This is a genomic window from Marinomonas posidonica, assembly GCF_043643765.1.
Taxonomy (GTDB): Bacteria; Pseudomonadota; Gammaproteobacteria; order Pseudomonadales; family Marinomonadaceae; genus Marinomonas; species Marinomonas posidonica_A.
The window spans coordinates 1-57,671 of record NZ_JBHZSP010000010.1; the positions used below are offsets into that span (position 1 = coordinate 1).

The following is a 57,671-nucleotide window of genomic DNA, read 5'->3' on the forward strand; positions in this document are numbered from 1 at the left end:
GTTTAAATTCTCTGTGATATTTGGACATAAAAAGACCCCCAGTAATTGGAATGTCCAACTATTGGGGGTCAGTTCATAATGATTACCGCCTTTTTTTGCTAAAAATCAATAAACAGAAACCACAAAATCTGAAAGGTATTCATGTAAAGCGTTTAATCGCAGACATAACGTCAATCATGGATGAATATCCATCATTAATATCTTCCCAAAATACAGACTTACAATATCCGCTGCGTACTCTTTTGATAACCTTGTCTAGATAAACGCCAAACAATACCTACTGAAAGTAATACGGCATGGAAACCTACTAACAATAAATAAGCGTCACCAAACCGTGTATCCGTAGCGACTAAACTCGAACTTAAAAAGGAAGCGTTGATAATATTAATACCGAAGGTAATTGCAGATATGGTGGGGTGGGAGCGAAACGCCATCACAGCCATTAAGCTACTTAATATCGCGATGAAAATGCCACCCATTGGTAAAAAGATGGAAAATGTTCCAGAAACCAGTGCCAAAATAGATAAAGTACTCATAGTGATCCGTCCCTATATCTTACTTCTACTGCTAATTATATTAATGTTTGTACTTAATATTCTTAATCTAGATCATTTAATTTGCCTGTAATACTTGATTATCAGACGCTTAAAAATCTCTTAATTAAAAACTGTTCAAAATTAATACAATTTATACTACTGCGATGAATTCACATTTGCAACTTTAATTCATATTTAGTTTTTTAAAGCAATATCTAGATACATTTCATTACGATATTTTTAACAACCTCTCACCTCCTCTATTCAACTCAACCGACAAAGACACTCGTTTGATTTTGTTATCGGGAAGAGACATCCATATTCTCTTCCCAACAAACTTGGATGAAATTTATAACGCGCTTAACGCTGTAACCAATGCCTGCATTTCTTCATCAGTGCCAATCGTAATGCGCAAATAATTTCCAATACGAGGCTTGTTACCAAAATAACGCACCAATATGCCTTGTTCTTTCAGTTTTAAATACACCTCTTCCGCCGACTTTTCTGGATGAGTCGCAAACACAAAGTTGGTCGCTGAAGGCAATAATTCATAACCCAACTGAGTAAGAGCTTTCACCGTGGTTTCACGAGTGGCGATGGTTTTATCACAAATATTCTTTAGATAGGTTTCATCTTCTACCGCAGCCGTCGCTCCGGCTAGCGCAATGCGATCAATTGGGTAGGAGTTAAATGAATTTTTTAAACGCTCCAAGCCTTCGATTAAATCTGGGTGACCAAAAGCGTAGCCAACTCGGATACCCGCTAAAGCACGTGACTTCGACAAAGTTTGCACAACCAATAAATTCGGGTATTGATTGACCAAGGCCACCGCACTCTGTGCACCAAAGTCCACATACGCTTCGTCCACCAGTACCACTACATCTGGGTTAGATTGCAAAATGGTTTCGATATCAGTAAGCGGTAACGCTTTTCCAGTTGGCGCATTAGGGTTGGTGACAACCACACCGGATACATCTAAATGCTGATAGTCCTCAGCAGCAATATCAAATTCACCGGTCAAAGGAATTAGTTTAGGCGTAATCCCGTAAAGACCAGCGTACACCTTATAAAAGCTGTAAGTGATGTCTGCAAAGGCCAAAGGTTTACCATTGGTAAAATAGCCCATGAAAGCCAACGCCAACACTTCATCAGAGCCATTGCCGACAAACACCTGATGAGTATTCAATTGATATTGACTGGCCAAAGCCGTTTTTAGCACCATGGCATTGGGGTCAGGGTACAAGCGCAGACTTTCCGATACCTCTGCTGCCATCGCCTGTAATGCCTTTGGAGAAGGTGAATAAGGACTCTCATTGGTATTGAGCTTAATGTATTGTTTGTCTTGAGGCTGCTCACCTGGCACATAAGGATCAAGTGATGCGATTTTATCGGTCCAAAAACGACTCATGGAATGCTCCGTGGTACTTCATTCAAAAATAGAGTGTAAAAACAAAATAAGGCCTCAATTGAGGCCTTATACACAAAATAATTTATCAGTGACTATATCCGGCCTAGGATCAGTCCTGAGGCTTCATATGAGGGAACAAAAGCACATCGCGAATCGAAGGTGCATCAGTGAACAGCATCACCAAACGGTCAATACCAATCCCCTCACCTGCGGTTGGCGGCAAGCCGTATTCCAATGCGTTAATGTAATCGGCGTCATAATGCATGGCTTCGTCATCGCCCGCATCTTTTTCCGCCACTTGACGCTTGAAACGTTCCGCTTGGTCTTCTGGATCATTTAACTCCGAGAAACCGTTTGCAATTTCACGACCACCAACAAAGAACTCAAAACGATCAGTAATAAAATCATTCTCGTCATTACGACGTGCCAAAGGTGATACTTCAGCAGGATACTCGGTGATGAAAGTCGGTTGATCTAACTTATGTTCAGCCGTTTCTTCAAAGATTTCAGTCCAAAGCTTGCCCAAGCCCCAAATTGGCTTAACATCGATTTTCAGCTTCTTCGCTACTTCGGTGGCTTTTTCTAGGGTGCTAAGGTCATCTTCCGTCAAATCTGGGTTGTAATGTAAGATGGACTCCAACATCGTCATGCGAACAAAGGGCGCACCAAAGTCATATTCAGAACCCTGGTAAGTGACCGTTGTGGTGTTCAATACCTTCTCAGCCACATCACGTAACATGGCTTCAGTTAGATCCATCAGATCTTTGTAATCTGCGTAAGCTTGGTAGAACTCGATCATAGTGAATTCTGGGTTGTGTCGAGTCGATGTCCCTTCATTACGGAAGTTACGGTTGATCTCGAAAACGCGCTCAAAACCACCAACAACCAAGCGTTTCAAGTAAAGCTCTGGTGCGATACGCAAATACATGCTCATGTCCATGGCATTGTGATGTGTCACAAAAGGACGTGCTGTAGCGCCACCTGGAATGGTCTGCAACATAGGCGTTTCAACTTCCATGAAACGACGATCTTCTAGGAAACGGCGAATAGTAGAAATGATTTTAGAACGAATCTGGAAAGTATCACGAGACTCTTCATTCACAATCAAATCCACGTAACGCTGACGGTAACGCATTTCCATGTCTGACAAACCATGGTGCTTATCAGGAAGTGGACGCAAGGATTTAGTCAATAATTGCGCTTCTTGCATATCAATGTACAAGTCACCTTTACCAGACTTATGCACTGGCCCCGTCACGCCAATGATGTCACCCAAATCCCATGTTTTTTGCTCAGCCAATAGCTCAGGACTAAGCGCCTTACGATTAATGTAAGCTTGAATCTGGCCCGACATGTCTTGTAGCAACATAAAAGCACCACGGTTACGTACGATACGTCCCGCAATACTCACTTTGTGATCTTTCTCTTCCAGTTCCGCTTTTTCTAACTCACCAAATTCGGCTTGTAAATCCGCAGCATAGGCATCACGACGGAATTGATTTGGAAAAGCATTACGCTGTTCACGAATCGCCGCTAATTTGCCACGACGCTCCGCCACAAGACGGTTATCTTCTGATTGTAAACTTGTTTCTGTGTAGTCGTTTGCCATGATATTGGTATCTACTCTTTAATCTTTTCTAAAATAAGGAATGGCGCTTTACAGGCCTTGTTTTAAACTTGCGACGATAAATTGATCTAAATTACCATCCAACACCGCTCCTGTATTGGAGCTTTCCACGCCAGTCCGCAAATCTTTGATACGAGAAGAGTCCAATACGTAAGAACGAATCTGACTCCCCCAACCAATGTCCGACTTGCTGTCTTCCACGGCTTGCGCCGCTTCTGTTCGCTTCATCATTTCCAATTCATACAACTTAGCACGCAGCTGTTTCATCGCAAAATCACGGTTAGCGTGCTGTGAACGCTGGTTTTGACATTGCACGACGATGCCACTCGGTATGTGCGTAATACGCACCGCAGAGTCTGTTGTATTAACGTGTTGTCCACCTGCTCCCGAAGAGCGATACGTATCAGTACGCAAGTCAGCAGGATTAATATCAATTTCAACATTGTCATCAATTTCAGGGGACACAAATACGGATGCAAACGAAGTATGACGACGATTACCTGAGTCAAATGGTGACTTACGCACCAGACGGTGCACACCTGTTTCGGTTCTCAACCAACCAAACGCATACTCACCTTCAAAACGAATGGTCGCCGATTTAATACCAGCCACTTCTCCAGCAGATACTTCCACCAAATCGACTTTAAAGCCCTTATCCTCACCCCAACGCAAATACATGCGCAACAGAATATTGGCCCAGTCTTGCGCCTCGGTACCTCCTGAGCCCGACTGAATGTCTAGGAAAGCACTGTTTTCGTCCATCTCTTTCGAGAACATGCGACGGAATTCCAGTTTAGCCAGCAAGGCTTCCAACTCATCAAGTTCCAGCTGAACCGCTTCGACTGAGTCTTCATCGTTTTCTTCAACGGCGATATCAAGCAACTCTTTAGCATCAGCAAGACCGTTATCCATACCATCTAAGGTATCAACAACCGCTTCGAGCGCGGAACGCTCTTTACCTAGTTTTTGAGCATAATCTGGATCGTTCCAGACATTAGAATCTTCTAATTCTCGGTTTACTTCTTCTAAACGTTCTTTCTTTGCATCGTAGTCAAAGATACCCCCGAAGGGTAAGAGCACGTTCGGATAGATCTTTTATTTGCGAAAGTATCGGGTTTATTTCCATATTGGCGTCAATTTGCTATAAACAGTGTGGATAAAATTAATTCGGAATTGTAACGAATTTACTCGCAGCATAAAATGCCATTCGCTACTCAATGATGGAAAAACTGACCATTTTTTGTGGGCCTTGCTATCAAATGGAGTCTATATGGATAAGCCAACGGTTTCAGTCGCCATACTGGGACAAACTTACAACATACATTGTCCGAAAGGGCACGAAGCGGAATTGAAAGAATCCGCGGAATATTTGGATACTCAAATGCGTGAGATCAAAGCCAGCGGAAAAATCGTCGGACTTGAAAAAATTGCTGTGCTTGCGGCATTGAATATTACTCACGATATGCTATCTGGGCGAAAATTTGCTCGCTCCAATGAGCAACAACTGCGAGAGTTGACCTCTCAGCTAGATGCGGCACTGGCACACGAAACAAAATTGGTTAACGAATAAACACAGATCTGTTCAATCCGTACACGATTCAACAAGGCGCAAGGGATAAAAACGAATTTTCTTCATACAGGGAAGGAAATGAACAAGCTTCGTCCGTGATTTTTAGCCGCAGTTACTCTATACTTCACTCGTTTCCTGGGTTGTACGTAGCGGCTTAACGCCCTTGAGCCTATGAGTAATACCCCGGAAAAGGCCTGTTGGTTTGGTGTGCATGTCCGTGCGTCGGAAAGCCTAAAGAGTCACAGCTTTTTCCACCTTGAACCACTGGGTTCAAGGCCAATAGTCGAAACGGCAACTTGGGAAACCCTTTTCATGATACAGCCTCTTCTCGATCGTCACAGTCTACGTAAAACCTTACGTCACGCCAGACGTCAACTGACAGAACACGAACAACTACAAGCCGCTAATCAACTGCTTGAGCAAGCGCTTCACTCTCGATGGTTAGATAAAGTAGAACATGTTGCTTTGTATCTAGCGAACGACGGTGAAATATCCCCACACCTCATCCGCGAATATTGCTGGCAACACAAGATCAAAACTTACTTACCGGTTGTGAAAGGCGAAATATTACGCTTTGCGCATTATGACCAAACAACACAATGGCATAACAATCGATTTGGCATTGCCGAACCTGTGACTGAGACATACCAAGCCCATGACGCTCTCGACATTGTCTTTATGCCACTGGTTGGTTTTGACCAATATGGCGGGCGATTAGGGATGGGAGGAGGCTTCTATGACAAGAGTTTTGCCAGCAAGAGCATTGAGCAAAAACCATTATTAATTGGTTTAGCCCATGATTGTCAGCAAGTTGAACGATTACCCATCGAACCTTGGGATGTTCCATTGCAAGCTATACTCAGCCCAAAGCAGTGTATCGACATCAATCTGACGACAAAAGTTAGTACATAAAGCTGTAACCGATGGAGAAATAAAAGCCACTATCGCCGTCATCGTTCTCTGGTGAATAGGCCACATCAATGTCCAATCGACGAGACAAGGTCAAGCCGGCAGTGTAGTAACTCATCTCATTACCAGACATGTTCTTGCGAACACCCGCTCTCATCCCGATGGAGAAAAAATCATCACTGTAATGAGAGATGGAAACCGCAGCCCATTGGTATTGATCGCCTAACGGATCTTTAATCGAATTGGCATCAAAAGAGCCAGCAATGGAAAAATTTTGATCTTTACTCTTCAACGCCATACTTAGATTAAGTTGGGCTTTCATCTTATATTTTTCTTTAAGAGAAATTTTACCTGAATCCGCAAAACCAATGGCCGCATTACAGGCTGATAGATCAGCACCGGACAAACCGGTACAGCGCCCAATCACCTTATAATCAAATTCGGGTTCATTCACATTGGACAAGGTGGCCCCCAACTGTAAGTAACGCGCTGCAATGATGGCCCCCAAATCAAGCGAGATCCCATCTGAGCGATCTTCTCGGCTAATAAAGAAATCCCCATAAGAGACATCAGAATCACCATCTTCATTCAACACCGTTAATTTTTGATCCATGGCCAATTTATGAAAGTTCAATCGTCCACCTAATAACAAAGCACTGCCAGTGGTACGTGAATACATTTCGCTGTAGCCAATACTGAATTTATAATTAGAGACTCTTTTCAAGTAAAGTGAGGTATCCGTTTCAAGCTCGATGGCCGCCAAATCAACATTTTGCAAATCGTTTTCATCAGAAATATTACGCAGATCATCCAAACCGTTTAGCGAAAAACTGTCCGATAATATTTGTGCCCTACCCACTAAGGAAGCACTGGCGTCGATCATAAAGACACCACGTCGACGGGTTTTGTATATGATGGGAAGAAACGGCCCTTGCACAGTCGTCGCGAACTTAAGGTAGGTTGTGTCCGCAATCGCAGCTACATCGTCGCTCACGTCTGCCAAACTGTCTTCAATGGTATCCACAGCCGCATTGATTTCTTGAACGATATACGCGTTCGCTGCCGCTTCTTTATCGGCATTACTGCCAGATGTATTGTTATAAACATTAGTCGCGCCATTCTCGATGGCTTGCAAATCCAAAGACGACAGGTAATCCGTATCGACACTGGCTTCCAGCGAATCGACCTTATCATTGATGGTCCCGACGCCGCCCCCTTCAACACCAATGCCTATTGGTCCCACAAAGCCAATACGAAAGCCTTGTAAATTCGCCATTAAATAAGACGCCGCTGGATTTCCCATGGCAGTCGACAAGGCATGACGGTTTCCGTAACTGCCCAATACGGTACTGGAACCGATTGGCTGATAGGTATACATGGCTGCCATCACCGATGAACTAACAAGGTATAAACAAGCAATGGCAAAATACTTTTTCATGACGGAGCAAAATCCCTAAACAACCCAGTAAATAACTCAGCAAACAATGACCAACAAAAAAGCCGAGGACAGTTATGTCATCGGCTTTATTTGCAAAATCTTTACTGTTTAGAAAGCGGTATCATAACCTAACGCAAAATACACACTACGTGGCATTTCGTCACCATCTTCGTCTTCCACTGTGTCTAATGCCACAGCAACGTCTAAATTTAGACGTTTTAAGATCGTCAAACCGAAACTACCATAACTTAGCTCCGTACCCGCCATATTCTGACGGTAACCCACTCGTAGACCTGGTAAGAAGTGAGAATCGCCATAGTAAGACAAAGAAGCCGCTGCCCACTGGTATTCGTCACCCACCGCATCTTCAACAGGGTTCGTGTCGTATGACATACCCAATGTAAACTGCTTACCAGCCGTTGATACAGCAAGGTCTACTGTGGTTTGCATTTCCATTACATATTTACTACCAGTGGTATCAAGCTTGCCTGCATTCTGCAAACTTTGGGCTGCATCACAACTTTCTGATCCACAAGCAGTATCAATTGCAACACCATCAAACTCTGGCTCATTGATGTTCGCAAAAGTCACACCAACTTGATAATTATTCGACACCCAAACCATGCCTAAATCAATGCCAACACCAGTAGAGTCAATGGCATCCTCATCTATTGCATCTGAAATAGCATCATCAGCATCAGTTGAGTCATCTTCCAATGAAACAAGTGCACGCCCCATAGAAATATTATGCATAGTCGCTTTCAAACCACCGACTAACATGCCGTGAGAGTTTTCCCACATAGATTGGCTATAGCCCAATCCAAGAGCAAGATCCACAGCAGTTTGAGCCTGGAATGATGCATCAGTCGTTAATTCACCAGTACCACCATCCACAGACACATTACTAGATAATACATTTGCTTTTGCAACAGTAGAGATACTAGCATCCAACATGAAGGCGCCATTGTTGTCTGTTTTATAAATAACTGGCATTAAAGGCACTTGCAAACCTACAGATGTCTTAACATAAGCAGTATCACCTACTTCATTTAAGATATTTTCAACTCTTGTTACATCTCCTGCAGCTGTCCCCGCAGTTGAATTATCAATAATATCTTCGACCTCTTCCATTCGATCACCCAGATCGCTGACGTCACCCATTTCAATGCCAACACTCAATGGGCCTAGGATACCAAAACGAAAATTGTCATCATCTTGTTCATTGACCATCAAAAATGGTGCCGCTGGGTTGCCTAGCGCAGTAGCAAGCGCTCGCTTATTCGGAGAGCTACTTAGGGTAAAACTGGAACCAATGGGTTGGTTAACTGGCATGGCTGCCATAGCGGCAGTGCTTAGTAAGCTCGTGGAAAGAACAAGAAGCTTTTTCATAATCGAATCCTTCAAAAATCAAACAAGTGATACAAACTAGATACACATTAGTAAGAAAATATTACATTTGGAGGAAATGTAAACCCATAACTTACACATTCTATACAAAAAGAGCAGATTTTGAGTAAATTCACCAAGAATTGTATATAAGTTATACGGCTTGAGACCCCTCGTTTCAAAATCGAGAGCAATCATGAAAGAAATTCGCTTTGTTCAATGAAAAGCCTCCGTCAAAAAGTCTATCGAATTGAGACGGCACAGTACTGTAAAAAATGAACAGAGAAAAACCTTAACGTCCAGCCCTTCGACCAAACGTTAAGGTTTAAAAAGGGAATTTAGAGGTGATCTAAGGTTAATTGATGACGCAATTTTTCCAAATCTTCGGGCGTATCCACACCATGAGAGGGCAAACTGTCCGCCACAGCAACTTGCACCTTGATACCCTGATGTAAGAAACGTAGCTGTTCCAATTTTTCCCAACGTTCAAGTGGTGACATGGGCAATTCAGCGTATTTATTCAATAAGCTCGCCCGATAGACGTATAAACCAATATGACGTAAAACAGGCAAATCGATAGGCAAATAGCCACTTGGCTCTTGCGCACTCGCCAAGCCATCTCGGTCCCAAGGGATCGGGGCGCGACTAAAATACAAGGCTCGCTGCCGCTCATCACACACCACTTTCACCACGTTTGGATTAAGATAATCCTGCTTATCATCAATGGCGCACGCTACGGTTGCCATTTCAGCTTCAGCGTCTTGGTACAAGGCTTTTACCGTGGCATGAATCAAAGCGACGGGGAGGAAAGGCTCATCTCCCTGTACATTGACAATGATTTCCTCACCAGACCAAGCCATTTTTTCAGCCACTTCCGCCAAGCGCTCTGTACCATTCTCATGGTCATCACGAGTCATTACGACGTTCGCCCCGAACCGCTCTGCGGCACGATAAATTTCGTTATGATCGGTTGCCACAGTCACAGACTGAGCGCCCGCTTGCCGTGACAATTCATGCACCCATTGCAATACAGGTTTGCCACCAAGATCTGCCATCAGCTTTTGCGGAAAACGCTGAGAAGCATAGCGGGCCGGAATCACAATATGAAAAGCAGGTAACTGTGTGTGTAACGTAGAATCAGACATGACGTTCAAACTCCGGTTGCTTTGCTAATTCGTAGGCTTCTTCTAGTGGCATACGGGACGCTAGAATCAAATCCGCCACCTCTCTTGCTACGCCCTGTCCAGCCGATTTGGATAATATCAACGGACAATGACGTAATAACAGAGTATGCGCATCAGCAGGACACATGGCCAAACCAACACTCGGCATCACCTGTAAATCAATCACATCGTCTCCTACATAAGCCACTTGAGATGCTGACACTTGTAACCTTGCGGTTAAATCAACAAAAGCCTCTGCCTTGTTATGACAACCTGGATAGAAATACTCAACGTTCAAGTCTGTCATGCGTTGACGCAAGGCTGGAGAGTCTTTGGCCGTGATCACCGCAACGGTCACACCCCACTTAGGCAGGAGTTTCATCGCGACGCCATCTTTGACGTTAAAACGCTTAATCGTTTCGCCTTGCTCTGTGTAAAGCAAGCCACCGTCAGTCAAGACACCATCCACGTCGAATACCACCAGCTTTAAACTCTGCAATTGCTGCAATAATTCTGGTTGTTCAGATATCACGGAATAAGAAGCAAGAAACGCAGCATCCATGGCTTAAGCTCTCGTATCCAATTCATCAAATGTTTTCACCAGCTCATCAAGCTGTTTCATCTGCTTTAAGAAAGGCGCTAATTTGCCTAGCGGTAACGCACAAGGACCATCGCATTTAGCCGAATCCGGTGTCGGGTGAGTTTCTAAGAACAAGCTCGACAAGCCAAGCGACATACCTGCTCGGGCCAATTCTGTTACCTGTGCTCGACGACCATCTGCTGAATCTTCACGACCACCAGGACGTTGTAGAGAATGAGTGACATCAAACATCACTGGGTAAGCGAATTTCTTCATTTCACCAAAACCCAACATGTCTACAACAAGGTTGTTGTAACCCATCATAGTGCCACGCTCACACAACATAAGTTGATCATTACCGGCTTCTTCACACTTTTTCAGAATGTGTTTCATTTCATGAGGTGCTAAGAACTGCGCCTTCTTAATGTTGATCACAGCCCCGGTTTGCGCCATGGCGACAACTAGATCTGTTTGACGGGAAAGAAAGGCTGGCAACTGAATCACATCCGCCACTTCGGCCACAGGCGCACACTGATACGCTTCATGTACATCGGTGATCACTGGCACATTAAAGGTCTCTTTGATTTCTTGTAAAATCTTCAGACCTTCTTCCATGCCTGGACCACGAAAAGAGTTAATAGAAGAACGGTTTGCTTTGTCAAACGACCCTTTAAACACATAAGGAATACCCAGTGCTTCTGTTACTTTGACATGTTCCTCAGCAACTTGCATCGCCAAATCACGAGATTCCAGGACATTGACACCACTGAACAGCACAAATGGTAAGTGATTCGCGACTTCAACCTGTTGACCAATTTTGATGATTTTTGATTCTTGAGACATACTAACTCCTGTTAAATTCTACTTCGTCACTCGCTATCAGCGATCGTAAATTTCTAAAATACCGGATACTTTTCGGTCATCATTCAGCACCACCAAAAGGGTGATTTTGTCTCTTAGCATTTGCTCTTCCGCTTCGACGATCATCACATTTTCATTGATGGTCTTAGGGTTTACGGTCATAAGATCGGCAATGCTTTTATTCATCATGCCGTCACTGTCTTTTAACATGGCACGGCGTAAATCACCGTCGGTAAAAATCCCCAGTAACGTATCTTTCTCTTGTACCAACACCACCCCTTTACGACCTTGGGTCATGACCGTGATGGCGTCTTTCAAATTGCTATTCGGAGAGCAAACAGGCAAGTCTTGTTTGTGCATGATGTCTTTTACTCTGGTCAGCAATTTACGACCTAGACTGCCGCCGGGATGAAAACGGGCGAAATCTTGCGGCTGAAAAGCGCGACACTCCATCAAGGCTACGGCCAAAGCATCGCCCATCGCGGTCGTCATAGTCGTAGAAGTGGTTGGCGCTAAATTATTCGGGCAGGTTTCACGGTCAACCGAAATATCTAAAACACAATCGCAATGCTTGGCCAAGGTGGAATCCATGTTGCCCACCAAAGCAATACTTGGATTACCAAAGCTCTGTAAAGAAGGAAGTAATCGCATAAGCTCTTCGGTTTCACCGGAATAACTGATCAATATCAGTGTATCTTCCGCTTGAATCATCCCTAAGTCACCATGAAAGGCTTCGCCTGGGTGCAAAAAGAAACTGGGGGTGCCTGTTGACGCTAAGGTTGCGGCAATTTTTTTACCAATCAGTCCCGATTTCCCCATACCACAGATAATGGTTCGACCTTTGCTGTCTAATATCATTCGCACGGCTTTGGCAAATTCATCCGTCACTTGACTGGCAAGATTGGCAAGGGCTTGCGCTTGCGTTGAAAGGGTTCGCTGAGCACTGGCGATCAATGCATCCGTATCCGTATTCGAAGACGTTGGGGCACTCATATTTTCTCTCTGTTTAATTAGACGGCTAAAAAAGTGGTCTCATTATACAGAGTGGGAGGAAGGTCGCATACAAAAAGAGTGCTCGACTTGAGCACTCTTTTTTCGAATCATTCTGCGAGATTAGCAGACATTCGTTTAGCCTAAGCAGCTCAGGAATTGACCGCTTAGAGAGTCTAGGAAACGGTAGTAGGCATTCGAATCCAACTTGATGTCGCCACCAAGAGGGTCTAGTGGCGCGGTATTAACACTTGATCCGTCTAGCAAAGCTTTAACGATCGCTGGGCTAAATTGAGGCTCACTGAACACACACTGGACATGATTTTCTTCAATTTCATGGCGCAGTTCGGCCACTTTTTTCGCCCCAGGCTTACGTTCAGGACTGACTGTAATTTCCCCAGCATGTTGCAAACCATAATGTCTTTCAAAGTAGCTGTAGCCATCATGAAAAACAATGTATGGAACCGTGTTAACTTTATTCAGCGCGGCACGAATTTGCGCATCTTTTGCGGTCAAGCCCTGCTCGAAATTTGCCAAATTAGTTTGATAATATGCTGCATTTTTAGCATCAATTTCAGATAAACGCTTAGTCACCGCTTGTGCCAATACTTTGGCATTCTCTGGTGACAACCAAACATGCGGATCAACACCACTGTGGTCATGCCCCTCATGTCCTTCATGATGTTCGTCATGATCATGGCCTTCGTGTTCATCATGATCGTCGTGATGCTTATCATGATCGTGGCCTTCATGATCTTCATGCTTATCATGATCGTGGCCTTCGTGTTCATCATGATCGTCGTGATGCTTGTCATGATCGTGGCCTTCATGATCTTCGTGTTCATCGTGGTCTTCATGACCCTCTGCGAAGTTATGCAGATTCATACCGTTTAACGCTAACCACTCAATAGAGGAATCTTCTTTACCCGCATTTTCTAGTGGTTTCTCTAAGAAACGTTCTAATGACTCCCCCACCCAAACAACGGTATCCGCGTTGGCAATTTTTCTTAAATCTGAAGGACGCAAAGCAAAATCATGGGGTGATGCCGAATTGGACACAATTTGTTCAATGTCGGCTCGGTCCCCAGTAATGGCTGCGACCACCATAGAGACAGGTTTTATACTGGTGACAATAACCGGTTTCGCTAACGCCAACGGCGATAGAGCCGTCACACCCAAAGTCAGTAAAAGCTTATTCATTCGTTAGACACCTCAAATAACGTTATAACGTAACAATACGATATTCGGTAACGGTATTCAAGATACATTCTCAGCTTATTGAAAATTAAACGCAGACATAGGCTTTGCACGCACCACCAAGCCAGCACGCTGACCAACAGGTAATTTGCTATTTGGAAACACAATGGCGTCCCCCGTTTGCTTAATGATGTAGCACTGCTCAATGGATTCAGCCAAACAAAAATCTTGCCTAAAAGAGGTGAAGTTTTCTAGATCGTCCGCAATATTTAACTGATAGCTTTCATGATCTTTGGTTAAACTGTCGACCACTTCGTATAAACTCAAGTCTGAAACTCGATCTTGAATCAGCTCTCCTTTAACCAACAGCTCAGTCAAAGCTCGCTTCATCTGCAAAAAGGACGACAAATCATTTTCACCGAATGCTTTCACCTTCCCCAATTCAATAGTGAAAGCCTGAGCATCATGTTGCGCAAAACTGTGGTAGGAAAAAGTACTTGTTGGCTGATGCGAAAACAATACAGCCTCAATACCGCAAGCCGCCAAAAAAGCCAACTGGCGTTGCTGATATATTGTCTTTGGTACGAAGGGATGAACGGCAAACTTTTCATGAACTGAACCACGTATGGCAGTATGTAGATCATAATGTAATTTTTGCGAATCAACCGCTTCAGGTGCATCAAAGAACGCCTTAACCGATAACTCTAACTGTTGCGCCCGTTGCGCTTCGTAACCTTGTTGTGATTGCCATGAGCCACAGAACAGACGATTTAGATTTACATCGCAGAAACGTTGAGCCTGTATGACCGCTCGAGGGTTACCAATGATGAACAACAAACGTACGCCTAACACCAAATCCCCCGCCAAAATAGATTTAATGATACCGTTCGCTAATTCAATCGGTCCCGTTTCATTGCCATGAATACCAACGGATAAGACCAAACTGACATTGCTGCGCTTTACCTCTGGTTCCAAGGATAAGATGCCCACCCCTTCAACACGAGCACGCCCAGAGGGAAAAGTAAAATCCAAAACACCATTTTGCTCAGGATACCGTAAGGTATGAGCCAGAAAATCATCGTTCACTATCATACTAGTTCCATTATATTGGTCTTCATAATCTCTCTTTTCCGGCACGGGCAACTCACTCTCCCATGCGCAATGCACATGATACGGTCAAACGCGAAAGACGCGCATAGCATGCCCGTTTTAGCCGAAAATACATAAAATTAGGTCGCTTTTATTAAACATGGCTGCCATAAAGTCCATTTCAACACCATTGAACCAAGGCTAAGGCTTTTCTTTCCAGACAAATGCCGATACCCTTTCGCTTTCTATTCGTTCCGCCAATCAATGAGTATTTTATGTCAGAGAATGACGAAGTCATTATTTTAGTCGACCAACACAATCAAATCATTGGCGACGTGCCTCGCCGACTCATGAACTTTGGCGAAGATCATCATCGAGTCACTTACATCTTAGTATTCACTGAAAGTGGTAATTTGCTGGTCCAAAAACGCACTGATGACAAAGCCTTTTGCCCCAGTTTTTATGGCGTAACCACTGGCGGTGTGGTCGCCAAAGGTGAGTCCTATATTGAATCAGCTCATCGTGAATTAGAGGAAGAGTTAGGCTTTGATGCACCATTGCAAAGCCATGGTGTTTTTTTCACTCAAGGAAAAGGCTTCAAAATCTGGGGAAAGATCTATACTTGTCACTATCAACCCGAAACACATGGCCCGTTAACATTACAACCAAAAGAAGTCGCTTCGGTTCATGAAATGAGCATTCAGACCATATTAGATAACCCTAATCATTTGGATTTTACACCGGATTCTTTCGATGCATTACGACATTACGCCAACAAACTTACCAGCGCCCAACCGGATGACCCAATTTAACCTTAACCTCATTCGCTTCTTGGTCATTCTTCTTGCCATGTTCTGCAGTACCCTCAGTTTTACCAAGGAGCGCTGGCAAGACGATTATTACATTGAAGAAAGCTTCATTAAAATTGCCCTACAAAGAGAATACAAAGAAACCAACTACCCTAAGATTATTCGTTGGAAAAAACCAATCCGCCTGTATTTTGAAAGTGATGCGGGGGACGCTCATTTACAAAAAGAATTGTTAAGCGTACACGCTCAACATCTAGCTCGTATTACTGGCCTATCCATCGATTTCACCCAACAAGCATCAGACGCTAATATTTTTGTTATTTTTACCAACTATGCCCAACTTGAAAATAAAGTAAGACAATACATTGGTGACCCAGAGAATATTCGTGCGGCACTGGATGAAGCCATCTGTCTTGGCAATTTTCGCCGTAATGGTCGTTATGAAATAACCCGTGGCGCGATTATAATTCCGGTTGATTATGCTCGTCGTAAAGCGCGCTTTTTAGATTGTATTGTCGAAGAAATCACTCAGTTACTAGGTTTGCCTAACGATTCGAATGATGTCTTCCCTTCCGTTTTTAACGATGTCAGCGTGGACACCTATTTAAGCCCTCTCGATTATATTTTATTAAAAGCCTTGTACTCTCAACACATTAAACCTGGTATGAACGTCACGCAAACTCGGGCATTTTTCCCAGATGTGCTGAGAGAGTTACATGCAAATGGCGACATAGCCAATGCAGCCGAGCGTGTTCAGCAATACAGCTTAAAACGCTACCTTGGGGATTAAGTCATTTAGCAGACCATAGCCATTATCAAACCCTGCTATAAATCAATATTATTGGTCTTTTTCTCAAAAGCCTTTATAAATTCTACTTATTCACTCTGCATTCCTGATCAATTTAGGTAAAATGCCCCCATTCAAATTTCACACTGGAGAGCTTAATGTTTCCTGAACTCAAAAATGACCGCTTCCTGCGCGCCCTACTCAAACAGCCAGTGGACACCACGCCGGTTTGGATGATGAGACAAGCCGGACGCTACTTGCCAGAATACCGAGCAAGCCGAGCCACCGCAGGAGACTTTTTGAGTCTATGTAAGAATGACGCCTTCGCTTGTGAAGTCACTTTACAACCGCTAAAGCGTTATGACTTAGATGCCGCCATTCTGTTTTCAGACATATTAACCATTCCCGACGCTATGGGGCTGGGCCTTTACTTTGAGACCGGCGAAGGACCAAAATTCCAGCATGTTATGCGTACTCAAGCCGACATTGATGCCTTGCCAGTGACAACGGAAGGGGATTTGGATTATGTCATGAAAGCCGTGACCACCATTCGCCACGCACTAAACGGACAAGTCCCTCTGATCGGCTTTTCAGGTAGCCCTTGGACTTTAGCGACTTACATGGTGGAAGGCGGTTCTAGTAAAGACTTCCGTCACATTAAAGCGATGATGTATCAATCGCCAAAGACACTGCACACCTTATTGGATAAGTTGGCCCAATCCGTTACTCACTATCTAAATGGCCAGATCAAAGCAGGCGCGCAAGCAGTACAAATCTTTGACACTTGGGGCGGTGTTCTCAGCGGCCCTATGTATCAGCAGTTCTCTTTGTTGTACATGAAGCAAATCATGGATGGACTCATTCGTGAACATGAAGGTCAGAAAATCCCCGTCATTTTATTTACTAAAAATGGCGGGCAGTGGCTGGAAAATATCGCCGCCACAGGTCCTGATGCCCTAGGGCTAGATTGGACAACAGACATTGGCGAAGCCAGAGCTCGTGTCGGGAATCAAGTCGCTCTTCAAGGTAATATTGACCCATGTGTACTGTATGCAGGTCAAGATGTGATTGAGCGTGAGGTAGAAGCAGTACTGTCCAGCTTTGGACATGGTAGTGGCCATGTATTTAATCTAGGTCACGGTATTCATCAATTTGTGAACCCAGATCACCCTAAATATCTGATCGATGCGGTTCATAATCTTGGTCGCCAGTACCATGAGACCAAATACGATGATCTGGATGCGATGAACGGACTGTAATCTGCTGAAAATATAGGCTATATCCACTGAGATTGTGGCGACTTTGGCAAGAGAGTGTTATTTTTATGCTAATGAACGCTTTATCAGAATGGAGAGAAAATAATGAAATTAATCACAGCCATTGTTAAGCCCTTTAAACTAGACGAAGTTCGCGAGGCGCTTTCTGAAATTGGCATTAACGGCATCACAGTGACCGAAGTAAAAGGATTTGGTCGCCAACGTGGTCATACTGAACTGTACCGCGGAGCCGAATATGTGGTGGACTTTCTACCTAAAGTAAAATTAGAACTGGCAGTAGAAACCGATCAAGTTGAGCGTGCAATCGAAGCCATCCAGAGCAGCGCTAACACAGGTAAAATTGGCGACGGTAAAATCTTCGTCACAGCGTTAGAACAAATCATCCGTATCCGTACTGGTGAGACTGGCGCAGAAGCCATCTAAGGCAAATGCGCATCCGTCTAGTAAATCGCCCGTTTTAGCATTAAAACGGGCTTTTTTTGATCGTCACTTTTTTCAGCGCTTCCAAAGCTGTCGCTTCTTCCTATTATTCGGCGTCACTTCCGTTACCACATTTCCTTGTTTATTACGTTCATCTCTTGGGGTCATGCCAAAAAAGCTCTTGTAGGTAGTACTAAAATGCGGCGCTGAACCAAAGCCGCAATCTTGCCCTATTTCGGTGATCGATTTATCGGTGTTAAGCAGACGTTGTTTTGCTTGCTGAAGCCTTAATTCCAAATAATAGCGCGATGGCACCACTTCTAGATGAGTTTTGAAAAGTCGCTCTAAGTGACGACGCGAAATACCTAAATGATAAGCAATGTCTTCAGAGGACAAAGGCTCCTCAATATTGGCCTCCATTAACTGCACCGCTTCCACTAACTTCGGTTGACCACTACCAATACGTGCCTGCAATGGAATACGTTGTGGATCGTCATGTGCACGAATACGCTCACAGACAAATTGCTCAGAAATATTGCTCGCTAACAACATACCGTGTTGCTTACCAATCAAAAACAACATCATATCCATGGCCGCCGTACCACCACTACACGTATATCGATCTTGATCCACTTCAAACAAGTGATCTGACACTATGGTTTGAGGAAATTCATCTCGCAAATTGGCAATACTCCACCAATGAATGGTTGCTCGGTAGCCATCCAGCAAACCGGTTTTGGCCAAAAGATAGCTTCCTGTGCAGATCCCCCCTAAAGAAATCCCTTTATTGGCTTGCTGCTTAATCCAATTTTCTAAAGTTTTATTTTCGTTTTTTGTCACTGGTGATGCACCACAAACAAAAATCGCGTCCAAACCACTCGGAGCCTCACTTGTTATGTAGTCCGCCAAGCTTATAACCCCTGTATTAGAAGAGACTTCGCGACTTTCATGACTAATTGTACAGAAAGAATATAACTCTTTTCCGGTCACCCAGTTTGCCATATGCAAAGTTTCAATGGCGGACGAAAAACCTAACATAGAATAGTTAGGCAAAAGTAAAAAACCGTATTTTTGTGGCTTTTTACTCGCTTGCATGATTTCTCTTGATGCGAATTCACTCTTGTACAAAATATTATCCTGCGAACTAGGGACTAAAAAGGGGTTTATTTCGTTTAAAATGGATATTAAAGGCTTTTTTCATATTATGACGGAGTTTTACGGACGAGAAAACCGATTATGAAAAAAGAGTGTCGCAATTAGAAAACTAGATAGCTATTAAAGAGGTAAAATTTTCACAATAATCTTTAACAGAGTCCAAAATCAAAACTTTCAATAAGTCACATTTACAACTAGTTTTAAAAAGACCCAACACTCATGAGGGATTGAGTTCACATGACTGACCATAAAAAAAACGAATTGATAGAACGCGTTGAGTTAGAAATTAACGACCATTTTAGTCGTGCCGATGCGAATGATTTAATTCAACTAGCCCACCTATACTTCCAAGATTCTCTAACGGAGGATTTGGCAAACGAAAGCATTGAAAACCTGTACGGCACCATTGTGTGTTTGTGGGACTTCTTAAAACAAAAAACACTACAAAAGCCAAAAGTTCGTGTTTACAATCCAAACTACGAAGAACACAGCTGGCAGTCCACACATACTGTGATCGAAGTATTAACGGAAGACATGCCTTTCCTTGTCTCCTCTTTCAACATGGCGCTGGTTCGTCTTGGCCACACTATTCACCTTACCGCTCATCCTGCCGTACCGGTGGAACGCAATAAAAAAGGTGAATTACAAAGCATAAAACCTGAATCGAAAAACGTTGAAGCTTTAATTCGTTTTGAAATCGACCGTCTGTCCAACACCAATTTATTAGACCAAATTAAAGATGAAATTCTTAAGAGTCTAGCTGACGTTAGTAAAACCGTGGCAGATTGGCCTCAAATGAAAACAAACATGAGCGAAGTCATCCGTGAATCGGAACAACTTTCTCACTTAGAAGGCAATGAAGAACATCAGGAAATCCTCGACTTCCTGCGTTGGGTAGAAAACGATCACTTCACCTTTATCGGCTTCCGTGCCTATGACCTGACTCAAGAAGGCAATGAAACTCACCTGAAACTTGTAGAAGGTTCAGGATTAGGAACCTTCCGTGACATCAATGACAAAAAAGTAAAACGTGACATTGTCTTGCAAGACAATCTAGCCAGCCTAGCCGTCGACAGCAGCAATATTTTAATCTTGACGAAATCGACCGCCATTTCAACGGTACATCGCCCTGTTCACTTAGACTACCTTGGCATTAAGCGTTTTGATAAAAATGGTAAAGTCATTGGCGAATGGCGCTTCTTTGGTTTGTATTCGTCTGCCGCTTACATTGCACGCCTTCAAGACATTCCGCTATTGCGCAAAAAGCTAGATGTGATTGTTGAGAAAGCCAATGTGGATCCGAACAGTCACAAGGGCAAAAACCTAAAACACATTCTAAACAGCTACCCTCGTGATGAAATGCTGCAGGCACCAGTAGAAGAACTGTTCGGTACCATTGAAAGCATTCTTGCTATTCAAGAGCGCCGTCAATTACGTGTTTTCCTACGCAAAGACATTTATGGCCGCTTCCTCAACGCGCTTGTTTATGTACCGAGAGATCGCTACAACACAGAACTGCGCATTAAGATGCAAGACATTTTAATGTCGGCTTGTAATGGCACCAGTTCCGAATTCAATGTGCAGTTCTCTCAGCTCGTATTAGCTCGAGTAAACTTCACTATCCAGATAGCAGATCCGAAACAAAGCCCAACCATAGATGCTGAAGACATCCAACGTAAAATGCAGGATGCCATGAGCTCATGGGAAGACAAGCTCTTATCCGCGCTGCACAAAAGTAACGGTGAAGAAAGCGGCAATCAGCTTTTCAATGAATACGTGCCGTATTTACCCGCCGCTTACCGTGAGGATTTCTCACCAAATGCGGCCGTGCTAGACATTGAACGTCTATCACAATTAGCAGACGAAGGGGATATCTCCACTCACATTTATCGTCAAGTTGGCCAAGCGAAAAACAATTACTTTTTCAAAGTTTATGGTACTGGCACCACCCTTATTCTCTCGGATGTATTGCCTATCCTAGAATGCATGGGCTTACGCGTTCTAGAAGCACGTCCATACGAGCTGGATCAGAACGGTGACGGCACCGCCAATACTTGGGTGGTCGAATTTGCGATTAGCGTTGACGCTGACGTTAACCTAGAGAAAAACACTCAACGCGAAGCATTCCAAGATGCGTTCAACCAGATATTTGTTCGTCGAGTCGAGAATGATCGTTTCAATGCCCTAGTGTTGAATGCGTCTCTTACTTGGCGTCAGGTCACCATGTTGCGTGCCCTTACCAAGTACTTAATGCAATTACAATTGCCTTTCTCAGTGCAATACATGCAACAAACCTTAGAGAAAAACGCTGGCATTGCTCGCCTGTTGGTACAATTGTTCGAACAACGCTTTGACCCTGCACAAACAGCGAAACGTGATGATAAGGTACAAAAACTCTTAGAAAAAATCGATCTAGAGTTGGATCAAGTGGCCAATCTAGATGAAGACCGCATCTTGAAACACTACTTGTCGGTCATTCAAGCCATGCTCAGAACCAACTTCTACCAGCATGATGAACAAGGCCAGATCAAAGATTATGTGTCGTTCAAATTAGACCCATCAAAAATTCCTGCGGTACCACTACCACGTCCAAAGTTCGAGATCTTTGTCTACGCACCTTGGGTGGAAGGGGTTCACATGCGTGGCGGTAAAGTCGCTCGTGGTGGTTTACGTTGGTCTGATCGCATGGAAGATTTCCGTACCGAAGTCTTAGGCTTGGTAAAAGCACAAATGGTGAAAAACGCCGTCATCGTTCCTGCGGGTGCGAAAGGTGGCTTTGTCGCTAAGCAACTAAAGAAAAACGCGTCACGAGAAGACGTTCAAGCCGAAGTCATTCATTGCTACACAACCTTCATCAGTGGTTTGCTCGACATCACGGATAACTTGGTACAGAACCAAGTCGTTCCGCCAACGTCGGTACAACGTTACGACGAGGACGACCCTTACCTAGTGGTGGCGGCTGACAAAGGCACGGCGACTTTCTCCGACCTAGCCAACAGCATCTCAGAGAAATACGGATTCTGGTTAGGCGATGCCTTTGCATCCGGCGGATCAAACGGTTATGACCATAAAAAAATGGGCATCACGGCTCGTGGCGCTTGGGAATCGGTTAAACGTCAATTCAAAGAAATCGGTATCGATTGTCAGACGACAAACTTCACCGCTGTCGGCGTTGGCGACATGGCCGGTGACGTGTTTGGTAATGGTATGCTCTTATCTAAGCACACTTGCTTAGTCGCGGCATTTAACCATCTGCACATCTTTATTGACCCAACGCCCGATGCGGCTAGCTCGTTTGCTGAACGAGATCGCTTGTTCAAGCTACCACGCTCCTCATGGGAAGATTACAATAAAGAACTCATCTCTAAAGGCGGCGGTATCTTTAGTCGAACCGCTAAATCGGTGCCAATCAACGCTGATATTCGTAAAGCCCTTGGCATTGAAGGCAACATCAAGTCCATGGCACCGACGGATCTGATTAATGCCATCTTGAAAGCCCCAGTCGATTTGTTGTGGAACGGCGGAATCGGCACCTATGTCAAAGCCGAATCTGAGTCTCATGCGGATGCGGGTGACAGCGCCAACAATGGCTTACGTGTTAATGGTAAAGAGTTGCGCTGCAAGATTGTTGGTGAAGGCGGTAACTTAGGTTTGACTCAATTGGGTCGTATCGAATTCGCCCAAAATGGCGGTTTAATCAGTACTGATGCCATCGACAACTCAGCAGGTGTTGACAGCTCTGACCATGAAGTTAACATCAAGATTCTACTCAACCGAGTGGTTGAAAATGGCGACATGACAGAGAAGCAGCGAAATACCCTGCTGGCTAAAATGACCGATGAAGTGGGTGATCTAGTATTACGCCACAACCGTGGCCAAAGCCATGTATTGTCTTTGATTAACTCACGTGCACCGGAAAAATTAGCAGATCATTGGCGTTTGATTCAATCCTTGGTACGCGAAGGACGCTTAAACCGTGAAATTGAGTTCCTACCCACCGATGGGCAAATTCGTAAACGCCTTAACAAAGGCCAAGGCTTAACACGCCCAGAAATTTCTGTGTTGTTGGCTTACTCTAAGATCAAACTCTCTGAACAGTTGGTGGAAGACGGTATTGGTGAAGACCCTGATTTGATTACGCAAATTAATCAATACTTCCCACGCGAGCTGACTAAGCGTTTCGGTGATCAAATGGCATCACACCCATTGGCACAAGAAATCATCGCTGGCCACGTGACCAACAATCTAGGCAATCGTATGGGGGCTACTTTCTCCACCTATATGCAGGAAGAAACCAGTGCCTCCGCCTTGAATGTGGTACGTGCTTACATGGCTGCGGAAACCATCTTTGATATTCCGTCTCTGTGGGATGCAATTAATCGCTTAGACTTTGAAGTACCAAACTCCGTATTAAACGGTTTGTTGATCCGTATCCAAGGTCTGCTAGAACGAGCCACTTTGTGGCTATTGCGCAACACTCGCGAAAGTTTGTCGATTCAACGCTTGATCGAAACTTACCAACCGGGCGTTAATGTCATTGCAGCAAACATCCAGGCTATCTTAACGGAATCCAGCCAAGAGCATTTGGCACAAACGAATGAGGCGCTGGTTGCACAAGGTATTCCGCAAGACTTAGCGGACAACTTGTCAGCCCTGCAATACCTCTTCTACGGTTTGGATATTATCCGTGTGGCCAGCAACACTGACAGCGAAGTGTTGGACGTTGCACAAACCTACTTCGCGTTGGAAATGGAGCTAGAACTGCATTGGCTACGTCAGCGCGCAGCACAATTACCAGCCGAAGACATGTGGCAGCGCCGTGCTAAAGCCGGCCTTGGTGATGAAGTCGACAACAGTTTGCGCACCTTAACGCAGGAGGTGATCCAATCGAATGCCGACATCAAAGCACTGGACCAAAGACTGGCCAGCTGGCAAGAAACGAACTTAGACAGTGTCCACCATTATCGAGCCACTTTCAGCGAAATTAAGCTGGAAAGTGAATTATCCTTGGCAATGGTGACTGTTGCTATTCGTGAGTTAAGAAATCTGATATAAACCAATGGGTGGTCGTCAATGCGGCCACCTATTTTTTCATGAGGATATAAACGTGACACAAGAAATAACGAGAGCAACCTTTGATGAAGTCATGGTTCCTAATTACGCACCTTCGGCAATCATTCCAGTGCGTGGTGAAGGCTCTCGCGTATGGGACACAGAAGACAAAGAATACATTGATTTTGCTGGCGGCATTGCCGTCACGGCATTGGGTCATTCCAATCCAACTCTAGTCGACGTCATGCGTGAGCAAGCAGGAAAAATCTGGCACCTTTCCAATGTGATGACAAACGAGCCAGCGTTGCGACTAGCTAAAAAATTGACCGAAAAAACCTTTGCCGATCGCGCTTTCTTCGCTAACAGCGGCGCAGAAGCCAACGAAGCCGCATTTAAACTCGCTCGTCGTTACGCATACGATCATTTCGGTCCTGAAAAGCACGAAATCATTGCGTTTTATAAATCCTTCCATGGCCGTACTTTGTTTACCGTTTCAGTGGGTGGACAAGCGAAATACAAAGAAGGGTTTGAGCCAACACCTGCTGGCATCAAACATTGTGATTACAATAACATTGAACAACTTAAAGCCATCATCAGTGACAAAACCTGTGCAGTTGTTATGGAACCCATTCAAGGCGAAGGCGGTATCATTCCTGCCGATCTTGAATTTGCCAAGCAAGTGCGTGAACTTTGTGATCAGCACAACGCCTTATTAGTTTTTGACGAAGTGCAATCCGGTGTTGGCCGAACAGGTACTCTGTTTGCCTACGAGCAAACAGGTGTCACCCCAGACATCATGACATCCGCAAAGTCTTTAGGTAACGGCTTTCCTGTTGGCGCCATGTTAGCGACCGAGAGCGTTGCAAAAAGCTTTGCATTTGGTACTCACGGCAGCACATATGGCGGTAACCCTATGGCCTGCGCCATTGCAGAAGCGGTTGTCGACATCATCGACACCCCTGAAGTACTTGAAGGTGTGAAAAAACGCCATGAGTTATTTGTGACAGGCTTGAACGCCATTAATCAGAAATACCATATCTTTAAAGAAATACGTGGTATGGGCCTATTAATCGGTGCTGAAGTGGTGGATGAGTACGCAGGTCAAGCAGGCAAATTTGTGACTGCCGCTGCAGAAGAAGGTTTGTTCATGTTAGTTGCGGGTCCTGACGTATTACGATTTGCCCCTTCTCTGATCATTCCAGAGCAAGACATTGCGGAAGGTTTAGCACGTCTAGAGAAAGCCATCGCAACGGTGATTGCACAAACTCAAGCCGCTTAATCAGATAACACACATTAGAGACAACTTAAAATCGGGCCTTGCGCCCGATTTTTTTATGTTAACCCTCTCTGAATGAAACTTTTTAATCGCTAATCAGTCATAATACTAATTAAATCAATGAGTATGATTATCGTCTTTTTTGCAGATTCCTTAGTTCACGATGAATTGTGCTTCTCAACGGACTAGTTTAAGCTCATTTTCGTACATTAGGACTAATTGGGCTAGGATGGCTTCAATACTCACCACAAACATAGAGAAACTAATACGTGTTCCATTCTTTTTTCCCTAACCCTAAGCTGTTCTTTTTAAGTTTTCTTGTTTGGGCGCTTGTCGGTGTCCTTGGCTGGTATTTAGTCATGCAGGACTTAGGAAGCTATTTAAGCTTAGGTAATTTCATCGGCCTAACCTTCCCAGAAACCCTAGCAGCAGGCGCTGATCCGGCGGCTCAAGCTGCTTTCCAAGACGCCTCCCAAAGTGCCGCAACCTTCTGGCTCTACCAATACATGCTCATTTGTTATGGTATTTTTATCGCCGCTTGGATGATATTTGGCGGTAATAAATGGGCAAAATGGTCTGTTCTTGGCTCAGGTGTCATCATTTTTGTGACATGGTTCAGCGTTCAGCTCAATGTCATGTTTAACGAATGGTATGGCAGTTTTTACGACCTTATTCAGAAAGCCCTATCTGCCCCAAACTCCATCACATTAAATGACTATTACTCCCAACTCAGCACCTTTCTAGGATTGGCAGCCGTCTACATCACCATTGTGGTTTTAAAGCATTTTTTCGTTAGCCATTATGTTTTCCGCTGGCGCACTTCAATGACCGAATACTATTCATCAAAATGGCAACAAGTTCGTCATATTGAAGGGGCATCACAACGTATCCAAGAAGACACCATGCGCTTTGCAAGTATTATGGAAGGGCTGGGCGTCAGACTGATTGGTTCGGTGATGACACTGTTGGCTTTCCTGCCCGTTTTATGGGCCTTGTCTGGTCATGTAAAGGAGCTACCGATTCTTGGTGAGGTTTCTCAATCCCTTGTCTTCATCGCCCTCTTTTGGTCTATTATCGGTACCGTTTTACTCGCTCTCGCGGGGATCAAATTGCCTGGACTAGAGTTCAACAACCAAAAAGTGGAAGCCGCATATCGAAAGGAATTAGTTTATGGGGAGGACAATGAAAACAGAGCCGAACCCATTACACTGACCGAACTGTTCAGCAATGTGCGCAAAAACTATTTCACCCTATATTTTCATTATTTGTATTTTAATATTGTTCGCTATGGCTATTTACAAGCTGGTGTATTGGTGCCACTTATTGCCTTGGGCCCATCTATTGTGGCCGGCGTCATCACCTTTGGTATTTTCCAACAAATTAACAATGCCTTTAATCAGGTGGAAAATTCCTTCCAGTTTTTAGTTAATTCATGGACAACCATTGTGGAATTGCTATCCATCTACAAGCGTCTAAAGTCTTTTGAAGCCATGATAGATAATAAACCACTGCCGAGTGAAGATGACCACATTTCGGGCGACTCAACACTCATGTAGGACAACTCATTAGCAACAAAAAAGCCCCAGCAAGTCAAACTGCTGGGGCTTTTTAAAGGATTGTCTCAAAACTGAGACATTCACCATCACACATTTATGTTGATGTTCTGCCCTAGATTATCCGTTGTCGTATGCGAACCACTGCTTGCCGCAGGGGTTGTTGGCTCTGTGGCACGCTCTAGCAATCGTAGATTTTGCTGAGCTTCTTGCTGCTGCGCGGCTTTTGCCAAATTGGCTTGATACACTTCACTCGCAAAGTCCATCGCCGGCCCACCACTAACACCATTCACTTCTGCCATATTCCCTCCTCTCTCGCTCATCGCGTTGGAGATCGATGTATGAAACATCGTCAATTACATTCTGTTCAAAAAACAGTCAATAGCAAAAGTATAGTGGATTCACAATGAATTTACGAATCGTTTTTCCTTTACCGCTTTAGCAACACTACTAAAGCAGCTCGTTACGCACAAAGCTTTCCCATAGTTCATTGATTAAGCTTTGGTTTTTCTGCAAATCTTCCGCCTGCACAACACGACCTTGCTTCTGTAATGCTTGGCGATGGGTACGAGCTCGAAACAAAGTGTAGGTCTCAATCATGCCCGCCACTTTCTCCGCAGGCAGCAAGCCAAGCTCTGACAATGCCTCTAACTGCCGAACATTATCTGAATACGTCATCAGTTCGGGATGTTGGCAAGACCAAGCCAAGACAAAGTATTGCACCATAAACTCAATGTCTATGATGCCACCAGCGCCCTGCTTTAAATCAAAGCCTTTCTCTTTACTGCCAGTGTCTAAGTGTGAACGCATTTTCTCACGCATTTTGATGACTTCTGCTCGCAATACAGAGCGATCGCGAACCGTCGCAATGATGCCTTTACGACACTCTTCAAACCGGTTCAATAACACGGGATCACCGGCTAAGCCACGTGCACGAGTTAATGCTTGATGTTCCCACACCCAAGCTTCTTTTTGTTGGTAATCCTTGAAGGCTTCCAAGCTCGAAACCAATAACCCTGAATTACCAGACGGACGTAATCTCATGTCCACTTCATACAAACGGCCAGCGGCGGTAAAGCTAGTGATCATGTGGATCAGTCTTTGACCTAGGCGCGTATAAAAGGTCAGGTTATCGATACTTCGTGTTCCGTCAGTGCTGCCATTTCCCTGCGCGTCGTGTATAAAGACTAAGTCCAAATCCGAATCGTAACCTAACTCCCAACCACCGGATTTACCGTAACCTATGATAGCCAATTGAGGTTCATGGAATGCCTCACCATAGCTCACCGGATAGCCGTGTTTTTTGGTTAAATAAAACCAAGACTGTTTTAACACTTGCTCTAACAACACCTCCGCCAGCCAAGTTAAGTGATCACTCACTTTCATGACAGGCAAAATACCTGTGATATCACAAGCGGCTATGCGCAAAATAATAGAACGTCTGAATCGACGCATGGCATCCATCTGAGCTTCTTCATCGTCTTCTGGCAAGCGCAATAAGATTTGCTTTAACTCATCTTCCAACATGGCCTTATCAGGCGGTGAAAATAACGTATTGGCATCCAGCAATTCATCTAATAACGCTGGTGTTGTGGAAATAGCCTCCGTAAACCAAGCACTTTCCCGACATAAACGAATCAAATGCGTTAATGCTGTTTGATTCTCACACAATAATACCAAGTACGCCGTTCTACGAAGCACGGCTTCGAGGATAGGAAATACCCTTTCTAGCACCAAGTCTGGGTTAGCTTCCTCTTCAAGCCGACTCATAAATGCCGCTAAAAAGAGCGCCAAACGTTCTTGTCCTATCGGTTGCATAAACACCAAAGTACGTGAACTCAACAGCTGAGAAATGCGTTGTACCACAAGCTCCTCTTGTTGCCATGAAATATCAGCAATGGCATCTCGAATCGCATCCTCATCTCCCGGTACTTTTAATAAAATTCGCCACGTTTCTTGCTGCTCTTTGCCCTGATCCGTTTCTTCGTCATCCTCGATCAAATCAACAAAATAGTCGTGAACTTGGTGTCGAGCAGACCATAAAGCGTCATTTAGTGCCTGCCAACTCTGAAAACCGACCATAATGGCCAACCGCAAACGCGCTAAATCATCCTCGGGCAAAAGTTGCGTTTGCTCGTCTTTGATCGCCTGTAATGCATGCTCTGTTCGCCTTAGTAGCAAATATGCTTGCTGTAACTGTGTTGTTTCTTGCTGACTTAGATATTCCTGTTGCGCCAAATAAGGCAAAACCTCTAATAAGGCTGGTATTTGCAGTCCTTGATCGCGTCCACCGTGAAGAATCTGTAACGCTTGCGCGATAAATTCGACCTCTCTGATGCCGCCCTGACCCAGTTTAATGTTGTGTTCAATACCCTTGCGGCGAACTTCTTTCGCAATCATGCGTTTTAGGTCACGCAATGCACCAATGGCCCCAAAATCTAAATACTTACGATAGACAAACGGCTTTCTTAGGGCTTCAAACGCCATCACATCCTGCTCACTGCCCGCCATAACACGGGCTTTGATCATGGCATACCGCTCCCAATCACGACCTTGGTCTTGGTAATAGTTCTCCAGTGAGTCCAAGTTCAACACTAAGGCGCCAGACTGACCAAATGGTCGCAACCGCATGTCGACACGAAACACAAAACCATCGGCTGTCACTTGATCAAGATGTTGAATGAGTTTTTGACCCAATTTAGTGAAATATTCTTGATGAGAAAGGCTTTTTTTGCCACCTTGAGTGTCGCCATGTTCACGGAAGGCGAAAATTAGATCAATATCAGATGAGAGATTAAGCTCATTACCACCAAGCTTACCCATGCCAATCACAATCATAGATTGAACATCACCAGCACTATCTAATGCCTGACCATACAAGGAAGCATATTTCTGCTGACTCCAAAGTAAGCTGGCATTCACACACACATCCGCTAGTTTGCTTAAATGGGCAGTCAGAACCGATAAATCGATTTTTTGCTGTAAATCCAGCGCAATCAGACGCACCATCCACCATTGACGATAAAGACGCAGACGTTGCAAAAATTGGGGCTCATCTAAATCGAATAACTGACCAGTCTCTTCGATTGGACTCTCTTGTAGAAAAAAATCTTCTCCTGCCATCAGGGCGTCAATGGTCGGGGGGAGAGAAAGGCTTGATAGGGACAACACGTCATCCAACCAGGCTGGATGACGCATAAACATAGTGTGTAAATAATCACTCAATAACCAAAGTGGCTCAAGCCTAGCGATCTGCACCTGATCTAAAGCATCTAATCGACATCTTGTCCGCGCTTCTTGCAGTTGTTCCAGCAGCAAAGCTCGGTTTTCTATTGACTCACAATAAACGTCATAACTGGGGTTGTCAGAAGGTATAAACAAGACACTGTCCTTACTGTTGCCATCACTTAAATCATCTATATTAGTGGCTTTGTTGATTAAGCCACTGACCAATTTTGAGCATTAAAGAGCCAACGGATTTCAGCCCACCCAATAACTCAAGCACCTTGTCTTCATCCGCTTTATACAATTCCTCTAACGCATTGTCCAAATCCACTAAAGCATGGTCTAAATGCGCGGGTAAACAAGGCCGTAATTGATGTATTGTGTGCCTGAAAGGTTGCAGCAACACCTCGTCCTGCATAAAAAACATGGCTTCCCAATAGATCAGCCACACTTCATACCAATAAGCCGCTAATGCCAAACGACTAACCGAGCCAATCGGTTTCTGAGGAAATTCAATCTGTCCCTGTTTCAGTCGAACGCCTTTCTGGGCTTTGGACACCACACTAACTTGAACTGGAACCTGCTCGGCAATGCGTAAAGCAAATTCGTACAGCGCTGATTCAGGGCCACTTTTTAGTTCCAATTCCAGTTCACAAATGCTGTCTTCACCATAAGGTGACGTGACTTTTCCTTCATCGCAGACCACTTCCATCTTGGTAGTGCATTGCTGAATGTTCCACACTTGACGTTGAAAATCAGTACGATAGGCTTGTTGTAAATGACGGCTCCACGACATATTCACTAGAGTATCAGGCAGAGGCACGTCTTTTAACAAAGACAAATTTAAGCAGTCGCTTTCCAGTTGCCACTCCCATTCGCCTCTGGCATGCATGCCAACTCGACTGGTACCTCGCGTTTTTACCGTTTGGATAAATTGATCGTTAACGGCACGAATGCGCAATGCCATGCCCCCCGACATCAATTGACCATCTTCGGTATCATAGTAGGCATTCATTAAGTTAAGAGTGGGCTGGCGGGATACAGTATCATCGTCAGACTGAGCACATATTTCATCAAGAAAATCGCTCGCAGACTTGAGATACTCAGACTGAAGCATTAACTTAAGTTCTAGCTCGGTAGCCATAATTTACAAACCTCTAGTGCCTTTGCCAGACAGCAGCAAAGAAAAACATAACCAAGCAAGTGTAACAGAAGCCCCAGCGTAGTAATATTGGCTAATTATTCGGATTTAAAGGAAGGTCTATGCCCGCTCTACCGTCACTGATTGATATGATGACTCAACTGATCGCGTCTCCTTCCATCAGTTGCAGTCAAGCTCATTGGGATCAATCCAATAAAGGCGTTATTGAACTACTGGAATCTTGGCTTAGCTCACAAGGTTTCCAGTGTGAAGTCATGCCCTTGCCCAGACAACCGAACAAATTCAACCTGATTGCGACGAAAGGGCAAGGCCGCGGTGGTTTAGTTCTCTCAGGACACACTGACACAGTACCCTATGATGAAGGTCGCTGGCAGTCCGACCCCTTTACATTACAGGAGCGTGATCAAAAGCTTTATGGCCTAGGCTCCTGCGACATGAAAGGTTTCTTTGCCATTGTATTAGACACTATTCGTCACATGACACTGCATGATCTTAAAGAGCCGCTTATCATTCTTGCCACGGCTGATGAGGAAAGTTCCATGTCTGGCGCGCGTGCCCTAGTGCAGCAAAATAAACTGAACGCACGCTATGCCTTAATTGGTGAACCCACCTCATTAACGCCGATTTATGCCCATAAAGGCATTATGATGGAACGCATTCAAGTCACCGGGCAAGCAGGACACTCTTCCAATCCAGCCCTTGGCAACAATGCGCTCGATGCCATGCATGATGTCATGTCTGAACTTATGACTTTTCGCCAAGAATTAAAACGTGATTACCAAGATGCGAACTTCATCATCGATTACCCAACTATGAATTTTGGCTGTATTCATGGAGGAGACAATCCAAACCGTATTTGTGGACGGTGTGAATTGGAATTCGACCTTAGAGCATTACCAGGTATGAGCAACCAGTCCTTAATGGCAGAAATTGCTCAACGCCTACCTCGCATAGAAGAAAAAACAGGCACTCAAATTCAACTAAACAGTTTGTTTCCAGACGTACCCTCTTTTTATACCCCTGTTGAATCCGCTATCATTAAGGCCTGTGAATCACTCACTGAGCGACCAGCCGAAACAGTCGCCTTTGCCACCGAAGGTCCCTTCCTAAATAAGATGGGCATGGAAACTCTCGTGCTTGGCCCAGGTTCCATCGATCAAGCACACCAGCCCAATGAATTTATGGCACTGGATCAAATACAACCAATGCAAAAGGTTATACGTGGTTTAATAGAACGTTTTTGCCTTCAATCCAATGAGTCGAATTAAATGAGAAGCAGCGCGCCTGAAGAACTCAATTACGTGGACTGGTTTCGCCACTCCTCTCCTTATATTAATGCCCATCGGGGCAAAACCTTTGTCATTCTTATTCCAGGTGAAGCAGTAGAATGTACACATTTTTCAAGCATTATCCATGACTTAGCATTACTTGATTCTCTGGGTATTCGCTTGGTGCTCGTACAAGGCGCACGACCACAAATCAACCGAGTGCTGTCCAATCACCATACTTCAACCCCTTTGGACAGCGATTATCGGGTGACACCTCAAAGCCAACTACTGGACGTCATCCAAGCGTCCTCTGCGGTTCGAGTGCAATTAGAGGCACAATTGTCCATGGGATTATCGAATACCCCTATGGATGGCGCTCGTCTTAAAGTGTGTAGCGGCAACTATGTCATCGGACGCCCACTCGGCGTAGTGGATGGCGTGGATTATGGGCACACAGGAGAAGTGCGCCGAATCGATACAGAAGCGATTTTCCGTTTATTAGAAGATGACAACATGGTGCTCTTGCCTCATTTAGGCTTTTCACCCACTGGCGAAGTCTTTAACCTCAAAAGCGAAGATGTGGCGACACAAGCCGCGATCCAACTAAAAGCCGATAAATTGATCATTTATACGGACGAAGAAGGCGTCTTCAATCAAGCGGGAGAACTTTATTCAGAACTGTTGGCGAAAGACGCCGAAGCCATCTTAAAAGATGACTCATTACAACCGCTGACACAAAACGCGCTAGAAGCTTGTGTACAATCCGTTCGTCATGGCGTACCTCGCGCCCATCTCATCTCCTATCATGAAAACGGCGGTCTACTCAGAGAGCTCTTCACCCGTGAAGGCTCTGGCACCATGATAGACGAAGACAGTTACGAGCAATTACGCCCCGCTCACATTGATGACGTTGGCGGTATGATGGCTCTATTGGCTCCGCTAGAAGAGAAAGGCGCTTTAGTGAGACGCTCTCGAGAACTGCTGGAAAACGAAATCGATCGCTTTATTGTCATTGAACGAGATGGTGCCATTGTCGCCTGCGCTGCTTTATATCCCTTCGAGCAGGAGCAAGCCGGAGAACTGGCTTGTTTGGCAGTGTCCCCAAATTACCGAGGCTCCAACCGAGGTGAACGCTTACTAAAAGGCATTGAACAAGCCGCCAGACAACAACGTTTAAGCACATTATTCTTGCTCACCACACGTACCGCTCACTGGTTTATTGAGCGCGGTTTTAGCGAAACCACATTGGCAAGCTTGCCCATGCAAAAACAAGCACTTTATAACTATCAGAGAAACTCAAAAATATTCTCAAAACAGTTATAAAGCTCGACGCTGGAAACGCACGCGAAACACTGTTCAAATAAAAAGGCGACCATGTGGTCGCCTTTTTCGTGTCTTAGCATTATGTGTTATTCAACGATTTTGAACGGAATAAACATGGGATAGCCCTGACGAATGACCCGCATAGGAACAGAACGTCCCGTCGGTATATCTTTGGCGATTTTAATAAAATCTGTCACGCTCTCAATACGTTGGCCATTTAACATGGTGATCACATCTCCTTGCTGCAGACCATTTCGAGCCGCTGTGCCACCCAGTACTTGCTCGATCACCACACCATGATCAATGCTGTAGTTTTTCGCCATTTCAGCAGGCACTTCACCCACGATCATACCTAAACGGTTCTGATCTTGTTGGGACTGAGCTATAACTTTTGGATCCGCTGGTCGACCTTCTAATGTAATCTCGATGGTTTGCTCTTTACCATCTCGATACACTTTCGCCGTCACTTCTTCACCCGCTTTCATGCGACCAACAACATAAGGTAACTCACCAGAATGTTCGATCTCTTCACCATTAAAACGCATGATGATGTCACCGGATTGTAAGCCTGCTTTTTCAGCAGGTGAATCCGGTAACACACGACTAATTAAGGCACCATTTGGACGATCAAGACCAAAAGATTCCGCCAAATCATTGCTCACATCTTGAATCAACACACCTAACCAAGCACGAGATACTTTGCCGTCTGTTTTCAGTTGATCAACAACAGACATCGCGACGTTTGATGGGATAGCAAAAGATACGCCCATAAAACCACCTGAACGCGTGTATATTTGTGAGTTAATACCCACTACCTCACCATCTAGATTAAACAAAGGACCACCAGAGTTTCCTGGGTTAATCGCAACATCCGTTTGAATGAAAGGAACGTAACTATCAGACGGTAAATTACGTCCTGTAGCACTGACAATTCCTGCGGTTACCGTGTAATCAAAGCCAAATGGTGAACCGATTGCTAACACCCATTGACCCGGCTTTAGCTTATCTGAGTCGGCCATTTTCACGATCGGTAAATCATCTGCTTCAATTTTTAGCAAGGCCAAATCCGTTCTTGGATCCGTCCCCACTAAGGTCGCTTGGTATTCGCGACGATCACTTAGTCGAACATGAATCACATCGGCGCCATCAATCACATGATTATTGGTTAATACATAACCGTCATGAGAAATAATGAAACCCGAACCGAGTGAGCTACGCTGCCCTTGCTTTGGCGGAGTTTGCTGACCAAATGGTTGCTGCCCAAAGAAGTGCTTGAAGAATTCATTTAACTCTTCATTGTTTGGACTGTATTGACGGCCACCTTCGTTGGCCGTTTTCGTGGTCACCGTTTGTTCCGTACTGATGTTCACGACTGCGGGGGAAGCATCATCCACTAACTCGGTAAAGTCAGGCAATGACGCCGCGTGAGTTAACATGGAAGTCATCATAACCGTGCTAACAACTAACACACTAACGTGTTTAAGCAATCTGTTCATTAATTGGTCTCCTTAAAACGTACCAAATTCATTACAGTGCCAGGTGAAGAAGGACATCAGTTAAGGCGAAAACAGCAATGGGCTGACTTCATCCTGAACCGCTTCAATTCTTAAAACTTTTGGGTAAAAATCTTCATTATGAGCAGAGCGATTCGCTTTGTGCCGAGCAAACCACAATCCACCAACAAAACCGAATAAACTGAGTAACACTGACAGCTCGTTTGAGTCCGCCCAAAAAGAAGGCAATATGGCACCAAACACCATACCAAGCAACGGAATCAAATACATCCATACGGAGGCTTGCAATAGAGTGTCTTCAGGAATCCCAATGACCACACGCTGACCGACCGCTACTGATAATGGATCAACCGCTTTCATGCGCATGCGATTGGCTGGGGAAACCTGTGCAATCGCATGATGGCCACACCCATGACGAGCACGACAGCTAGTACAACTACTGGTACGAATGGTTTCTACTTCCGCAAAGCCAGTTTCAACTGACATCACGGTTCCTGTCTCTTCAATCATTTTCTAGCCTTGGCATAAATACCGTCATCAGTTTTTCGATCGTTGCACCTGGGACTTCTCCCACCATGGTCAATAAATACAACTGATCCTTCACTTTAAAACTGCTTACACCGGCCATGGTTGCTCCCATACCAGCAATGGAAAGGGGCTTCGCAGACATACTGGGCTCAACAAATACTGATATTGTTGCTATACCATCCGATAGCAACAACATGCTGGTGCCGTGATTCAGGGCTCTTGCTTCAGGCCAAACCAAGCGAAACCCTTCAGGCAACCACTCAAACCGCCACAAATTCTTAACCCGCAGTGGTAATACTTGCGTTTGTTTTTTGGTATGTTTCCCCTTGTTGGGGATAAAGTCGTCCTGTTTCAAGTCTGGTTTGAAGTTAACAGAGGTAAACTGAACACGCTCTAACAACTCACCATTTGCTTTAAACACATCATGCTTCAACAAAAAATAATTTTCTTTGTCCAACCAAAACTCATGACCGTAACGGTATTCATCTTTTGGCAATAAGCTAACAATAATGGCTTGTCGGCCAGCAATGCGATGTGACTCTTGATCAACCGTTAATTGATAACCTTTTAATAATCGCTCTTCAGCGACTTTTTTCAAGCCTTTAAAGGGCGCTTTAAAAGGCGAATGCCGATTGATCACTAAGTCATCAGGGTAGACACAAGTGATTTTGTCATCAATTCGAACGACTTCAACCTTATCGCCATCTAAATCCACCAAACTTTCATATTCCATACCTTCCGTGACAATATGACGAATGCGCATACCATTCATATTGGATGCCTCGGAATGCACAAATACGCCATCATAATTGAGTTGATGGAAAGCCTGGGTCATTTGGCGTAACAACTCAACCGCATTAGGTGTTGCTACGGCAGCAAAACTCCACTGAGCAAAACAAAGTAAGCACACACCTAAGCATCTGACCACAACCGAAAAGCGTTTCATAAGTTACTCTTGTACTGGATAATTAACCACACGCGCCATCGGGATCATACCCTGCCCTACAGTCATGGTCGCTTGCTCCGCATGCTGACGAAGGTATTGTTGCAACTTCACGTTATCTAACGGTAACACCTGCTGATTTAATTCCGCTAAGGGTGTCGCAACAGGTTGAGTGGCTTTAGCAGGGAACACGTCAGCAGTTAATGATGGTTGCGGGACGCCAGAATTAAGCAGCAGGTTACCGCCAAAGACCACCATAAAGGCAACACTCGCCGCCATCGCAACCCCAGAAAACATCATTTTCCAATTGATGTTAGATTGTGGCAAAGACACAACTTGAGCGGCTAACTCTGGTGATTCTTGCGTTTCACCTTCAGCTTCTAGAATGTCATGTATGCGCGTCAATAAATTATCTTGCAAGCCAACAGCAAGCTGTTCATCTTTATGAAGGCATTGTTGAATCGCATGAAATCCTTCCAATTGTCGAGCCAACACACCCGAATTTTGAGCCAACAAGGCGGCAATGTCTTGCTCGGTGGCCTCCCCATCAAACATGGCAGACAAACTGGCCATTGCTTCCGGTGTATGTGTGTTTTTTGATGTCATGACGACTCTCCTGCGTCCAACAAAGGACGTATGTGTTTTTCAACGGCTTCTCGTGCTCGAAAGATACGAGACCGCACCGTTCCAACAGGGCACTCCATGATCAATGAAATGTCTTCGTAACTCAGACCATCAAACTCCCTTAGGGTTAATGCGCTGCGCAACTCTTCAGGCAGCATTTCAATAGCATGATATATGGCTTTCTCTAGTCGATTGCTGTTCAACTTGGCTTCTGGCGAGGCAATGTCTGACAAAGACTCATAGGCACTAAATACCTCTTCATTATCTAACTCAACATCCGACTCGGGCGGTCGACGCGAACGACTTACCAAATGATTCTTCGCCGTGTTCACGGCAATTCGGTATAACCAAGTATAAAATGCACTTTCACCACGAAAACTGTTGATTGACCGATAAGCTTTGATAAAGCTTTCCTGCGCCACATCTAAAACTTCACTCTTATCTTGGATATAGCGCCCAATCAACCCCATTACCTTGTATTGGTACTTCATCACCAATAAGTCAAATGCCCGCTTGTCACCCTGTTGTACTTTTTCAACTAACGTCTGATCAGAAGACGTTTCGTGCTGCATAGACACCTCATGTTTCAACATCATTACCTTGTGCCTTTGCTCGGTATAGATTAGAGACAGCAAACAGCATCGCAAGTTCCCATAAAAACAACAAAGAATCATCAATTTGCATGACTCGGAAGTATTCATTTAATAGCAAGAATAGTAACATTAATTTTTTCGTCAATAATCAGAATTACATTATGAGTCGACAATACCAACATGACATCGTCATCATTGGCGCCGGTGCCGCCGGTTTAACTTTGGCACTCGAGCTGGCAGATCAATATCGCGTGGCCATTTTAACCAAAGCCGACATACGTGAAGGCTCTACGCTTTATGCTCAAGGCGGCGTGGCGGCAGTATTGTCAGAAAAAGACACCATTGATTCTCATATAAATGACACCATTGATGCAGGCGTAGAACTGGGTGATCCTGCAGCCATTCGTTTTACCGTTGAACACTCGAAAGCCAGCATTGACTGGCTCATAGACCAAGGTGTGCCCTTTACCCGCTATGGAGAAAGTGACGAATATCATCTCACTAAAGAAGGTGGACACAGTCACAGGCGCATCATTCACAGCGCCGATGCAACCGGTCTAGCGATTTCCAAAACTTTGATCAAAAATGCCAGCAACCACCCAAACATTGATTTTTTCCCAGATCGAGTGGCGGTCGACATTATCACGACGCAAAAGCTTGGATTGTCTGGTCAAAACCGAGCGGTTGGTGTGTATGCCTTAAACCAAGATAACGACACCATTGAGGTCTTCCAAGGGCAATTTATTTCCTTAGCCTGTGGCGGTAGCAGTAAAGTGTATTTGTATACCAGCAACCCAGATACGGCTTCCGGTGATGGCATCGCGATGGCATGGCGGGCTGGTTGTCGAGTGGCGAATATGGAATTCAACCAATTTCATCCCACTTGCCTGTACGATGCAAAGGCCAAAACCTTTTTAATTTCGGAAGCGGTGCGCGGTGAAGGAGGCAAACTGTTACTGCCGGATGGCACCCCTTTCATGTCTAAGTTTGACCCAAGAGCAGAGCTGGCTCCCCGAGACATTGTGGCTCGCGCCATTGACCATGAAATGAAGCGCCTTGGTATTCCCCATGTGCTGCTGGACATTTCTCATAAAGACCAAGACTTTATCAAGGAACATTTTCCGACTATTTATAAACGCTGCTTAGAATACGGTCACGATATGACCGAAGGCCCCATTCCTGTGGTACCCGCTGCGCATTATACCTGTGGCGGCGTCCTAGTGGATCGTAACAGCGCAACCGATATAGACAATCTATACGCTATTGGCGAAACCGCCTATACTGGTTTGCATGGCGCCAATCGTCTGGCCAGTAATTCATTACTGGAGTGCATTGTTTTTGCTCGTTCAGCCGCCAGTCACATCGCAGCCCACACCGCGCCTTTGCCTGTCGTTGAGATTCCAGATTGGGATGAAAGCCAGGTGACCAATTCAGATGAAGATGTGGTCATTACCCACAATTGGCAGGAACTGCGACGCTTTATGTGGGATTACGTCGGCATTGTTCGCACCAATAAGCGGTTACTTAGAGCCAAGCACAGAGTAGATTTATTAAGGTCGGAAATCCAAGAATTCTATGCCAACTACAAGGTCTCGAATGATCTGCTGGAATTGCGTAATCTTGCGGTTGTCGCCGACCTTATCATCCAATCGGCCATGTCTCGAAAAGAAAGCCGCGGCCTGCACTTTACGTTAGATTACCCTGACAAAATGTCACAGAGTGAACCCACTATTTTAACCCCAAAACAGCCCTACTAATTTAAGATTTTTTGCCGTGTAGAAGCTTATCTTGTGCGGCAAAAGACCTTAATAAAGCATAATCTTCACGCTGAAGTTGGTCACGATAGATTAAGTAAAATTGTGGCCATATTCGATGCCAAACAGTCTCGTCAGACACTCTTTTCGCAATTAACTGAACAGCATTAGCCCGAACAAAATGAAGTCGTATTAGACCATCATGTCGACATAAATACGCCCCATCCACATCAATGCCGATTTGGCTTCTCGGTTGACACCAAGCCACCCCAAGCAAGGCGACAACAGCCAAACTGTATAAGATAAAAAAAGTGACTTGCCAGACGTCTGGCCACCAATAGAAAGGTAGTAGTATAAAACAGGATGCGCTAGCGCTAGTCCACAAACTAACGCTAAGCCAAGAGAAATTTAACTTAGTGGCGGTCAGGCTGAACACGAGTAACAATGATGTCTACAATACGAGCCAAATCAGGATCTTCTGGCACTTCTTTTTGCATAAACCAAGGGAAAATTTCTTGGTCTTCACACTCAATTAACTTTTGAAATCGCTGTTTATCTTGCTCATCCAGCGTCAAATAAATTTCATCTAAAAATGGCTCCAATAAAACATCCAATTCCAACATGCCACGACGACAGTGCCATTTTAGCTTTTTAAAACTTAACGAATCTGCGGTTTCAGTCATCAAACAACCCCTCATTAACAATGTCGTCATTATAGCCATTGCCCCCGTAGAATTACCATTACTGTACATAAAAAAGAAAGTCGACCTGCCCCCTTCCTGACTTCAGTCAGGGAAATATTTCCGCGAAAAAATTTACCTAGATAAACGCATGAATTACACGAGTTAACAAACAGTATTAAATTGACTAAATTTCAGCTTAAATCACTTTAACTAAACAAAATAGTACAATAATTGAGTTTTTATGTATTAACAGGTCAATTATAAATTGAACTATATTTTATTTACTTGCTGATCAGTCATTGATCAATACACAAGTAACTAGGTAAGAATATAAAAACAAAAGTCACTCCAACGGGAGAAACCTATATGCAACGCCTTACGAAAACGCCCCTTTCTTGTGCGGTATCTGTCGCGGCCTGCCTAACGGCTGCAAGCGCTTTCGCAGAAACCCAAATCACGGTGGCCACCGTAAACAATGGCCACATGATTGAAATGCAAAAATTGACCCCTGAATTCGAAAAAGCCAACCCTGGAATCAAAGTCAAATGGGTTACTTTGGAAGAGGGTGTCCTCCGCCAAAACGTCACTCAAGATATTGCCAATAAAAGTGGTTTATACGATGTCATGACCATCGGTATGTATGAAGCACCAATCTGGGGTGAGCGTGGTTGGTTAAGAGAAATCGATACCAGTGGCGATTATGATGTAAATGATATTCTGCCTTCTATTCGCGGTGGTTTATCCTACGATAACACTATGTACGCTGCGCCTTTTTATGGTGAAAGCTCCATGGTGATGTACCGTAAAGACCTAGTGAAAGCCGCTGGCATGGAAATCAATGACCGAGACAGCTGGACACACATTCGTGATGTTGCCGCAGCGGTTCATGATCCAGACAATGGCGTTTACGGCATCTGTTTACGTGGTAAGGCAGGTTGGGGTGACAACATGGCCCTCATGACCACCATTGCCAACTCTTTTGGCGCTCGCTGGTTTGATGAGAACTGGAAGCCTCAACTTGAAAGCGCGGAATGGAAAAATGCTGTCAGCTTCTATGTCGATACATTGAGCAAATATGGCCCTCCAGGTTCCAGCAGCAACAGCTTTAACGAAAACCTAGCCTTATTTAACGAAGGCAAATGCGGCATGTGGATTGACGCCACGATTGCGGCGTCTTTCGTCACGGATCCAAAACAAAGTAAAGTGCATGACAAAGTCGGCTTCGCACAATCCCCTTACGCGGTAACTGAAAAAGGGGCGAACTGGCTATGGGCATGGGCACTTGGTATTCCTGCTGCCACTAAGAATGCCGAAGCTGCACAAACGTTTGTACGCTGGGCAACCTCTAAACAGTACATTGATCTAGTGGGTCAAACCAACGGCTGGGCAGCGGTACCAACAGGGACTCGTACCAGTACCTATGAAAATGAGAAATTTCAGCAAGCCGCCGTTTTTGCAGAAGCTGAGTTAAAAGCCATTAACTCTGCCAATCCAAACGACAGTACGATGAAACCATCTCCTTATGTGGGTGTACAGTTCGCTGCCATTCCTGAGTTCCAAGCCATTGGAACAACAGCAGGACAAATGGTTTCAGGTGCCCTGTCTGGCACTATGTCCGTTGAGCAAGCCTTGAAATCGGCTAACCGCTCAGCAGACCGCCAAATGCGTCAAGCTGGTTACTACTAGCCCTCTAAGGCAAAAAGATAGGGCATAACGTCCTATCTTTTCTTTTCGTTTTGCCCATTAAAGGCATTATTTAACGCTTATAATAAGAGATCATACTATGAAGCGCTCAATCACTCGCTTATTAATGGCGCCTTCTGTCATCCTGCTATTGATCTGGATGATCGTTCCTTTGTCTATGACGATTTATTTCTCAACCATTCGATACAACTTGTTGTATCCAGGTCAGAATAATTTTGTCGGCTGGATGAACTTTGAATTTTTCTTAACCGATCCTGGCTTTTTTCCAGCGGTCGCCAATACCCTGATTCTACTGGCTTCGGTATTAATCATTACCGTGGTGCTAGGCGTGTTATTGTCCGCCCTGATTGATCGCCCATTTTGGGGACAAGGTATTGTCCGCGTGTTGCTTATTTCCCCTTTCTTCATCATGCCGACCGTCAATGCCTTGATCTGGAAAAACATGATGATGAACCCTGTCTACGGCATTTTTGCTTGGATATCAGAAACACTGGGATTTGAGCCAATAGACTGGTTGTCATCTTTCCCGCTCGCCTCCATTATCATCATGGTCAGTTGGCAGTGGCTCCCCTTCGCCATTTTGGTATTTGTCACAGCATTGCAATCTCAAGACACAGAACAAAAAGAAGCCGCTCAGATGGACAGCGCAACGGGATGGCATATTTTCCGTTACTTAACTTTGCCTCACTTGGCGCGACCTATCACGGTTGTGGTGATGATCGAAACGATTTTCTTGTTGGCCATTTTTGCTGAAATCTTCGTCTCAACTGGCGGTGGTCCAGGTTACGACAGTACCAACTTGGCTTACCTCATTTACAACCAAGCTCTACTTCAATATGACGTAGGCGTTGCCTCTGCCGGTGGTTTATTTGCGGTGTTACTAGCAAACATTGTTGCCTTCTTCTTAATTCGTGCCGTTGGCAAAAACTTAACGGTGTGAGGGAATAATCATGAAACTGACTCAACAACGTAAATTACGTACCGTCCTAACAGGCCTGTTCGCTTGGACGATCGCTTTGGCTTTGTTCTTTCCTATTTTTTGGATGTTTATCACGTCCTTCAAAACAGAACTACAAGCCATTTCAGTACCGCCGTCTTTGTTCTTTGAGCCAACACTCGAGAACTTTGAGATTGTTCAGGAAAGAAGTAACTATTTGCATCATGCAATGAACTCGGTTATCACATCTTTCGGTTCGACTCTAATCGCCCTTGCTATCGCCATTCCAGCGGCGTATTCCATGGCTTTTTTCCCAACCAAAAAGACCAAAGACATCTTGTTGTGGATGCTCTCCACTAAAATGCTTCCTGCGGTGGGTGTGCTCGTCCCTATTTACATTTTAAGCCGTGATTATGGATTACTCGATTCACGTACGGGTTTGATCATCATCTTTACCTTGATGAATTTGCCTATCGTTGTCTGGATGCTGTTCTCTTACTTTAAAGATTTACCAAAAGAAATCCTTGAAGCGGCTCGTATGGACGGTGCAACACCATGGGATGAGATGGTCAAAGTGGTCATGCCTTTGTCTATCGGTGCTATTTCATCGACGGGTTTGCTCTCCATCGTTCTGTGTTGGAACGAAGCCTTTTGGTCTTTAAACCTAACGGCTTCAGAAGCCGCGCCACTGACTGCCATGATTGCCTCTTACTCCAGCCCTGAAGGTCTTTTCTGGGCGAAATTGTCCGCGGCATCGACATTAGCTTGCGCTCCGATCGTTATCTTCGGTTGGTTCTGTCAAAAACAACTGGTTCAAGGCCTTACATTCGGCGCCGTAAAATAATAATTAGGAAGATTTCTTATGAGTTACTTAGCGATTACAGATCTACAAAAACATTACGACGATTATCACGCTCTTCGCGGTATTAACCTGACAATTGAAGAAGGTGAATTCATTGTCTTCGTTGGACCATCAGGCTGTGGTAAATCCACTCTTTTAAGAACCATTGCCGGACTAGAAACCAGCTCAAGCGGTGCGATTGAACTGGATGGAAAAGACATTACAGAGCTGGCGTCATCAAAACGTGACCTAGCGATGGTATTTCAGTCTTACGCGCTTTATCCACATATGACGGTTGCAGATAACTTATCCTTTGCCCTGCGTCTTGCAAAAGCCCCAGATGCTGAAATTAAAGAAAAAGTGCAATCCGTGTCTAAATCCCTTCAGTTAGACGCCTTACTAGAACGTAAACCAAAAGAGTTATCTGGTGGTCAACGTCAACGAGTCGCGATTGGTCGTGCGATTGTTCGCCAACCCAAGGTCTTCTTGTTTGATGAGCCACTGTCTAACTTAGACGCGGCTTTGCGAGTACAGATGCGCCTTGAACTAGCGCGCCTTCACAAGAAACTGGGCACCACCATGATTTACGTTACCCACGACCAAGTCGAAGCCATGACATTGGCGGACCGTGTGGTGATCTTAAATGCAGGTCAAATTGAACAGGTTGGTACCCCTCTTGAGTTATATCGCCAACCAAATAGTCGCTTTGTGGCAGAGTTCATCGGTACTCCTAAGATGAACCTCATTCCTCTTGATCAAGCGGTTAAACAGGATTCTGCCGTCGAATTAACCTTACTAGGCAAGTCGATTGCGTTTCCTACTAGTCGTTTAACAGGAGACTTGTCTAATCAAACCATTATGGGCATTCGCCCAGAACACATGCATTTGGTCGACCAAGAGGCGGATCTAACAGGGAAAGTCGAATTAGTCGAGCACCTTGGTTCTGAGGCTTATGCTCATATTCTGCTGTCTTCTGGTCAAACTATCATAGTGAAAGCTTCTGCTCGCATCGATTTAGCCGATGGACAGCAAGTTCATATCCAGCTCGAAGTCGATGAAATGATTCTGTTGAACGATCAGGACCGAGTGATTTCTGCCAGTACTGAAGGTGAATGATATGACGAATTTTCTTCAAGCCAGCCAAAATCAAGCCCAGCTAAACTGTCAGACCTACCAAAAAACTGACGTCAAAGCTGGCGTCATTCATCTTGGCGTTGGGGCCTTTCACAGAGCACATCAAGCGGTCTTTTTTGATCGAATACTGGGGCACGCTTCTCAGGCTCACTGGGGTATCATTGGGGTCAATATTCGGCCACAAGACAGTCATTATTTTGAACAATTGATGGCGCAAGACGGTGAGTACATTCTGAAAACGGTCAGCGCTGCTGGTGCCACTGAATATGACCACATTCGCTCACTGGTACGTCAAATTGACGGCTCAAAAACACCAGATCAGGTCGATGACGCGATGATGGATCCTAGCATCCAGTTGGTGACAAGTACGGTAACTGAAGGAGGTTACTACTTGGATGAAAATCATCAATTGATGCTAGATCATCCAGCCATAAAAGCCGATCTATCGGGTGAAAGACACACATTGTACGCCTTTTTATATTCGGGATTAAAACGCCGCAGTCAAACGTCTGCAGGGAAAATCACCTTATTATGCTGTGATAACTTACGACATAATGGTCTGTTGCTTAAAACAGGTCTTATGCAGTTTGTCCAAGCCATGCAGGATACTCAACTGGCAGCTTGGCTGGAACAGAATGTCTCTTTCCCCTGCTCAATGGTTGATCGCATTACTCCGAAACCCAGCTCGCTCCACATGAACGATGTTAATACACGCTTTGGCTTAAACGACACCATGACGGTCATGGGAGAAGACTTCATTCAATGGGTTGTGGAGGACAATTTTGCGGGGGAAAAACCACCACTGGAAATAGTTGGTGTACAAGTGGTAAAAGACGTTGAACCCTTTGAAGAGGCAAAAATTAGAATCCTCAATGCAGGTCATACTTGCATCACTTATCAAGCGGCCCTAAAAGGCCTCACATACTTTGATCAAGCGATGAAAGATGCCCAACTCAGTCAATATTTTAATGACTTTATTGAACAGGATGTCATCCCTGCCATTGGTGAGTCTGTGGTGGATTTACCCTCTTATGCGAAAACCATTGGCGAACGATTTAGCAACGAAAACATTGGCGATACCATCGAAAGGATTTGCAGTGACGGTTATGCCAAATTTCCTGTATTCGTATTTCCAACCTTGTTAGCAAGCTATCAAAATGGCCATACGCCAAATCAGACCTTGAAAGGCATCGCCAGCTGGTATTGCTTCTTACAGGCCATAAAAAAAGAGCAAATTGCCTTCTCCTATCACGAACCAAGCATTGCTGAATTAAGCCGCTTCAGTGATGATGATCAAGGTATAGAAGCCTTTGTTAACCACCCATTTTTATGGGGAGAAATCATTGAGAAACACCCACAGTTTAAAGAGGATTTAACCAAAGCCATTATGGACTTTAACCAATCACTCGCCTGACAAATGGCCACCGTCTGGTCTCCTTATTTGTATGTAAGATCAGACGGTCGCTATAATAATATATGGCGAGAATACATACTGCAGGACAATAATATGCCAAATACGGCCAAGCGTCTTACTCCAGAATATGAAATTGTCGAAGATCACGGCACCATTCGTTATCAAGAGCACGGTTATCCAAGTGACTTAATTCGTTGGCATGCCCATGATGATTATGAATTGCATTATATTGTGGCGACATCGGGTAAGGTATTTATTGGCGATTACATTGGCAATTATTCGGCCGGCCAGTTAATCTTAACCGGACCAAGATTACCGCATAATTGGATCTGCCAAAATGATCAGAGCGCCGTAGAATTACGTGACATGATCATACGCTTTGACCATGAATCTTTTTCCCTTGGCTTGGAAACCATTCCGGAATTAGCCGAAATATTGCCTTTACTCTCCAAAGCTAAATCCGGCATAGAATTTTTAAACATTGATCATCAGTACATTCGCAAGACTTTTGAAGCTGTCCGTGAGTCAAGTGGATTAACTCGTCTCATGCTTGCATTACCATTGCTTCAACACCTTACTCAAAGTGCAGATTATCGTCTGCTATCTACGGTTCAAATTGATTTAAAATCCAATGAAACCCTACAACGAAAAATCAACACTGTGGTCGATTATGTTACCCAAAACTACGATCAAGACATTTCCTTAGCAGACGTTTCAAGCCTAATCGGCATGTCAGACAGCCACTTTTCGCGTTTCTTCAAAAAGGCCACCGGAAACCGATTTATTGAATTCGTTAACCGTGTTCGTATTAGCCGAGCCTGCAATTTACTGACCGAAACCGATGAGCAAATCGCTAATATTTGCTTTCAGGTAGGTTTTAATAATGTGGCTAATTTCAACCGACGTTTTCACGAATTAAAAGGCGTTACCCCAAGAGACTTCCGTAGCCAGAGCAGCTTGAACACTAAAACCAATATACTGCCGATCGTTACAGAACAATCAAACACTTAACGTTAAACTTACGATTAAACAACACGACCTTAGAAACTCGTTACTGTACTGATCACTAAATTTGTTTATATTGGGTAAAAGTAAGCGTAAATACATTTATTTGCGCATTTTTCGTCAATTTACCATTGGCTTTAACACTGTTTATGGCATCCTATATAAATTAAATTTATATCCTATGGTTGCGGTGGGTTTTACTTTGTCTGAGTGGTTAAATCATTTTTTCATTTTGCAGCAAGAGACAGGTTCTTTTGCTATTGGTCAATATAACTACTTACTCGTGTTGCTTTCATTAGCCCTTGCCAGTATGGCCTCTTTCTTTGCGCTACACTTTGCTTCCATTGCCAAATACATTGTTGTTGAAAAGTATCGAAAAATTGCCCTAATTTCTGGCGCCTTTATTATGGCTGGTGGCATCTGGAGTATGCACTTTGTCGGCATGCTGGCCTTCGATATGGGTCATTCCGTTAGTTATGATCCTGTACTGACCTTAATTTCTGTTATCCCCTGTATCTTCGCTGCTTACGTCACACTGAATAAACTCATCGAACCAGATTTAACCCTTTGGCAATTACTACAAAGTGGTGTAATTGTCGGTGGTGGCATTGGTACTATGCATTACATTGGAATGGAAGCCATGGAAATGCACGTCGACCTGAAATACGACCCTTGGCTATTTACTACCTCCATTGCGGTTGCGGTTGTATTGGCTTTTATTGCCCTTTCAACCCACTACAAAATAGGCAAGCTCTTCCCTACGCTGTCAGAAAAACAAGTCAGTGCCGTTAGCGCTTTTATTATGGGATTGGCCATTTCTGGGATGCATTATACAGGAATGGCAGGCGCCAAATTTATTCCTCATGGCGACATGGACATGTCAGCTATGTCTGATAATGCCAACAGTTATCTGTCGTTAGTCGTCGCCATCATTACCTTATTATTATCCATTCTAGCCGCTAACATTGCCTCCCAATTACGTTACCGCCAGCTATTAATGGAAAAAACGGCCAGTGAAGTAAGACTAAAAACCACTCTAGATACCGCTGTTGATGGCATTATTACGATAGATAGCCAAGGCATTATTCGCGAGTTTAATAGAGCTGCTGAAAAGATCTTTGGTTGGGATGAAGCGGATATTTTAGCTCACTCCATTAAACAACTATTTCCTAAAAAGTACGCAAATGAGTTTGAGCAAGCATTGAATAGCTTTCGTTTGCATGGCACCACCGTACTAACAGGGTCTGATAGAGAAATTGAAGCCACTCATAAAAATGGCACCATTTTCCCTGTTCGATTAGGCATTGGTCGAGTGGAAATTCCCGGACAGGAAACGTTATTTGTTGGCTTTATCAGTGATATCTCAGCACGCAAACAGATGGAAGAAGCCGTTAAAAAGAGCGAAAAACAATACAGCTCTTTAATCAAAAACATTCCAGGTGCGACCTTCCGTTGCTTATTTGATGATGACTGGAGTGTCATTTTTGTCAGTGAGGCCATTGTCGAATTAACAGGCTGGAACGCTCAGGACTTTTACGATAAAAAAGTAACCCTTGCAGCACTTTTGCATCCTGAAGACACTAACATGATTGATCAAAACCTTCAGATCGCCATTCAGCAACACAGAAGTTACAACATCGAATATCGATTACGTCATAAAAAAGGGCATTACATTTGGGTCATGGAAAATGGCACCATCATCTTTAACGATGACGATAAACCTGAATGGATTGACGGTGTATTATTGGATATTTCGGATCGCGTACATATGGAAGACGATTTGCGTCTTGCTAAAGAAAAAGCCGAAGCATCTGCCGAGACTAAAGCTCTCTTTCTTGCCAATATGAGTCACGAAATTCGTACGCCAATGAACGCCATCATTGGCTTCTCAGACATACTTTTAGAGTCTGATGTCACACCTGATAATAAAAAGCACCTTGCCACTATTAGCAAATCCGCTCGCTCTTTACTGCACCTACTTAATGACATTCTAGACAGCGCGAAGCTCGAAAAAAACAAGCTGGATCTCGACATTCAAGTGTTTGAGTTATCCGCTATGGTTGACACCGTAATTTCTACCCTTTGGCTACAAGCTAAAAGCAAAGGACTGGACCTCAATTTCCAAATTGCCCCTGATCTTGCTAAAGCTTATCGCGGAGCAGAAGATAGAATTCGTCAAGTTTTGATGAACATCCTCGGCAATGCCATTAAGTTCACTGAACAAGGCTCTGTTACTTTAACGGTTACTAAACAGAAAGATAACCAAATTCGTTTCCAAATTGAAGATACAGGAATTGGTATTGAAACGTCTCGTTTAGAACACATTTTTGACCCCTTCACCCAAGCCGACGCTTCAATGAGCCGACGCTTTGGTGGTACAGGACTAGGAACGAGCATATCCAAACAATTGGTTCAGCTGATGGGCGGAGACATTCATGTCACTAGTGAAATCGGAATTGGCAGTTGTTTCTACTTTGATCTTCCGCTCGAAGCTTCAACAGCACTGCCTGAGTCCAAAGCCTCTCATTTGCCTCATATCACGCCAAAAACCATTCTGTTAGCCGATGACATAGAGCAAAACTTAACCTTGCTAACTTTAATCTTGAAGCGTCAGGGTCATGTCATAGAAGTCGCACAAGATGGACACCAAGCTTTTACTAAATATCAAAGTGTTGCGCCAGATTTAGTATTAATGGACATTCAAATGCCAAACATGGACGGCCTATCAGCCACACAAGCCATCCGTCAGTTTGAACAACAAAACCAACGTCCAAGAACGCCAATCATTGCCCTAACCGCAAACGTGCTTATGGAAGATAAAGTGGAAGCTCAACAGGCAGGTATGGATGGTTTTGCCAACAAACCAATTGACGTACATGCTTTAACCATGGAAATGGCCAGAGTGTTAAGTCTAGACACTTCTGAACTAGAGGCAGCAAATGCGGTTGTTGACGAACAGAAAACAAAACAGATTAACATCAACAAAGGCTTATCCCTTTGGATGGAGCTGCCTTTGTATTTATCCGAACTTAATAAGTTCTCTGAACAACACAAACAGTTAATTGAGCAACTCAACGCACTGCTGGAACAAAAGCAATATCAAACCATAATGGCCTTAGCTCACAGCATAAAAGGTACGTCTGGCAATTTAGCCTTACTTTGTCTTTCCAATAATATGGCAGCGCTCGAAAAGGAAGCCAAACAACAGAACGCCCCAGCCATTCAACAACTAATTGATGAGTTGATTAATCATTTTTTTGACTTTAACCAGGAATTACAGAGTTTACAGAATGAGCATCAAGACGAATTAGAAGAACATACAGATCAGCAAGATAAGAACGCTTCTGATGAGCCGTTACTGCCTTTGATTGAAGATCTGATTGAAGGTGTTAACCTTGGTGAAATTGATGACGACGGCTTAGAAAAGCTACTTAATCAAGTGCCAAAATCCATGAAAACCCATGCTTTAGAAGCGAATAAAGCAGTGGCAAACTTTGACTTTCATTCTGCGATGGAAAGTTTAACTGCGATTAAAGAAATGATGAGTGAGTTGGAGATTTAATGCCAAATCAGAAACATAGACAACCCAGAATTCTACTGGTTGATGATGAGCCAACAAACTTACGTGTGTTGAAACAAGTACTACAAGACCACTATCGCTTATCTTTTGCCACCTCAGGAACCGACGCTCTAAAGCTGGTTGACAAAGAAAATATCGACCTTATCTTACTCGATATCATGATGCCCGATATGACAGGGCTGGAAGTGTGTGTCAAACTAAAAAGCAATACTGACACTCAAAATATTCCTGTCATCTTTGTCACTGCATTAAAAGACAGCATAGATGAAACAAAAGGCTTCGAGGTCGGCGCAGTGGATTACATCACTAAACCAATTATTCCTGCGGTTGTCCTTGCACGAGTCAAAACGCATTTATCGCTCATCAAGGCGGATGAATTGCTGGCGACTCACATTGACCTGATCCAACGTCTTGGTCGCGCCGCGGAATACAAAGACAATGAAACAGGCATGCATGTACAGCGTATGAGTCATTATGCCAAAATCATTGCCTTGGCTTATGGCTTTTGTGAAGAAGCCGCAGAAGACTTGAAACGCGCGGCACCGATGCACGACATAGGTAAAATAGGCATCGCCGACAGCATTCTTCTTAAGCCTGGAAAATTAACAGAAGAAGAATATGAGATCATGAAAACTCACGCGCTGATTGGTGGGGAAATTCTCTCTAACCCTAACTCTTACCTCATCGAATTAGCGCAAAAAGTTGCCATGACGCACCATGAAAAATGGGACGGGTCCGGTTACCCAAACCAACTTAAAGGTGATGATATTCCAATTGAAGGCCGCATTGTGGCTATTGCGGATGTTTTCGATGCACTAACCAGTGAAAGGCCATACAAAAAAGCCTGGTCCGTAAAAGAGGCAATTGACTTCATCCACCAACAAAGCGGCCAACATTTTGATCCAGCATTACCGCCTTTGTTAGAGCAGGAATTACCTAAAATTCTCGCGATTAAAGATAAATATATGGAAAGTGATACCTAATTCAGGCCATTGAAAAAGCACCTTCTCGACACCATGAATAGGACTTTAGACACGACTGAGCTCAACCGCCAATGGAATCCATTATGTTAGCGTTATCCGATTTTGTCAGTAAACATCTATCTGCTACAGCGACCTACCCTAAACATGACATTGGTGTAATCTCCATCACCGGAACCGATGCAAAAAAGTTCCTGCAAGGGCAAACCACTTGCGATATAAACAAGCTTTCTGCAGAAGTCGGTTTATACGGGGCAATTTGCAGTAACAAAGGTCGCATCATCTGCAACTTTTTCATGCTGCAAAAAGACAACTCAATACTGATGCTAATGAGTCAGGATTTAATTGCCAGTAGTTTGGCACATCTAAAAAAATACGCGGTTTTCTTCAAAACAGACTTAACGGACGCGACCAATGCGTTTCAAATAACGGAAACCTTATCCGTTAGCCATGAATCAACCAAAACAGACCAATTTGCCGAACAGCTCCCCATAGCAATCGACATGGACAGCATACAGTTGCAGTTGTTGAGTTACCCTTTCAACATTTATTGGCATGTTACTCAAGCAAACCAAACTGAACACCAGGAAAGTAATCCCACACTTTCTGGGTTATCTTTATTAGCGGCTCGACCATTGATCCAACTTGAACAAAGTGAAAACCTATTACCCCAATGGATAAACATGCAAACAACCGGCGGTATCAGTTTCACGAAAGGGTGTTATACAGGACAAGAAATCGTGGCTCGTATGCAGTATCGCGGCAAGTCCAAAAAACAATTGGCACTGGCCACCTGGCAAGGTGACCTAGATACTCAGCAAACCTTGCTTGATAGCGAAGGCAAAAACCTTGGACAAGTCTTATCAGTAGAGCAGATAGGCGAGGATCATATTGCGCAAATCATCCTCAACCAAGATATCACAGATTTTTCAGCGCTGTTTCTTGACGGGACAGAGATTCATTTAATTGAACTGCCTTATCAACAGCCCTTCGCAGACTGAGTTTTACCGTTACTTAGGCACCGCCAAACACATCAGAAGGGCAAATGAATTTGCCCTTCTTCTTCATCATCTTGCTTAATCTCTTCTAAGGCCCATTCAATAGGCTTTTTCCCTTGCTGACGTAAATACTCATTAGCCTTAGAAAAGTGCCCACAACCGAAGAAACCACGATAGGCCGATAAAGGAGAAGGATGCACCGCCTCCAATACACAATGTTTCTGACGATCAATGAAACGTCCTTTTTGCTGGGCATAACTTCCCCACAGTAAAAACACAACCCCCTGCTTTTGCTGGTTAAGTAAGGCTATGATTTTGTCCGTAAAGGTTTCCCAGCCTTTATTCTGATGGGAACCCGCTTTCCCAGCCTCGACGGTCAGCACGCTGTTTAATAACAACACACCTTGTTCAGCCCAAGCTTTTAAATAGCCATGATTAGCAGGTTTGATGCCCAAATCTTGCTGCAGTTCTTTATACATATTCACCAAAGAAGGCGGGACTTTCGTGCCCGGTTTCACGGAAAATGATAAACCGTGCGCCTGCCCTTCACCGTGATAAGGGTCTTGCCCTAATATCACCACTTTCACTTGCTCAAAGCTTGTCTGATTTAACGCCGCTAAATAAAGAGACTCTTCCGGGAATACAGAAACATCAGACTGAGAAGCTAAAAACGCCTGTAGTGACAGCATATAATCTTGATTGAACTCATCTGCTAACTGGGCCTGCCAATCATTCTCTAACGTCATCCATGTCGTCATTTTTGTGCACCACTCGGTTGAGTCATAAAAGGGTTCAAACTGGGTGTTCCTTTAAATTCAAAATAATAGTCTAACGATAACGTATCGGTTGGATTCAGTAAGTATTTTAACAGAAGCCAAGCCATTTCCCTTAAGGCATAAGCGCGACAATATCTCTCTATAGAATTCAATGCTTGCTGTCTCGGTAAGGCTAGTTGATAGGCCTCCAATAAAACTAACGTTTGTTGACGCGTTAAGTTGTGGGATTTCACCACCACAGCTAGGTCAAATAGAGGGTCACCAACGCCAGTGTATTCCCAATCGATGAGCCAAATTCGTTGTTCATCCATCAAGACATTCTTAGGATTAAGATCATTATGACAAAGTACCGCAGGCAGACCACTGGGTTGAATGTCTAATTGATTCAACAACACATGCAGATACACAGATTCCGCTTGTAACACCGGATCTTGTGTCAGAGCTTTGATTCTCGTGACATACAACGCAATCACTTGCTCGACGTGATATTCGTGCTGAATCAAAGAGAGCTGATGTGCCTGTTTTAATTGTTTCGCAATGCGTTCAATGTCTTGGTCGACATGATTGACTTGCCAATCCAAAGACGCCTGAGGAACAAAGCGGGTCACAACCACTGGGCCACTTTGCCAAATCAGCTCAGGAGACAAACCAAATGACGCCGCTTCGCTCATCACCTTTAACTCAGCCTGACGATTGATATAAAACGCCTCTTCATCAATGTCAGCTAGACGAAGAATCAATGTCGGTAAACCATTTTGAGACAGCAAAAAAACTTGGTTGGTAAAGCCTTCCTCTAATGCGCTTGCCTGATAAGCATCGATTTCAGGAAAATGGACTGAAATTTCCACTAGAGAATCAGATAGTTTGCTCATTTTTCATCATTTTATTGCCAGAATTGTAAGTGGCTGTCAGAATGACTAACTGAATCATCCGAGTCAATAGACAACCTGAAGCAGATCAATGAATAAACACGAAGACATTATTCGTAAAATACAAGAACGCCTAAGCACACTAAGCAAATCTGAGCGAAAGGTGGCGGAAGCCATTTTGGCGGATCCAAAAACCACCATTCACTCTAGCATTGCCAAACTTGCTGCCAGAGCGGAAGTGAGTGAACCTACTGTTAACCGTTTTTGCCGTAGCTTAATTGGCAGTGGCTTCCCTGACTTTAAAGTCTCGCTAGCGCAAAGCCTAGCGACGGGAACGCCTTATGTTAATTTAAACGTTGAACCTGACGATGCCCCAGGCGCCGTCACAGCGAAAATTTTTGAAGCGGCTAAAAGCAACCTAACCCGTGCACAGGAACTCCTCCCTGAATCCTTAATTAGCCGAGCTGTCGACGTGTTGGCACAAGCTCGCCGAATTGAATTTTACGGATTGGGGGCTTCTGGTCCTGTCGCCAAAGACGCTCACCATAAATTCTTTCGTTTAAACATGCCGGTTGTTGCGTATACCGATATATTGGTACAGCGTATGGCGGCGGCAGGTACCCATCCTGGTGATGCGGTGGTATTAATCTCATATACTGGCCGAACCCTACCTCTTATAGAAACGGCTCGCGTGGCGCGAGAAGCTGGTGCATCGGTTATCGGGATCACCAATCCAGGCTCTCCTATCACCGAACATTGTTCGATTGTACTGCCGATTGAAGAGACGGAAGACACCGATATTTACACACCAATGAGCTCACGTATTGTCTATTTAACACTAATCGATGCGCTAGCAACTGGTGTATTGCTGAAACGTGGTCCAGAGTTCAATGCGCACCTCAAAAAGCTTAAGCAAAGCGTACAAGATACTCGCTTACCTAAAATTGAAAAATAACCTTTCACAACCCAAAAAGAATGGAGGCAAATTGCCTTCATTCTTTTTTGATCAAAATCCAAACAAGACAATCACAACAAAACACCTGTTTCAGAGTTTTTTGTAAATTTGTCAGAGAATTCTGAAAGATAATCCCGCCTGAGCCCCATAAAATCGCAATATGTCTTGAATGTGTTAAAATGAAATTCATTATCTTTACGCAAATGATGATCTTTTTTACAACTATGCTCAAAGGCTATCACAATAAAAATCGCAACTTAACGCTTCGGATGAGGTCTAGAAATTCGTTTTTATACCCCAGCTTTTCAGTTTGTTTGTTTAATCTAAATTCATTCTGAGACTTGAAAATAATGTCGCATCAAGGCGCATTATTCCATCCGCAGCATCTCAACGAGGGGACAATAATGATAGAAAACAATATTGCTATCAGTTTTACCTTTCTAGCCTACCTTGTGGTAATGCTAGGAATCGGTTTATACGCATACAAACGTACATCCAGCTCAGAAGACTACTTCTTGGGTGGACGCTCATTAGGCCCTTGGCCAACAGCCTTGTCTGCTGGCGCATCTGACATGAGTGGCTGGTTGCTACTAGGGCTTCCTGGTTATGCTTACGCTGCTGGTATGGAATCCATTTGGATTGCTGGCGGACTGTTAGTGGGTACTTGGTTAAACTGGCTAATTTGCGCAAAACGTTTGCGTACTTACAGCATCCAAGCCGATAACTCGCTAACCTTACCTGATTTCCTATCGAAGCGTTTCAATGATAAGTCAAAACTTATCCAAACGATTTCAGCCCTATTCATCCTGCTGTTTTTCCTTTTCTACACAAGCTCTGGCCTAGTGGCTGGTGGTAAGCTATTCGAAACCGTATTTGGTCTTGATTACACTTACGCGGTGATCATTGGTACCGTTTGTGTTGTGTCATACACGCTATTCGGTGGTTTCTTAGCTGTAGCCTGGACTGACTTGGTTCAAGGTCTAATGATGAGTGCAGCGTTGGTTATCGTTCCTGTCATTGCGCTTGATGGTGGTTTCTCACAATTAAGCAGCACTTTGATGGAAAAAAATCCTGAGTTGCTAGACATTTGGACTAACAGCAAAGGCGAAGCATTAAGTGCTATTGGTATTATTTCATTGGTAGCATGGGGATTAGGTTACTTCGGTCAACCTCACATTTTAGCGCGCTTCAAAGCGTCTCGCTCTAATAAAGACATCAAGGTTGCTCGCCGTATTGCGGTCATTTGGACCTTCATATCTATGGCAGGCGCATTGTTGATTGGTCTAGTCGGCTTGACTTACGTCGATGCTAACCTAGCAGGCCAGTTAGACGATCCTGAAAAAATCTTCATGGTATTGGTTAATGCAATCTTCCACCCTGTTGTGGCCGGCATTTTGTTAGCGGCAATTCTTGCTGCGATCATGAGTACAGCTGACTCACAATTGCTTGTCTCTTCTTCTGCTCTGGCTGAAGATTTCTACAAGCAATTATTCAACAAAGAAGCTACTCAACAACAAATCGTTATGGTTGGTCGTTTTGCGGTTATCGCTATCTCAATCGTTGCGTTGATCTTAGCATTAAACCCTGAAAGCTCCGTACTAGGTCTAGTATCCTACGCATGGGCTGGTTTTGGTGCTGCATTTGGTCCTGCCATCATCCTAAGCTTGTTCTGGCGTAAGATGAACCGTAACGGCGCACTTGCTGGTATCGTAATCGGTGGTGTCACTGTCGTGGTTTGGAAACAACTTTCAGGCGGCATCTTTGATGTTTATGAAATT

Annotated in this window: 49 protein-coding genes and 1 other RNA gene (1 of these 50 running past the window's edge); 24 read left to right on the top strand and 26 right to left on the bottom strand. The window is 44.2% G+C overall.

Features of this window, described 5'->3' with window-relative positions; all coding sequences use genetic code 11:
- Nucleotides 1-218: 218 nt before the first annotated feature.
- The 4 genes from ACHUFM_RS12120 to prfB all read right to left on the bottom strand — a co-directional run bounded on the left by ACHUFM_RS12120 (nt 219) and on the right by prfB (nt 4,697).
- Entirely contained in the window at nt 219-536 is a 318-nt protein-coding gene (locus tag ACHUFM_RS12120; RefSeq protein ID WP_394182497.1) for a hypothetical protein, read from the bottom strand.
- Between the two features lie 349 nt (nt 537-885).
- Nucleotides 886-1,944: a histidinol-phosphate transaminase gene (hisC, locus tag ACHUFM_RS12125; RefSeq protein ID WP_394182498.1), complete on the bottom strand. Its 1,059-nt coding sequence runs from the start codon at nt 1,942-1,944 to the stop codon at nt 886-888.
- Nucleotides 1,945-2,053: 109 nt separating this feature from the next.
- Nucleotides 2,054-3,553, bottom strand: a complete 1,500-nt coding sequence (gene lysS, locus ACHUFM_RS12130; RefSeq protein ID WP_394182499.1) for a lysine--tRNA ligase — start codon at nt 3,551-3,553, stop codon at nt 2,054-2,056.
- Between the two features lie 48 nt (nt 3,554-3,601).
- Nucleotides 3,602-4,697, bottom strand: a protein-coding gene (gene prfB / locus ACHUFM_RS12135) for a peptide chain release factor 2 (RefSeq protein ID WP_156486252.1) whose coding sequence is annotated in 2 segments (ribosomal slippage) — nt 3,602-4,624 and nt 4,626-4,697 — 1,095 coding nt in all. Because the reading frame shifts where the segments join, the coding sequence is not laid out codon by codon here.
- A gap of 144 nt (nt 4,698-4,841) precedes the next feature.
- Here prfB and ACHUFM_RS12140 point away from each other — a divergent pair.
- From ACHUFM_RS12140 to ACHUFM_RS12150, 3 genes are all read left to right on the top strand, one after another.
- Nucleotides 4,842-5,141 carry a cell division protein ZapA gene (locus ACHUFM_RS12140; RefSeq protein WP_394182500.1) on the top strand — a complete coding sequence of 100 codons (300 nt, stop codon included), beginning with the start codon at nt 4,842-4,844 and terminating at the stop codon, nt 5,139-5,141.
- Nucleotides 5,142-5,270: 129 nt separating this feature from the next.
- A non-coding RNA gene (gene ssrS / locus ACHUFM_RS12145) (6S RNA) lies at nt 5,271-5,448 on the top strand.
- Nucleotides 5,449-5,453: 5 nt separating this feature from the next.
- Nucleotides 5,454-6,053 carry a 5-formyltetrahydrofolate cyclo-ligase gene (locus ACHUFM_RS12150; protein ID WP_394182501.1) on the top strand — a complete coding sequence of 200 codons (600 nt, stop codon included), beginning with the start codon at nt 5,454-5,456 and terminating at the stop codon, nt 6,051-6,053.
- Here the strand turns inward: ACHUFM_RS12150 and traF (ACHUFM_RS12155) are convergent.
- From traF (ACHUFM_RS12155) to astE, 8 genes are all read right to left on the bottom strand, one after another.
- Nucleotides 6,043-7,488: a conjugal transfer protein TraF gene (gene traF, locus ACHUFM_RS12155; RefSeq protein ID WP_394182502.1), complete on the bottom strand. Its 1,446-nt coding sequence runs from the start codon at nt 7,486-7,488 to the stop codon at nt 6,043-6,045. The genes ACHUFM_RS12150 and traF (ACHUFM_RS12155) overlap by 11 nt on opposite strands.
- Nucleotides 7,489-7,596: 108 nt before the next feature.
- A complete protein-coding gene (gene traF / locus ACHUFM_RS12160) occupies nt 7,597-8,877 on the bottom strand; it encodes a conjugal transfer protein TraF (protein WP_394182503.1) in 1,281 nt (426 codons plus the stop codon).
- Nucleotides 8,878-9,212: 335 nt separating this feature from the next.
- Entirely contained in the window at nt 9,213-10,019 is an 807-nt protein-coding gene (gene kdsB, locus ACHUFM_RS12165) for a 3-deoxy-manno-octulosonate cytidylyltransferase (RefSeq protein WP_394182504.1), read from the bottom strand.
- Nucleotides 10,012-10,599 carry a KdsC family phosphatase gene (locus tag ACHUFM_RS12170; RefSeq protein WP_394182505.1) on the bottom strand — a complete coding sequence of 196 codons (588 nt, stop codon included), beginning with the start codon at nt 10,597-10,599 and terminating at the stop codon, nt 10,012-10,014. Before ACHUFM_RS12170 ends, kdsB begins: the two co-directional genes overlap by 8 nt.
- Before the next feature lie 3 nt (nt 10,600-10,602).
- The gene (gene kdsA, locus ACHUFM_RS12175; RefSeq protein WP_394182506.1) at nt 10,603-11,460 is read right to left on the bottom strand and encodes a 3-deoxy-8-phosphooctulonate synthase; all 858 of its coding nucleotides are present in this window, start codon (nt 11,458-11,460) and stop codon (nt 10,603-10,605) included.
- 36 nt (nt 11,461-11,496) lie between these two features.
- A complete protein-coding gene (locus tag ACHUFM_RS12180) occupies nt 11,497-12,471 on the bottom strand; it encodes a KpsF/GutQ family sugar-phosphate isomerase (protein WP_394182507.1) in 975 nt (324 codons plus the stop codon).
- Nucleotides 12,472-12,606: 135 nt separating this feature from the next.
- Entirely contained in the window at nt 12,607-13,668 is a 1,062-nt protein-coding gene (locus ACHUFM_RS12185; RefSeq protein WP_394182508.1) for a zinc ABC transporter substrate-binding protein, read from the bottom strand.
- A gap of 75 nt (nt 13,669-13,743) precedes the next feature.
- A complete protein-coding gene (astE, locus tag ACHUFM_RS12190) occupies nt 13,744-14,757 on the bottom strand; it encodes a succinylglutamate desuccinylase (protein ID WP_394182509.1) in 1,014 nt (337 codons plus the stop codon).
- A gap of 272 nt (nt 14,758-15,029) precedes the next feature.
- Between astE and ACHUFM_RS12195 the strand changes: the two genes are divergently transcribed.
- The 4 genes from ACHUFM_RS12195 (at nt 15,030) to ACHUFM_RS12210 (ending at nt 18,050) form a co-directional block, all read left to right on the top strand.
- Complete coding sequence (locus ACHUFM_RS12195; RefSeq protein ID WP_063333172.1) at nt 15,030-15,566, top strand: NUDIX hydrolase; 537 nt, start codon at nt 15,030-15,032, stop codon at nt 15,564-15,566.
- Complete coding sequence (locus ACHUFM_RS12200; protein ID WP_394182510.1) at nt 15,508-16,353, top strand: DUF2927 domain-containing protein; 846 nt, start codon at nt 15,508-15,510, stop codon at nt 16,351-16,353. Before ACHUFM_RS12195 ends, ACHUFM_RS12200 begins: the two co-directional genes overlap by 59 nt.
- A gap of 155 nt (nt 16,354-16,508) precedes the next feature.
- Nucleotides 16,509-17,609, top strand: a complete 1,101-nt coding sequence (gene hemE, locus ACHUFM_RS12205) for a uroporphyrinogen decarboxylase (protein ID WP_394182511.1) — start codon at nt 16,509-16,511, stop codon at nt 17,607-17,609.
- A gap of 102 nt (nt 17,610-17,711) precedes the next feature.
- The gene (locus ACHUFM_RS12210) at nt 17,712-18,050 is read left to right on the top strand and encodes a P-II family nitrogen regulator (RefSeq protein WP_063333175.1); all 339 of its coding nucleotides are present in this window, start codon (nt 17,712-17,714) and stop codon (nt 18,048-18,050) included.
- A 72-nt stretch (nt 18,051-18,122) separates the two neighbouring features.
- Here the strand turns inward: ACHUFM_RS12210 and ACHUFM_RS12215 are convergent, their stop codons facing one another.
- Entirely contained in the window at nt 18,123-19,142 is a 1,020-nt protein-coding gene (locus tag ACHUFM_RS12215; protein WP_394182512.1) for a GlxA family transcriptional regulator, read from the bottom strand.
- A 297-nt stretch (nt 19,143-19,439) separates the two neighbouring features.
- On the opposite strand from ACHUFM_RS12215, the gene ACHUFM_RS12220 reads away from it, so the two are divergent.
- The 3 genes from ACHUFM_RS12220 to sbmA all read left to right on the top strand — a co-directional run bounded on the left by ACHUFM_RS12220 (nt 19,440) and on the right by sbmA (nt 27,086).
- The gene (locus tag ACHUFM_RS12220; RefSeq protein ID WP_394182513.1) at nt 19,440-24,257 is read left to right on the top strand and encodes an NAD-glutamate dehydrogenase; all 4,818 of its coding nucleotides are present in this window, start codon (nt 19,440-19,442) and stop codon (nt 24,255-24,257) included.
- A gap of 52 nt (nt 24,258-24,309) precedes the next feature.
- The gene (locus ACHUFM_RS12225; protein ID WP_394182514.1) at nt 24,310-25,533 is read left to right on the top strand and encodes an aspartate aminotransferase family protein; all 1,224 of its coding nucleotides are present in this window, start codon (nt 24,310-24,312) and stop codon (nt 25,531-25,533) included.
- 266 nt (nt 25,534-25,799) lie between these two features.
- On the top strand, nt 25,800-27,086 hold the full coding sequence (sbmA, locus tag ACHUFM_RS12230) for a peptide antibiotic transporter SbmA (RefSeq protein ID WP_394182515.1): 1,287 nt from the start codon (nt 25,800-25,802) through the stop codon (nt 27,084-27,086).
- Between the two features lie 86 nt (nt 27,087-27,172).
- Here the strand turns inward: sbmA and ACHUFM_RS12235 are convergent, their stop codons facing one another.
- From ACHUFM_RS12235 to ACHUFM_RS12245, 3 genes are all read right to left on the bottom strand, one after another.
- Entirely contained in the window at nt 27,173-27,385 is a 213-nt protein-coding gene (locus ACHUFM_RS12235) for a hypothetical protein (protein ID WP_063333179.1), read from the bottom strand.
- A gap of 148 nt (nt 27,386-27,533) precedes the next feature.
- Entirely contained in the window at nt 27,534-30,464 is a 2,931-nt protein-coding gene (gene glnE / locus ACHUFM_RS12240) for a bifunctional [glutamate--ammonia ligase]-adenylyl-L-tyrosine phosphorylase/[glutamate--ammonia-ligase] adenylyltransferase (RefSeq protein ID WP_394182516.1), read from the bottom strand.
- Nucleotides 30,465-30,504: 40 nt separating this feature from the next.
- Nucleotides 30,505-31,452: a CYTH domain-containing protein gene (locus ACHUFM_RS12245; RefSeq protein ID WP_394182517.1), complete on the bottom strand. Its 948-nt coding sequence runs from the start codon at nt 31,450-31,452 to the stop codon at nt 30,505-30,507.
- A 119-nt stretch (nt 31,453-31,571) separates the two neighbouring features.
- On the opposite strand from ACHUFM_RS12245, the gene argE reads away from it, so the two are divergent.
- Nucleotides 31,572-32,738: an acetylornithine deacetylase gene (gene argE / locus ACHUFM_RS12250; RefSeq protein WP_394182518.1), complete on the top strand. Its 1,167-nt coding sequence runs from the start codon at nt 31,572-31,574 to the stop codon at nt 32,736-32,738.
- The gene (gene argA, locus ACHUFM_RS12255; RefSeq protein WP_394182519.1) at nt 32,739-34,061 is read left to right on the top strand and encodes an amino-acid N-acetyltransferase; all 1,323 of its coding nucleotides are present in this window, start codon (nt 32,739-32,741) and stop codon (nt 34,059-34,061) included.
- An 86-nt stretch (nt 34,062-34,147) separates the two neighbouring features.
- Here argA and ACHUFM_RS12260 read toward each other — a convergent pair whose 3' ends face one another.
- The 6 genes from ACHUFM_RS12260 to ACHUFM_RS12285 are packed head-to-tail and all read right to left on the bottom strand — an operon-like array spanning nt 34,148 to nt 38,393.
- Nucleotides 34,148-35,557 (bottom strand): DegQ family serine endoprotease, encoded by a 1,410-nt coding sequence (locus ACHUFM_RS12260; RefSeq protein ID WP_394182520.1) that lies wholly within the window; start codon nt 35,555-35,557, stop codon nt 34,148-34,150.
- A 60-nt stretch (nt 35,558-35,617) separates the two neighbouring features.
- Entirely contained in the window at nt 35,618-36,085 is a 468-nt protein-coding gene (locus ACHUFM_RS12265) for a SoxR reducing system RseC family protein (RefSeq protein ID WP_394182521.1), read from the bottom strand.
- On the bottom strand, nt 36,078-37,049 hold the full coding sequence (locus tag ACHUFM_RS12270) for a MucB/RseB C-terminal domain-containing protein (protein WP_394182522.1): 972 nt from the start codon (nt 37,047-37,049) through the stop codon (nt 36,078-36,080). Before ACHUFM_RS12270 ends, ACHUFM_RS12265 begins: the two co-directional genes overlap by 8 nt.
- 3 nt (nt 37,050-37,052) lie before the next feature.
- A complete protein-coding gene (locus tag ACHUFM_RS12275; RefSeq protein ID WP_394182523.1) occupies nt 37,053-37,652 on the bottom strand; it encodes a sigma-E factor negative regulatory protein in 600 nt (199 codons plus the stop codon).
- Entirely contained in the window at nt 37,649-38,266 is a 618-nt protein-coding gene (gene rpoE / locus ACHUFM_RS12280; protein ID WP_394182524.1) for an RNA polymerase sigma factor RpoE, read from the bottom strand. Before rpoE ends, ACHUFM_RS12275 begins: the two co-directional genes overlap by 4 nt.
- Nucleotides 38,250-38,393 carry a hypothetical protein gene (locus tag ACHUFM_RS12285; protein WP_394182525.1) on the bottom strand — a complete coding sequence of 48 codons (144 nt, stop codon included), beginning with the start codon at nt 38,391-38,393 and terminating at the stop codon, nt 38,250-38,252. The genes rpoE and ACHUFM_RS12285 overlap by 17 nt, the downstream gene beginning before the upstream one ends.
- A 31-nt stretch (nt 38,394-38,424) precedes the next feature.
- Between ACHUFM_RS12285 and nadB the strand changes: the two genes are divergently transcribed.
- Entirely contained in the window at nt 38,425-40,020 is a 1,596-nt protein-coding gene (gene nadB / locus ACHUFM_RS12290; protein WP_394182526.1) for an L-aspartate oxidase, read from the top strand.
- Between the two features lies 1 nt (nt 40,021).
- Here the strand turns inward: nadB and ACHUFM_RS12295 are convergent, their stop codons facing one another.
- Both ACHUFM_RS12295 and ACHUFM_RS12300 read right to left on the bottom strand, forming a co-directional pair.
- Entirely contained in the window at nt 40,022-40,402 is a 381-nt protein-coding gene (locus ACHUFM_RS12295) for a hypothetical protein (protein WP_394182527.1), read from the bottom strand.
- A 28-nt stretch (nt 40,403-40,430) separates the two neighbouring features.
- Nucleotides 40,431-40,700 carry an FAD assembly factor SdhE gene (locus ACHUFM_RS12300; RefSeq protein ID WP_394182528.1) on the bottom strand — a complete coding sequence of 90 codons (270 nt, stop codon included), beginning with the start codon at nt 40,698-40,700 and terminating at the stop codon, nt 40,431-40,433.
- A gap of 366 nt (nt 40,701-41,066) precedes the next feature.
- Here ACHUFM_RS12300 and ACHUFM_RS12305 point away from each other — a divergent pair, with 366 nt between their 5' ends.
- From ACHUFM_RS12305 to ygfZ, 9 genes are all read left to right on the top strand, one after another.
- A complete protein-coding gene (locus ACHUFM_RS12305; protein WP_394182529.1) occupies nt 41,067-42,386 on the top strand; it encodes an ABC transporter substrate-binding protein in 1,320 nt (439 codons plus the stop codon).
- Nucleotides 42,387-42,483: 97 nt separating this feature from the next.
- Complete coding sequence (locus ACHUFM_RS12310) at nt 42,484-43,344, top strand: carbohydrate ABC transporter permease (RefSeq protein ID WP_394182530.1); 861 nt, start codon at nt 42,484-42,486, stop codon at nt 43,342-43,344.
- 10 nt (nt 43,345-43,354) lie between these two features.
- Nucleotides 43,355-44,185 carry a carbohydrate ABC transporter permease gene (locus ACHUFM_RS12315; protein WP_063333193.1) on the top strand — a complete coding sequence of 277 codons (831 nt, stop codon included), beginning with the start codon at nt 43,355-43,357 and terminating at the stop codon, nt 44,183-44,185.
- Between the two features lie 18 nt (nt 44,186-44,203).
- Entirely contained in the window at nt 44,204-45,298 is a 1,095-nt protein-coding gene (locus ACHUFM_RS12320) for an ABC transporter ATP-binding protein (protein ID WP_394182531.1), read from the top strand.
- Nucleotide 45,299: 1 nt separating this feature from the next.
- Complete coding sequence (locus tag ACHUFM_RS12325) at nt 45,300-46,730, top strand: mannitol dehydrogenase family protein (protein WP_394182532.1); 1,431 nt, start codon at nt 45,300-45,302, stop codon at nt 46,728-46,730.
- A gap of 93 nt (nt 46,731-46,823) precedes the next feature.
- A complete protein-coding gene (locus ACHUFM_RS12330; protein WP_394182533.1) occupies nt 46,824-47,741 on the top strand; it encodes a helix-turn-helix domain-containing protein in 918 nt (305 codons plus the stop codon).
- A gap of 196 nt (nt 47,742-47,937) precedes the next feature.
- Nucleotides 47,938-51,297 (top strand): PAS domain S-box protein, encoded by a 3,360-nt coding sequence (locus ACHUFM_RS12335; protein ID WP_394182534.1) that lies wholly within the window; start codon nt 47,938-47,940, stop codon nt 51,295-51,297.
- On the top strand, nt 51,297-52,298 hold the full coding sequence (locus ACHUFM_RS12340; protein WP_394182535.1) for an HD domain-containing phosphohydrolase: 1,002 nt from the start codon (nt 51,297-51,299) through the stop codon (nt 52,296-52,298). Before ACHUFM_RS12335 ends, ACHUFM_RS12340 begins: the two co-directional genes overlap by 1 nt.
- Before the next feature lie 83 nt (nt 52,299-52,381).
- Nucleotides 52,382-53,296 carry a CAF17-like 4Fe-4S cluster assembly/insertion protein YgfZ gene (ygfZ, locus tag ACHUFM_RS12345; protein ID WP_394182536.1) on the top strand — a complete coding sequence of 305 codons (915 nt, stop codon included), beginning with the start codon at nt 52,382-52,384 and terminating at the stop codon, nt 53,294-53,296.
- A gap of 32 nt (nt 53,297-53,328) precedes the next feature.
- Here the strand turns inward: ygfZ and ung are convergent, their stop codons facing one another.
- Together ung and ACHUFM_RS12355 are read right to left on the bottom strand one after the other, a co-directional pair.
- The gene (ung, locus tag ACHUFM_RS12350; RefSeq protein ID WP_394182537.1) at nt 53,329-54,051 is read right to left on the bottom strand and encodes a uracil-DNA glycosylase; all 723 of its coding nucleotides are present in this window, start codon (nt 54,049-54,051) and stop codon (nt 53,329-53,331) included.
- Nucleotides 54,048-54,941 carry a phosphotransferase gene (locus ACHUFM_RS12355; protein ID WP_394182538.1) on the bottom strand — a complete coding sequence of 298 codons (894 nt, stop codon included), beginning with the start codon at nt 54,939-54,941 and terminating at the stop codon, nt 54,048-54,050. Before ACHUFM_RS12355 ends, ung begins: the two co-directional genes overlap by 4 nt.
- Nucleotides 54,942-55,029: 88 nt before the next feature.
- Between ACHUFM_RS12355 and hexR the strand changes: the two genes are divergently transcribed.
- Together hexR and putP are read left to right on the top strand one after the other, a co-directional pair.
- Nucleotides 55,030-55,893, top strand: coding sequence for a transcriptional regulator HexR (gene hexR, locus ACHUFM_RS12360; protein WP_394182539.1), 864 nt, complete (start codon nt 55,030-55,032; stop codon nt 55,891-55,893).
- Nucleotides 55,894-56,297: 404 nt separating this feature from the next.
- Nucleotides 56,298-57,671, top strand: the 5' portion of a protein-coding gene (putP, locus tag ACHUFM_RS12365) for a sodium/proline symporter PutP (RefSeq protein WP_394182540.1). 123 nt of this gene lie beyond the right edge of the window; only the first 1,374 of its 1,497 coding nucleotides appear in the window; its start codon is at nt 56,298-56,300; its stop codon lies off the right edge, out of view.

Excerpts from the sequence above, each read along its gene's own strand:
- ACHUFM_RS12120 (WP_394182497.1), bottom strand. The coding sequence starts at position 536 with ATGAGTACTTTATCTATTTTGGCACTGGTTTCTGGAACATTTTCCATC.
- hisC (WP_394182498.1), bottom strand. The coding sequence starts at position 1,944 with ATGAGTCGTTTTTGGACCGATAAAATCGCATCACTTGATCCTTATGTG.
- lysS (WP_394182499.1), bottom strand. The coding sequence starts at position 3,553 with ATGGCAAACGACTACACAGAAACAAGTTTACAATCAGAAGATAACCGT.
- ACHUFM_RS12140 (WP_394182500.1), top strand. The coding sequence starts at position 4,842 with ATGGATAAGCCAACGGTTTCAGTCGCCATACTGGGACAAACTTACAAC.
- ACHUFM_RS12150 (WP_394182501.1), top strand. The coding sequence starts at position 5,454 with ATGATACAGCCTCTTCTCGATCGTCACAGTCTACGTAAAACCTTACGT.
- traF (WP_394182502.1), bottom strand. The coding sequence starts at position 7,488 with ATGAAAAAGTATTTTGCCATTGCTTGTTTATACCTTGTTAGTTCATCG.
- traF (WP_394182503.1), bottom strand. The coding sequence starts at position 8,877 with ATGAAAAAGCTTCTTGTTCTTTCCACGAGCTTACTAAGCACTGCCGCT.
- kdsB (WP_394182504.1), bottom strand. The coding sequence starts at position 10,019 with ATGTCTGATTCTACGTTACACACACAGTTACCTGCTTTTCATATTGTG.
- ACHUFM_RS12170 (WP_394182505.1), bottom strand. The coding sequence starts at position 10,599 with ATGGATGCTGCGTTTCTTGCTTCTTATTCCGTGATATCTGAACAACCA.
- kdsA (WP_394182506.1), bottom strand. The coding sequence starts at position 11,460 with ATGTCTCAAGAATCAAAAATCATCAAAATTGGTCAACAGGTTGAAGTC.
- ACHUFM_RS12180 (WP_394182507.1), bottom strand. The coding sequence starts at position 12,471 with ATGAGTGCCCCAACGTCTTCGAATACGGATACGGATGCATTGATCGCC.
- ACHUFM_RS12185 (WP_394182508.1), bottom strand. The coding sequence starts at position 13,668 with ATGAATAAGCTTTTACTGACTTTGGGTGTGACGGCTCTATCGCCGTTG.
- astE (WP_394182509.1), bottom strand. The coding sequence starts at position 14,757 with ATGATAGTGAACGATGATTTTCTGGCTCATACCTTACGGTATCCTGAG.
- ACHUFM_RS12195 (WP_063333172.1), top strand. The coding sequence starts at position 15,030 with ATGTCAGAGAATGACGAAGTCATTATTTTAGTCGACCAACACAATCAA.
- ACHUFM_RS12200 (WP_394182510.1), top strand. The coding sequence starts at position 15,508 with ATGCATTACGACATTACGCCAACAAACTTACCAGCGCCCAACCGGATG.
- hemE (WP_394182511.1), top strand. The coding sequence starts at position 16,509 with ATGTTTCCTGAACTCAAAAATGACCGCTTCCTGCGCGCCCTACTCAAA.
- ACHUFM_RS12210 (WP_063333175.1), top strand. The coding sequence starts at position 17,712 with ATGAAATTAATCACAGCCATTGTTAAGCCCTTTAAACTAGACGAAGTT.
- ACHUFM_RS12215 (WP_394182512.1), bottom strand. The coding sequence starts at position 19,142 with ATGCAAGCGAGTAAAAAGCCACAAAAATACGGTTTTTTACTTTTGCCT.
- ACHUFM_RS12220 (WP_394182513.1), top strand. The coding sequence starts at position 19,440 with ATGACTGACCATAAAAAAAACGAATTGATAGAACGCGTTGAGTTAGAA.
- ACHUFM_RS12235 (WP_063333179.1), bottom strand. The coding sequence starts at position 27,385 with ATGGCAGAAGTGAATGGTGTTAGTGGTGGGCCGGCGATGGACTTTGCG.
- ACHUFM_RS12245 (WP_394182517.1), bottom strand. The coding sequence starts at position 31,452 with ATGGCTACCGAGCTAGAACTTAAGTTAATGCTTCAGTCTGAGTATCTC.
- argE (WP_394182518.1), top strand. The coding sequence starts at position 31,572 with ATGCCCGCTCTACCGTCACTGATTGATATGATGACTCAACTGATCGCG.
- argA (WP_394182519.1), top strand. The coding sequence starts at position 32,739 with ATGAGAAGCAGCGCGCCTGAAGAACTCAATTACGTGGACTGGTTTCGC.
- ACHUFM_RS12260 (WP_394182520.1), bottom strand. The coding sequence starts at position 35,557 with ATGAACAGATTGCTTAAACACGTTAGTGTGTTAGTTGTTAGCACGGTT.
- ACHUFM_RS12265 (WP_394182521.1), bottom strand. The coding sequence starts at position 36,085 with ATGATTGAAGAGACAGGAACCGTGATGTCAGTTGAAACTGGCTTTGCG.
- ACHUFM_RS12270 (WP_394182522.1), bottom strand. The coding sequence starts at position 37,049 with ATGAAACGCTTTTCGGTTGTGGTCAGATGCTTAGGTGTGTGCTTACTT.
- ACHUFM_RS12275 (WP_394182523.1), bottom strand. The coding sequence starts at position 37,652 with ATGACATCAAAAAACACACATACACCGGAAGCAATGGCCAGTTTGTCT.
- rpoE (WP_394182524.1), bottom strand. The coding sequence starts at position 38,266 with ATGATGTTGAAACATGAGGTGTCTATGCAGCACGAAACGTCTTCTGAT.
- ACHUFM_RS12285 (WP_394182525.1), bottom strand. The coding sequence starts at position 38,393 with ATGTTACTATTCTTGCTATTAAATGAATACTTCCGAGTCATGCAAATT.
- nadB (WP_394182526.1), top strand. The coding sequence starts at position 38,425 with ATGAGTCGACAATACCAACATGACATCGTCATCATTGGCGCCGGTGCC.
- ACHUFM_RS12300 (WP_394182528.1), bottom strand. The coding sequence starts at position 40,700 with ATGACTGAAACCGCAGATTCGTTAAGTTTTAAAAAGCTAAAATGGCAC.
- ACHUFM_RS12305 (WP_394182529.1), top strand. The coding sequence starts at position 41,067 with ATGCAACGCCTTACGAAAACGCCCCTTTCTTGTGCGGTATCTGTCGCG.
- ACHUFM_RS12310 (WP_394182530.1), top strand. The coding sequence starts at position 42,484 with ATGAAGCGCTCAATCACTCGCTTATTAATGGCGCCTTCTGTCATCCTG.
- ACHUFM_RS12315 (WP_063333193.1), top strand. The coding sequence starts at position 43,355 with ATGAAACTGACTCAACAACGTAAATTACGTACCGTCCTAACAGGCCTG.
- ACHUFM_RS12320 (WP_394182531.1), top strand. The coding sequence starts at position 44,204 with ATGAGTTACTTAGCGATTACAGATCTACAAAAACATTACGACGATTAT.
- ACHUFM_RS12325 (WP_394182532.1), top strand. The coding sequence starts at position 45,300 with ATGACGAATTTTCTTCAAGCCAGCCAAAATCAAGCCCAGCTAAACTGT.
- ACHUFM_RS12330 (WP_394182533.1), top strand. The coding sequence starts at position 46,824 with ATGCCAAATACGGCCAAGCGTCTTACTCCAGAATATGAAATTGTCGAA.
- ACHUFM_RS12340 (WP_394182535.1), top strand. The coding sequence starts at position 51,297 with ATGCCAAATCAGAAACATAGACAACCCAGAATTCTACTGGTTGATGAT.
- ygfZ (WP_394182536.1), top strand. The coding sequence starts at position 52,382 with ATGTTAGCGTTATCCGATTTTGTCAGTAAACATCTATCTGCTACAGCG.
- ung (WP_394182537.1), bottom strand. The coding sequence starts at position 54,051 with ATGACGACATGGATGACGTTAGAGAATGATTGGCAGGCCCAGTTAGCA.
- ACHUFM_RS12355 (WP_394182538.1), bottom strand. The coding sequence starts at position 54,941 with ATGAGCAAACTATCTGATTCTCTAGTGGAAATTTCAGTCCATTTTCCT.
- hexR (WP_394182539.1), top strand. The coding sequence starts at position 55,030 with ATGAATAAACACGAAGACATTATTCGTAAAATACAAGAACGCCTAAGC.